This window comes from Silvanigrella paludirubra (assembly GCF_009208775.1).
Lineage (GTDB): Bacteria > Bdellovibrionota_B > Oligoflexia > Silvanigrellales > Silvanigrellaceae > Silvanigrella > Silvanigrella paludirubra.
Genome location: NZ_WFLM01000003.1, coordinates 233,854 through 291,524, shown reverse-complemented (window position 1 = coordinate 291,524; position 57,671 = coordinate 233,854). Strand labels below are relative to the sequence as shown.

The 57,671-nt window shown below is 30.2% G+C and carries 49 protein-coding genes, 2 tRNA genes and 1 pseudogene (2 of these 52 only partly in view); 30 read left to right on the top strand and 22 right to left on the bottom strand.

Features of this window, described 5'->3' with window-relative positions; genetic code table 11:
• Positions 1-525, top strand: partial view of a 3'-5' exonuclease gene (locus tag GCL60_RS08850; RefSeq protein WP_153420293.1) — the end only. It extends 1,404 nt beyond the left edge of the window; the window shows 525 of its 1,929 coding nt (coding positions 1,405-1,929); its start codon lies off the left edge, out of view; the stop codon is at positions 523-525.
• Positions 526-527: 2 nt separating this feature from the next.
• Here the strand turns inward: GCL60_RS08850 and GCL60_RS08845 are convergent, their stop codons facing one another.
• The gene (locus GCL60_RS08845; protein ID WP_153420292.1) at positions 528-992 is read right to left on the bottom strand and encodes a hypothetical protein; all 465 of its coding nucleotides are present in this window, start codon (positions 990-992) and stop codon (positions 528-530) included.
• A gap of 219 nt (positions 993-1,211) precedes the next feature.
• Between GCL60_RS08845 and GCL60_RS08840 the strand changes: the two genes are divergently transcribed.
• Positions 1,212-2,276, top strand: coding sequence for a SurA N-terminal domain-containing protein (locus tag GCL60_RS08840; protein WP_153420291.1), 1,065 nt, complete (start codon positions 1,212-1,214; stop codon positions 2,274-2,276).
• A gap of 32 nt (positions 2,277-2,308) precedes the next feature.
• Here the strand turns inward: GCL60_RS08840 and GCL60_RS08835 are convergent, their stop codons facing one another.
• Positions 2,309-3,415 (bottom strand): tetratricopeptide repeat protein, encoded by a 1,107-nt coding sequence (locus GCL60_RS08835; protein WP_153420290.1) that lies wholly within the window; start codon positions 3,413-3,415, stop codon positions 2,309-2,311.
• A 217-nt stretch (positions 3,416-3,632) separates the two neighbouring features.
• Between GCL60_RS08835 and GCL60_RS08830 the strand changes: the two genes are divergently transcribed.
• Positions 3,633-4,802, top strand: a complete 1,170-nt coding sequence (locus GCL60_RS08830) for a serine hydrolase domain-containing protein (RefSeq protein ID WP_153420289.1) — start codon at positions 3,633-3,635, stop codon at positions 4,800-4,802.
• Positions 4,803-4,818: 16 nt separating this feature from the next.
• Here the strand turns inward: GCL60_RS08830 and GCL60_RS08825 are convergent, their stop codons facing one another.
• The gene (locus tag GCL60_RS08825; protein ID WP_153420288.1) at positions 4,819-7,305 is read right to left on the bottom strand and encodes an excinuclease ABC subunit UvrA; all 2,487 of its coding nucleotides are present in this window, start codon (positions 7,303-7,305) and stop codon (positions 4,819-4,821) included.
• Between the two features lie 123 nt (positions 7,306-7,428).
• Between GCL60_RS08825 and GCL60_RS08820 the strand changes: the two genes are divergently transcribed.
• Genes GCL60_RS08820 through GCL60_RS08805 form a run of 4 tightly spaced genes read left to right on the top strand, consistent with a single transcriptional unit; the run spans position 7,429 to position 10,711 of the window.
• Entirely contained in the window at positions 7,429-8,574 is a 1,146-nt protein-coding gene (locus GCL60_RS08820; RefSeq protein WP_153420287.1) for an aminoglycoside phosphotransferase family protein, read from the top strand.
• 12 nt (positions 8,575-8,586) lie between these two features.
• Positions 8,587-9,591, top strand: a complete 1,005-nt coding sequence (locus GCL60_RS08815) for a nucleotidyltransferase family protein (RefSeq protein ID WP_153420286.1) — start codon at positions 8,587-8,589, stop codon at positions 9,589-9,591.
• A gap of 26 nt (positions 9,592-9,617) precedes the next feature.
• Positions 9,618-10,151, top strand: coding sequence for a hypothetical protein (locus GCL60_RS08810; protein ID WP_153420285.1), 534 nt, complete (start codon positions 9,618-9,620; stop codon positions 10,149-10,151).
• Between the two features lie 41 nt (positions 10,152-10,192).
• A complete protein-coding gene (locus tag GCL60_RS08805) occupies positions 10,193-10,711 on the top strand; it encodes a hypothetical protein (protein ID WP_153420284.1) in 519 nt (172 codons plus the stop codon).
• Between the two features lie 18 nt (positions 10,712-10,729).
• Here GCL60_RS08805 and GCL60_RS08800 read toward each other — a convergent pair whose 3' ends face one another.
• Together GCL60_RS08800 and GCL60_RS08795 are read right to left on the bottom strand one after the other, a co-directional pair.
• Positions 10,730-11,206: a tryptophan-rich sensory protein gene (locus GCL60_RS08800; RefSeq protein WP_153420283.1), complete on the bottom strand. Its 477-nt coding sequence runs from the start codon at positions 11,204-11,206 to the stop codon at positions 10,730-10,732.
• Positions 11,207-11,345: 139 nt separating this feature from the next.
• The gene (locus tag GCL60_RS08795; RefSeq protein ID WP_153420282.1) at positions 11,346-12,215 is read right to left on the bottom strand and encodes a LysM peptidoglycan-binding domain-containing protein; all 870 of its coding nucleotides are present in this window, start codon (positions 12,213-12,215) and stop codon (positions 11,346-11,348) included.
• A gap of 160 nt (positions 12,216-12,375) precedes the next feature.
• On the opposite strand from GCL60_RS08795, the gene rsmH reads away from it, so the two are divergent.
• The 11 genes from rsmH (at position 12,376) to ftsZ (ending at position 27,008) form a co-directional block, all read left to right on the top strand.
• Positions 12,376-13,449, top strand: a complete 1,074-nt coding sequence (gene rsmH / locus GCL60_RS08790; RefSeq protein ID WP_161998144.1) for a 16S rRNA (cytosine(1402)-N(4))-methyltransferase RsmH — start codon at positions 12,376-12,378, stop codon at positions 13,447-13,449.
• 1 nt (position 13,450) lies between these two features.
• Positions 13,451-13,753, top strand: coding sequence for a hypothetical protein (locus GCL60_RS08785; RefSeq protein ID WP_153420280.1), 303 nt, complete (start codon positions 13,451-13,453; stop codon positions 13,751-13,753).
• A 17-nt stretch (positions 13,754-13,770) separates the two neighbouring features.
• Positions 13,771-15,657, top strand: coding sequence for a peptidoglycan D,D-transpeptidase FtsI family protein (locus tag GCL60_RS08780; RefSeq protein WP_153420279.1), 1,887 nt, complete (start codon positions 13,771-13,773; stop codon positions 15,655-15,657).
• Between the two features lie 6 nt (positions 15,658-15,663).
• Complete coding sequence (locus tag GCL60_RS08775) at positions 15,664-17,352, top strand: UDP-N-acetylmuramoyl-L-alanyl-D-glutamate--2,6-diaminopimelate ligase (RefSeq protein ID WP_153420278.1); 1,689 nt, start codon at positions 15,664-15,666, stop codon at positions 17,350-17,352.
• Positions 17,353-17,357: 5 nt separating this feature from the next.
• Positions 17,358-18,473 carry a phospho-N-acetylmuramoyl-pentapeptide-transferase gene (gene mraY, locus GCL60_RS08770; RefSeq protein WP_153420277.1) on the top strand — a complete coding sequence of 372 codons (1,116 nt, stop codon included), beginning with the start codon at positions 17,358-17,360 and terminating at the stop codon, positions 18,471-18,473.
• A 13-nt stretch (positions 18,474-18,486) separates the two neighbouring features.
• Positions 18,487-20,064 carry a UDP-N-acetylmuramoyl-L-alanine--D-glutamate ligase gene (murD, locus tag GCL60_RS08765; RefSeq protein WP_153420276.1) on the top strand — a complete coding sequence of 526 codons (1,578 nt, stop codon included), beginning with the start codon at positions 18,487-18,489 and terminating at the stop codon, positions 20,062-20,064.
• 2 nt (positions 20,065-20,066) lie between these two features.
• Positions 20,067-21,272 carry a putative lipid II flippase FtsW gene (ftsW, locus tag GCL60_RS08760; protein WP_153420275.1) on the top strand — a complete coding sequence of 402 codons (1,206 nt, stop codon included), beginning with the start codon at positions 20,067-20,069 and terminating at the stop codon, positions 21,270-21,272.
• 18 nt (positions 21,273-21,290) lie between these two features.
• The gene (murC, locus tag GCL60_RS08755) at positions 21,291-22,700 is read left to right on the top strand and encodes a UDP-N-acetylmuramate--L-alanine ligase (RefSeq protein ID WP_153420274.1); all 1,410 of its coding nucleotides are present in this window, start codon (positions 21,291-21,293) and stop codon (positions 22,698-22,700) included.
• Positions 22,687-23,805, top strand: a complete 1,119-nt coding sequence (locus GCL60_RS08750) for a hypothetical protein (protein WP_153420273.1) — start codon at positions 22,687-22,689, stop codon at positions 23,803-23,805. Before murC ends, GCL60_RS08750 begins: the two co-directional genes overlap by 14 nt.
• A 107-nt stretch (positions 23,806-23,912) precedes the next feature.
• Entirely contained in the window at positions 23,913-25,217 is a 1,305-nt protein-coding gene (ftsA, locus tag GCL60_RS08745) for a cell division protein FtsA (RefSeq protein ID WP_153420272.1), read from the top strand.
• A gap of 42 nt (positions 25,218-25,259) precedes the next feature.
• On the top strand, positions 25,260-27,008 hold the full coding sequence (ftsZ, locus tag GCL60_RS08740) for a cell division protein FtsZ (RefSeq protein ID WP_153420271.1): 1,749 nt from the start codon (positions 25,260-25,262) through the stop codon (positions 27,006-27,008).
• Here the strand turns inward: ftsZ and GCL60_RS08735 are convergent.
• The 9 genes from GCL60_RS08735 to GCL60_RS08695 all read right to left on the bottom strand — a co-directional run bounded on the left by GCL60_RS08735 (position 26,991) and on the right by GCL60_RS08695 (position 36,560).
• Complete coding sequence (locus tag GCL60_RS08735; protein ID WP_153420270.1) at positions 26,991-27,935, bottom strand: hypothetical protein; 945 nt, start codon at positions 27,933-27,935, stop codon at positions 26,991-26,993. The genes ftsZ and GCL60_RS08735 overlap by 18 nt on opposite strands.
• 8 nt (positions 27,936-27,943) lie before the next feature.
• Entirely contained in the window at positions 27,944-29,401 is a 1,458-nt protein-coding gene (locus tag GCL60_RS08730) for a glycosyltransferase (RefSeq protein ID WP_153420269.1), read from the bottom strand.
• Positions 29,402-29,548: 147 nt separating this feature from the next.
• A complete protein-coding gene (atpC, locus tag GCL60_RS08725) occupies positions 29,549-30,001 on the bottom strand; it encodes an ATP synthase F1 subunit epsilon (RefSeq protein ID WP_153420268.1) in 453 nt (150 codons plus the stop codon).
• A gap of 19 nt (positions 30,002-30,020) precedes the next feature.
• On the bottom strand, positions 30,021-31,436 hold the full coding sequence (atpD, locus tag GCL60_RS08720; RefSeq protein WP_153420267.1) for a F0F1 ATP synthase subunit beta: 1,416 nt from the start codon (positions 31,434-31,436) through the stop codon (positions 30,021-30,023).
• A gap of 23 nt (positions 31,437-31,459) precedes the next feature.
• Positions 31,460-32,398, bottom strand: a complete 939-nt coding sequence (locus tag GCL60_RS08715) for a F0F1 ATP synthase subunit gamma (RefSeq protein WP_153420266.1) — start codon at positions 32,396-32,398, stop codon at positions 31,460-31,462.
• Positions 32,382-33,908 (bottom strand): F0F1 ATP synthase subunit alpha, encoded by a 1,527-nt coding sequence (gene atpA / locus GCL60_RS08710; RefSeq protein WP_153420265.1) that lies wholly within the window; start codon positions 33,906-33,908, stop codon positions 32,382-32,384. The genes GCL60_RS08715 and atpA overlap by 17 nt, the downstream gene beginning before the upstream one ends.
• A gap of 11 nt (positions 33,909-33,919) precedes the next feature.
• A complete protein-coding gene (gene atpH, locus GCL60_RS08705; RefSeq protein ID WP_153420264.1) occupies positions 33,920-34,486 on the bottom strand; it encodes an ATP synthase F1 subunit delta in 567 nt (188 codons plus the stop codon).
• A 45-nt stretch (positions 34,487-34,531) separates the two neighbouring features.
• Positions 34,532-35,539 carry an ATP synthase F0 subunit B gene (locus tag GCL60_RS08700; RefSeq protein ID WP_153420263.1) on the bottom strand — a complete coding sequence of 336 codons (1,008 nt, stop codon included), beginning with the start codon at positions 35,537-35,539 and terminating at the stop codon, positions 34,532-34,534.
• Positions 35,540-35,735: 196 nt separating this feature from the next.
• On the bottom strand, positions 35,736-36,560 hold the full coding sequence (locus GCL60_RS08695) for a hypothetical protein (protein ID WP_153420262.1): 825 nt from the start codon (positions 36,558-36,560) through the stop codon (positions 35,736-35,738).
• Positions 36,561-37,166: 606 nt separating this feature from the next.
• Between GCL60_RS08695 and GCL60_RS08690 the strand changes: the two genes are divergently transcribed.
• Positions 37,167-38,069 (top strand): ParB/RepB/Spo0J family partition protein, encoded by a 903-nt coding sequence (locus tag GCL60_RS08690; protein WP_153420261.1) that lies wholly within the window; start codon positions 37,167-37,169, stop codon positions 38,067-38,069.
• Positions 38,070-38,183: 114 nt separating this feature from the next.
• Here the strand turns inward: GCL60_RS08690 and GCL60_RS08685 are convergent, their stop codons facing one another.
• The gene (locus GCL60_RS08685; RefSeq protein ID WP_153420260.1) at positions 38,184-38,621 is read right to left on the bottom strand and encodes a GNAT family N-acetyltransferase; all 438 of its coding nucleotides are present in this window, start codon (positions 38,619-38,621) and stop codon (positions 38,184-38,186) included.
• A gap of 185 nt (positions 38,622-38,806) precedes the next feature.
• Positions 38,807-40,138 (bottom strand): PhoH family protein, encoded by a 1,332-nt coding sequence (locus GCL60_RS08680; RefSeq protein WP_153420259.1) that lies wholly within the window; start codon positions 40,136-40,138, stop codon positions 38,807-38,809.
• 148 nt (positions 40,139-40,286) lie between these two features.
• Between GCL60_RS08680 and GCL60_RS08675 the strand changes: the two genes are divergently transcribed.
• The 3 genes from GCL60_RS08675 (at position 40,287) to GCL60_RS08665 (ending at position 45,461) form a co-directional block, all read left to right on the top strand.
• A complete protein-coding gene (locus GCL60_RS08675; protein ID WP_153420258.1) occupies positions 40,287-42,554 on the top strand; it encodes a hypothetical protein in 2,268 nt (755 codons plus the stop codon).
• A 22-nt stretch (positions 42,555-42,576) separates the two neighbouring features.
• A complete protein-coding gene (locus GCL60_RS08670) occupies positions 42,577-43,341 on the top strand; it encodes a substrate-binding periplasmic protein (RefSeq protein WP_153420257.1) in 765 nt (254 codons plus the stop codon).
• 152 nt (positions 43,342-43,493) lie between these two features.
• Complete coding sequence (locus GCL60_RS08665; RefSeq protein ID WP_153420256.1) at positions 43,494-45,461, top strand: S41 family peptidase; 1,968 nt, start codon at positions 43,494-43,496, stop codon at positions 45,459-45,461.
• 8 nt (positions 45,462-45,469) lie between these two features.
• Here GCL60_RS08665 and GCL60_RS08660 read toward each other — a convergent pair whose 3' ends face one another.
• The gene (locus tag GCL60_RS08660) at positions 45,470-45,934 is read right to left on the bottom strand and encodes a methylglyoxal synthase (RefSeq protein ID WP_153420255.1); all 465 of its coding nucleotides are present in this window, start codon (positions 45,932-45,934) and stop codon (positions 45,470-45,472) included.
• A gap of 167 nt (positions 45,935-46,101) precedes the next feature.
• Here GCL60_RS08660 and GCL60_RS17545 point away from each other — a divergent pair.
• Positions 46,102-46,494 (top strand): annotated as a pseudogene (locus GCL60_RS17545) (tautomerase family protein).
• A gap of 17 nt (positions 46,495-46,511) precedes the next feature.
• Here the strand turns inward: GCL60_RS17545 and glmS are convergent.
• The 5 genes from glmS to GCL60_RS08630 all read right to left on the bottom strand — a co-directional run bounded on the left by glmS (position 46,512) and on the right by GCL60_RS08630 (position 50,013).
• Positions 46,512-48,362: a glutamine--fructose-6-phosphate transaminase (isomerizing) gene (glmS, locus tag GCL60_RS08650; protein WP_153420253.1), complete on the bottom strand. Its 1,851-nt coding sequence runs from the start codon at positions 48,360-48,362 to the stop codon at positions 46,512-46,514.
• Between the two features lie 28 nt (positions 48,363-48,390).
• Entirely contained in the window at positions 48,391-49,209 is an 819-nt protein-coding gene (locus tag GCL60_RS08645; RefSeq protein ID WP_153420251.1) for a sugar phosphate nucleotidyltransferase, read from the bottom strand.
• Between the two features lie 108 nt (positions 49,210-49,317).
• A complete protein-coding gene (gene tadA, locus GCL60_RS08640; protein ID WP_153420635.1) occupies positions 49,318-49,755 on the bottom strand; it encodes a tRNA adenosine(34) deaminase TadA in 438 nt (145 codons plus the stop codon).
• 73 nt (positions 49,756-49,828) lie between these two features.
• Positions 49,829-49,919 (bottom strand) — tRNA-Ser (locus tag GCL60_RS08635).
• Positions 49,920-49,936: 17 nt separating this feature from the next.
• Positions 49,937-50,013: transfer RNA gene (locus GCL60_RS08630), tRNA-Arg, on the bottom strand.
• 265 nt (positions 50,014-50,278) lie between these two features.
• Here GCL60_RS08630 and GCL60_RS08625 point away from each other — a divergent pair.
• The 7 genes in view from GCL60_RS08625 to GCL60_RS08595 are tightly spaced (at most 48 nt apart) and all read left to right on the top strand, a layout consistent with a single transcriptional unit that may run on beyond the window.
• Positions 50,279-51,346, top strand: a complete 1,068-nt coding sequence (locus GCL60_RS08625; protein WP_153420249.1) for a BMP family lipoprotein — start codon at positions 50,279-50,281, stop codon at positions 51,344-51,346.
• A 30-nt stretch (positions 51,347-51,376) separates the two neighbouring features.
• The gene (locus GCL60_RS08620) at positions 51,377-52,381 is read left to right on the top strand and encodes a BMP family lipoprotein (protein WP_153420247.1); all 1,005 of its coding nucleotides are present in this window, start codon (positions 51,377-51,379) and stop codon (positions 52,379-52,381) included.
• 1 nt (position 52,382) lies between these two features.
• A complete protein-coding gene (locus GCL60_RS08615; RefSeq protein ID WP_153420245.1) occupies positions 52,383-53,429 on the top strand; it encodes a BMP family lipoprotein in 1,047 nt (348 codons plus the stop codon).
• Between the two features lie 48 nt (positions 53,430-53,477).
• Complete coding sequence (locus tag GCL60_RS08610) at positions 53,478-55,106, top strand: ABC transporter ATP-binding protein (protein ID WP_153420243.1); 1,629 nt, start codon at positions 53,478-53,480, stop codon at positions 55,104-55,106.
• Entirely contained in the window at positions 55,106-56,131 is a 1,026-nt protein-coding gene (locus GCL60_RS08605) for an ABC transporter permease (RefSeq protein ID WP_202614015.1), read from the top strand. The genes GCL60_RS08610 and GCL60_RS08605 overlap by 1 nt, the downstream gene beginning before the upstream one ends.
• Positions 56,132-56,133: 2 nt before the next feature.
• Entirely contained in the window at positions 56,134-57,060 is a 927-nt protein-coding gene (locus GCL60_RS08600; RefSeq protein ID WP_153420239.1) for an ABC transporter permease, read from the top strand.
• Between the two features lie 38 nt (positions 57,061-57,098).
• Positions 57,099-57,671, top strand: partial view of a cob(I)yrinic acid a,c-diamide adenosyltransferase gene (locus GCL60_RS08595; RefSeq protein WP_153420237.1) — the 5' portion only. 33 nt of this gene lie beyond the right edge of the window; only the first 573 of its 606 coding nucleotides appear in the window; its start codon is at positions 57,099-57,101; the stop codon falls past the right edge of the window.

Below are 57,671 nucleotides of genomic sequence, written 5' to 3'. Positions count from 1 at the left end.
TTTACAATGCAAGAACGTTTCGCGCATTTAAGAGTTATTATTTCTTTATTAAATGGCAATATTCATGAAGAAATAAATAGAATAGAAAAAACAAATAAAAAAATTAAAGCTATTAAAAACTTTTCACGTTGGCTTAGAAGTTTAAATTTATTAAGAGAAATTAAAAATACTACCGAAACATTAAATACAGCCATAACGAAACAAATTCCTAAATCAGGATTGTGTTTAATATCGAATAATGATTTTAAAGAGTTTGATATTGCTATTATTGTACGAGGACGAGTTGCGAAGAAAACAAGACTTCCCTTTGAACAAGCAGAGCGTTTAAAAAGCGCAAGGTACTTCACAAGACTTTTTGAAAATTATTATGATGAAATTGTATCACCATTATCTCCAATAATTTTTACAGATGATGTTTGTTCCGATATGGAACTATTTTCGTACTGGCTTCATAATAGAAAAGGTGAAGGTGAATGGGTAGACTTCTTTGACTTAGAAGGTTTGTATAATACTTCTATTTTATAAGTCTACTTTTTATTAGTTTTTCTATCTAATTTTTTAAACTCATGTTTATATAATAAATCATTTTGATATCTTAATTCATTTTCTATTTTCATTTCTAATAAATATTTATCCATTGATGTTTTGTGAATATATTGAATAGATTTCATATGTTCTTTTATTTTTTTACCTATAATAAATAAATTTTCTAAATATTCTCTTTCAAATTTTATTCTTTTTAATTCTTTATCTAAAGCTCTTTTTAAAACTTCTTTATGAACAATTAAATTTAAAGATTTTTTATCCATTAATTTTCGCTTCATTATGTCTTTTTTTACAATGTTTTCATTAATATTTTCTGAGAGTCTAGCTTCATCTAATTTATCAAAATGTCTTAAATCATGCCTTCTTCTCACCATTGCATATTGATGTTGTAATTCAGCAAATCTTTCCCACGTATAAGATAAAGGAGAAAAAACGTTTATTCTCATAAACAAAACCTCCAATATATTTTTCGGAGATTTTTAATTAATTAATTAAATTTGAATTTATACCCATGTTTTTATAGAACTAATTACATACTAATAAATGAATATTTTAAAAATTAAGTAAATTTAGGAATCTTTGCATTTCTTAACATAATAGTTTAAATAAAACTCGAAGATATAAGTTATTCCATATAAATTGGAGTATCATTTTTGGAGACATCAATGAAAATAAAAAAAATTGAACTTTTTTCTACTCTAATATGCTCTTTCATCCTTTTAAGTGCATGTAAATCTACCGAAAATAGACCATATAATCCAAATTCTTCTCAAACAATTACCTCTTTGGCTCCTAAAACCCCTTTTGATTCCAATACCATAGATGGCGTTTTGGCCACCGTAACAGATCAGGTTTTATTATTAAGCGACTTACAGCAAGCCATTTTTATTTCTTCAGGTGGTCAAACTAAATTACTTCCCAATGGCCGTCTTGTCGGAGGTACTTTAAATACAGATCAAGCTCGCCAAATTTTAGAATCATTAATTAATCAAAAAGTTTTGCAAATTAAAGCAATAGAACTTGGTTTTGATATTTCTGAAGAAGAACTTTCTCAGCGCATAGACGAATTTTTAAAACAACGAGGATATTCCGAATCTGACTTAGAAAATCAATTAGCGCGGTCTGGAAAGTCGATGGAAGATTATCGAAAAGAATTTAAAAGTGAAGTATTAAAACAATTATTAATTGGGAGAATCATTAGCCCATTAGTAAATGTAAGCGATGATGACGTTAAAAACTTTTACATTCAACAGACTGGCAGTGTTAAACAAATAAGCACAGTAAGATTAAGAAGTTTATTAATTAAAGTTTCTGAAAATGAACAAAATGATGTTCTAAATTCACCGGTTGTTAAAATAGTTGCTAAAAAAATAGAGGAAGGTGAAAATTTTACAAGTTTAGTAAAAAAATATTCCATGGCTTCCGATGTTTCTAAAACAGAAGGACTTCTTCCTCCAAAACCTGTCTCTGAGTTGCCTTCACAACTCAAAGATAAACTTTCTAATCTAACAATTAATCAAATAATTGGGCCATTCACGATTGGAAGCTCTGTGTTTTTCTTTCAATACTTAGGTGCTGATTTTAATGCTGATAGTGAATTTCAAAAAAACTTTAATAGTTGGAAATCAAAACTACAGGATATTAAATTTAACGAGAGACTAGCTGAGTATTTGAAAACAGAAAAAACAAAATTAAAAGCAAATGTAAGACCTATTCTATTTTCCAAATAAAATATAAAGAACATTTATAAAATTTATTTTTATTAACTGGCTTTTCTTTCAACAAAAACGATATCAGACTCAATTTGATTTTCATTATGAATTTTTAAAATATTTATTTCCGATTCTTTTTCAATACCTTCATTATTTAATGATTTTAAATGTGTTATTTGAACTTGAATTGGATTTAACGGAAATTCTAATGACTTAGCTATAAAGTAACATTTTTCTAAATGATTTAGCGAAATATTTTGCAAATTAGAGTCAAATTCTTTTTCAACTATCTTTTTAATTGCTATTCCCATTATAAAATGAAAATCATAATCATTATCTAAAAATAAATTGCTATTAAGAGTTAATAAACTAATTGCATTTAAATAATCATTTAATTCATAATAACAATTTGCCATTGCCAAAATTGCATTTGTATTATTTGGATTATCTTTTAAAAGTTGACCAAGAACACGGATAGCTTCATTCCAATCTTTTGTATCCATTGCAATTAGAGAAGCGACCAAATAAGGCTCTTGAGCAAAAGGAAATCTATCATGAATCATATTATAAGCCTTGCTCATATCGTCTAATAAATTATTTTCAGATAAGGTTCTTAAATAATTTCTCCATGTAAAATAGCTCGCCTTCTTTTCTAAACATACTTTTTTTAATAATGACAAACCTTTCTTTTTTAAATCTGAGTTTTTTAGTCTTGATAAATAAAGCCCACAGCCTTCAAAAGCAAACCTATTTTCAACACCTTTATTTTTATTTAAATAATTAAATATTCTATTACAAGTTTTATCACAAGAAGCATAATTAAAAGAAATTAGAGCTAATGACAAAAAAACGTTATGAAAATGCCTCATTTTTAAAAGATGCTTACCTAGTGATATAAGAGCACCCGTATCAAATGTCTCTTTTAATGCACATATCCATATATGGTAAAAATCTGCTCTATCATAAAATTTACTTAAATGTAAAACAGCCCTAGAAGACAAATTGATAATTTGTTCCCAATCTTCTTGAGCAGCATATATTTCTAAAAGCTTAATGAGGCTTGAACATGACTTTGCTGAAGGGTTTATTTCTCTCCAAAATGAATTGGATTCATTTTCTAACTTCGTAATAGTTAAATTTGAATTTCCCTTTAGCATATTTACTCCTTAGAGTGGAATATTTTAAATTCATAAAATTAGTTCGGTCTTTATTTTTATGAGTTGAATTCATATTTGGAGAAAAATTGATTGATGAAAATTTTTTCAAGGAAAATTATTCCTATTTTAGAATAATGATCATATAAATACTTAGAAATCTAAAAATATCTAAAAAATAGATATTTTATTTTAAACTCCTTATATTTTAGAGGATTAAATGAAATTTATTTTCTTAACTATAATATTTTTAATTCTTGAAGAAAAAGCATATTGTAAAAATGATTTTATCAAAATAAAAGAAAATTTTAATAATGATATATGGAGCATGAAAAAAGAAATTCAAATGAATTATAAAGTTGATACCTTTTCAATATCAGTATTCAATAAGTCTTTTAATGAAGAAATAACAAATTTTTTTTATGGTAAAAATTTTAATAATGAGTTTATTGATCAAGATACACTTTTTCCTGTAGCTAGTATTTCAAAAATATATACTGCGGACATAATAGATAAATTAGTTTATAAAAATTCAATTCATCTAAACGATAAAATAAGCAAATGGGTCAAAATAAGAAGTGATTTAGAAAACAAAACAGTGTTTCAATTGCTTAACAATAATTCATTAATTCCAAATTATTCTAATAATCCATTACTTTGGAGCGAAAGAAGAAAAAATTTTTCTAAAATTTTTAGTTTTAATGAACTAATAGGTTTTATAAAATATATGGAAATTACAAAAAATAATTGGCAATACTCAAATACTAATTATCTTTTATTAGGGGAAATAATTGAAATTGAAATGAAAAATAATTTAAAATCTGTATTTAAAAATTATTTTAATGAAAATAATATGAAAAACTCATTTTTTGAAAAAGAAAAGTCAATAAATAATTTAATGTTTGGAAACGAAAAAAATGAAAAATTTTCTAATATTAATGTTTCTTGGCTGAGTTCTGCAGGTGCTGTTTTTTCAACACCACAAGAAGTTGTTATTTCTTCTGTAAAAATAGTCAATGAATTAATTCAAAATAATAAAAAATGGGTTAATACAAAAACTGGCAAAATAACATTAAATATAGAAGAGACTGCTTATTTAAATGGAGTTTTTAGAATGAATTCTCCCTTTGGGATTATTTATTTTACTCCAGGCTTAATTCCAGGATTTACATCAGGATTTATTTATTCCCCTTGTCTCGAAACAGCTATTGCATATTCTGCAAATAGATCTGAGTTACACAAATTTCATGCATTTATAATTAGAAAAATATTTAAAAATTTATATCATGATAAAACATATAATTTATTAATATCTAAAAAAAGTAAAAATTCTAATTTTTGTGAAAAAGTAGCACCATCAGAAGAAATTAACTTTGCGAATATGGAATAAATTATTTTTAAATCACTTAAAATTCAATCACTTTATCTGCAAAAGGCAAAAACTCTTCACGGTTTTCTATTAAAATAAAAGTAGCTCCACGCTCAGTCATCACTTTCATAAGTTCACCTAATATCGAAATATCTGGGCCATGCAATCCAGTGCTTGGATGTGTCAAAATAAACCAAGCACCATCAAGGTTTGAGCGTTTTAATTCAATGGTTAAATTTAATCGTTGTAATTCTCCACCACTTAGTGAATCCATTCCTTGCCCAAGCTGAATATATCCTAATCCAAATTGACATGCTCGTATAATTCGATTTGCAATTATTTTATGATTTTCAAAAATATCTAATGACTGTTCTAAAGTAAAATTCATTACATCTGCTAAATTATATCCTTTAAATCTAGGTAACAAACTTCTTGAATTTAATTTAGCACCGATACAAACTTCACATTCCACACGAACAGGTTCTGAGTATCTTTGAGGAAGTTCAATATATCCTTTTCCTTCACAATGATCACAACGTCCTAATTTTGAATTCCAAGAAAAATGACTTTCCGTTAAACCCATCACTTGGCTTGTAGGTAATTTTGTAAATAATTCTCTTAATGGCTTAATCACATCAAGAGCAGAGGCAACACTTCTTCTAGAACTTCTTGTTACACTCCCAGGTTTAACGTAACCAACAACATTCACTTCAAAATCATTTGTTACATTAAATTTACAAAATTCTTTAAATGGAATTTCAATTTCATCTTCTGCATCAGGATTTTTTCCTCCTAGTGAATATAATGCAGGTAGCAAGCACAATTCAATAAATGAAGACTTCCCTACCCCCGAAGCCCCCCGAATTATCGTTATAACACCATGATTTATCTGTATTGTTTTGCCAATCAAGTTTCTTACTTGAAAGTCCGAAAACAACATAGAAGACTTTGATAAAACGGAGGTTTTAGTTGAAAAAGACTCAGGACTTTTCTTTTTTGAATTCGCCTTGGGTAGCTTTGGCGCTTTCTCCAACAATAACGATTGAGGCGCAAACTTGGTTTTATTTAATTTCGTTTGCGGATTCTCAAGAAATACATCCAAATCCTCCAGGGCAGTGGCTTTGGCAACAACTTGTCCACCATGCACACCTGCGCCCGGGCCCATTAAAAATAAGATCTCACAAAAAGAAAGAAAAACGGGGTGATGTTCAACCGAAATTACAGTTGCGCCATCTTTTACAATTTCTTGAAGAACGGAAGCTAGTTGCTTGACTTCTTGTTTCGTTAATCCTTGACATGGCTCATCAATAATATACAAAACACCTGTTAATTTATTTGAAATCATTGTTGAAAGTCTAAGTCTTTGGAGATCACCCGGTGACAAGCTAGCTCCAGATCGATTTAAAATTAAATGTCCTAAACCCAAACGATTCATACTTAAAAGAGCGCGAGAGATTTCAGAATAAACTTTTATTTTTGATTTATCATTTTGAACATGCTCTTTAAAATCAGAAATTATAAATTGATAAAGCTCTTTGATATTATATAAATGAGTCTCAATAAATGTTTTTCCTTTAACCCTTACAATAGGAGTTGAGGGATCTAATCTTCCACCATGACATTGTTTGCAAGGAAATAAATCTGCTGGATATCCTTTTTTAAAAGAACCTTCTCCCTCGCATTTAATACACTTACCTAACGAGGAATGACTAAAGTAACGAGGATCTAACTTAGGAGCACTTTCTCCACACTGGGGGCAGTTAGATTTTGTATTAAATTTAAATTCTTTAGAAAGATATTCTATTTTAACTATACCTTTTCCATATTCGAGAGCCTGAAATAATGCTCTTTCAATTCTTTGTTTTTTTTCAATTAAAATAGAAACATAATCAATTATAACATCTATTGTATTTAATTTTTTAGGATCAATTTTTATTTTTATATTTTCATCTTGAAGATCAAAAATATCTCCATTAACTCGAAGTTTAGAAAATCCTAATTCTTTAAATTTTTCAATTTCATCTATAAATGCTCCCTTTCTTTTTTCACATATAGGAGCAATTATCATTATTTTTTTTGCATTAAAATCTTCAAATATTTTTTTAGATAAATCAGAAAAAGAAATTGATTTTAATGGAATATCGCATTTATGACAAAAAATATCACCAAACGCAGCAAAATAAACTCTGAATAAATCGGAAACACCAGAAATTGTTCCAACGGTAGAAAGCTTTCCAGCTACACCTTGTTTTTGGGAAAGACCTAGCGCAGGCGGTAGCCCTGTAATGGATCGAAAGCGTGGTCGTGACATTTTAGACCAACTAGAGCCTCCCATAACATAAATTGGGGTTTGACTGGAATCAACAAAGCGTCTAAAAGCTTCAGAATAAATAGTGTCAAAAACCAAACTGCTTTTGCCTGAACCACTTACACCTGTAAAAGTAACTAGTGAGTTTTTAGGGATATCAACATCAATATTTTTTAAATTATGTTCTTGAGCACCACGTACAGAAATAAACGCCACAACGAAACCTTTCCGAAGGGTTGACGAAATACATGCATATATACCACAATTATCTATAGAGATCACTTGCTAAAGCAAATGGCTTCTTTTGTATACATCTCAGTTCTTGTTTAAGGAAACAAAATGACAGGAATTCTTTCTATTCAATTGGAATCGGAACAACTTATGCTTAGAATACAAGACTTTAAAATATTAAATTCCGAGCAATCCATAACAGAAAAAGAACCAGTTTTGGTATTAATTGCTGGGGATGCAAGTGATAGAAAGTTTTTTAGATTAATAAATGATCCCATTGGTGCCATATGCATGCAATTTCCAAAATGGGAAGGAGGGTATGGAGGCGACCCAATAAGTTGGATTGGAATGCATACAGCACTTTCTCAAATGGAACTTCCTATTCCAAAAATAATTGAAATTGATGAAACAAATGCTTGCATTTGGACTGAAGATCTTGGGGATACATTTTTAAATTCTACTTTAATAGAACCTATATTAGATATAAATAATCCAAAATGTCTAAAGTCAATTAACTATTATAAAGAATCATTGTTACTCCTTATTAAAGCTCAATATCCTAAAAGAAAGATTGACCATCCTGCAATAAATCGTTTTTTTGATTTTGAAAAATTATTTTTTGAACTTAATTTTTTTGTAACTCATTTTTTAAATGGATTTATGAATTTAAATGTCACAGAAGATAATCCTGATTATAAAGGACTATATGACGATTTAAATTTACTTGCAAAAAAACTAGATGCATGTGAACGAGTTTTGTGTCATAGGGACTATCACGTAAGAAATATTATGCTAAAAAATGAAAAAATATATTGGATAGATTTTCAAGATGCTCGTATGGGCCCACATTCATACGATGTTGTTAGTTTAGTCCGTGATAGTTATGTTAATATAACTTGGGAAACTAGAAAAAATCTTTTTTCATATTATTTAGATAATATGAATAATGAAAGAGAATTAAATAATTTAAAGCCAATTTCAAGAACAAGTTTTAATTTAGAATTACTTCTTATGGGACTTCAACGTAATATAAAAGCAATTGGAAGTTTTGGTTATCTTGCAACTAAAAAAGGAAAACCAAACTATTTAAAATATGTAAAACATACGCTTGAAATATTATCTTCTCCAGAAGCTCAAATTCATGAAGAAACAGATTTAAAAATTATGATGCCTCAATTATATAGTTTAATTAATAATTTATATAAAGGTGAATTATCTATTAAATTAGAAGAAAAAATAAAAAATTATTTTTAATTTGGAAATTAAATGTTAGATAAAAACGATCTCGATAGTTTTATACCAATAGTATTATGCGCTGGATTTGGCACAAGACTCAAACCTTTAACAAATTTTATTCCAAAAGTTGTTTGTCCAATAATTAATAAACCAGTTGCTTTTTTAAGTATTGAAATATTTTTAAAAGCTGGATTTAAAAAAGTTCATTGTAATACTCATTATTTAGCAAAAGAAGTGCAACAAGAAATAATTGAAGCTGCTAAGTATTTTGGATACGATCCAAACCAAATTATTTTTTGGCATGAAGAAGATATTTTAGAAACAGGTGGCGGTATTGCTCGTATTTACCATGAAATAACAAAAAATGAAAATGACAATATTGGCAAAGATGCTATTGTTGTCTCTGGAGATATCGCAGCTGATTTTCCCCTAGAAAATATGATAAATAAATGGAAAAATAAAAATTCAGATGATTGGGCATTAATGTGCACTCATGACACGGATAATATAAGAAAAGATGCCACATGGGTTTCCCATAATAATAATTATGTCTTAGGATTTGGTAGCAATTTTAAACCAAATGAAAATGCTATAGCAAAAGTTTTTACTACTCATCAAATCATTTCTAAAGATCTTTTAAATATTGTAGAAGTTGAAAAAAAATCCAGTATAGAAATATATTACAAAAAAATATTTTTACTTGGTAAAAATATTTTAAATTATTCATACCCTAAAGAAAGTTATTGGTTTGATATTGGAACCCCACAAACATACCTTGAATGTATTGAGTTTTTTGAAAAGAAATTAAAGAAAGATCATAGTATTGATATTTACAATGGAAATGTAATTAACTATTGTTTTATAAAACCAGATTCTTTAAAAAAATATATAGAATCCAGAAATGATGAAATAAATAATCATAAAATAAATAGTAAAAAAATACTTATTGGTTTTAGAGATAGAATTAAAGATAATAAAATATTAGCTTTAAAAGAAATAAATAATGATTCTGAAAATTTCTATATAATATTTTAAATGAAATGAATTTTTGTGGAGAATCAATGAGAATCATTTTTATTTCAGGAGATGGACATGGAGCGGGTAAAACCTATTTTGCAAACAAGATAGCTAGTGATAAAAGCCAAATATTTTCGATTGCTAACATGATCAGAAAAGAACTTGCAGCTGAATACCCTAATTATGATTGGTACAATAAAGACCCGAGATATAAAATTTATACAAATGTTAAAGAAACAAATTTATCTATACATCAAATGCTTATAAATAAAGGTAACGAAAAGAAGAAAAAAAATAATATATATTGGGCTAAACAATTAGTTGAAATTATTTTGTATAATAAAGAATTTTTAGACCTTAAAATTGCTATTATTGACGATCTTAGATATTTAGATGAGTTTGAATTTATTAAAAGATACTTACAAAATGATCAAATTACTCATATTCATATTATTAATCCACATGCAAAACCTGAACCTAATTATGAAAATGAAAAATTAAAAGAAATATCTGATTTCCAAATAATATCTAAAAGAATTCTCAATGTGAGAAATCTTAAATTAGAAAAAAAAGAGTGATATTTCATTAAAGCAAGACTTTTTAAATTTATGGAGAAACTATGAGAATCATTTTTATTTCTGGCGATGGACATGGTGCTGGTAAAACTTATTTAGCTAAAAAAATTGCAAGTAATAAACAGCAAATATTTTCAATAGCAAATACAATACGAAAAGAGCTTGCAATTGAATATCCAAATTATGACTGGTATAATAAATCACCTTCCTTTAAAGACAATACTATTCTTAAAGAAAATGGAAAAACAATTCATCAAATGCTTGATGACAAAGGTAATGAAAAAAAATCTGTTAACAATTTATATTGGGCTCAACAAATTGTAGACTTATTAAAATATAATAGAGACAGTTTAAAACTTGATATCGCTGTTATTGATGATGTAAGATTTGTAGATGAATATCAATATATAAGAAAACAATTTGAACATGAGCATATTACTCATTTTCATATTATAAACCCCTCCGCAAAAGCAGAGCCAATGTATGAAAATGATGAATTAAAAGCTTTGGCTGATTATCATTTAATTTCAAAACCTGTAATAAATTCTATGAAACAAAAATAAATTTGAAAAAAGATTGTTTTAAAATTTTAAATTTGTTGCATAAGTTGCAAATGCAACCCAAATTGCTGTTAAAAATATTAAAAAAGACGAGATTTTAGATATATTATATATTTTACCACTTATGAAAGAAGAATAAGAGATAACAACTAAATTTGCAATAAGCGATATAGATTCATTATTAAATTTTTGTGTATAAAATGGATATAAAATACAAATAATAAATAAAATTGGAATTAAAAATAATTTATTTTTATGAGTATTCTTTTTTATTAAGATCCATTGAGAAAAAGACATGCATAAAATTAAAAACAGCCAAACTGTTCCTATGATATAGGGAGCGGGTAAGAACGGACTTCTAACAATTCCTAAATTAGTGTTTGAGTTTCTAAAATTAAATATAAATATAATACTATTAACAAAAATAACTATTAAAGCAGTTGAAATAAAAAGCTTTATTAGACCTTTTTTATTTCCTTGAATTTTAAATAATTTCATAATAAATATTTACTCTTTCTTTAAGTAATTAAAATTAAAAATATCCATTTCAATGGATATTTTTAATTTTAATATATATTTTATAAATTTTAAAGATATAGAATCTAATAAAATAGAGCATTATGTAATTCAATTTTTATCAATCATCTTTCGGATTTTTAGGAATATCATCTGGATTTACAAAATTACTTTCAGAAGATTTTCTTATTGCATTTTTTTCTTCTTCTGTTAATTCATTTTTTGATGCATCTTGTTTTACATCAATTGCTTTTTGTTCCGTATTATTTTGATCATTTATAGCATTTAAATCTTGTTTAATAGGTTCTTCGTTAGAAATTTTTGTATCCTCATTTAAATTTATATTTTTAACAGGCTGAGATTCTGATTCTTTGTTTATAATATTATATCCACCAGCGTCAGCAGTTAGTGCTTTAGGTCTAAAATAAACTGCCGTTCCTTCTTTAATTCTATCAGGATTAGCTATTTGAGGGTTTTCCTTCCATAATACACGCCAGTCTTTAGACCTACCAAAAACAGCCTTTGAAATATGAGAAAGTGTATCACCTTTTTTAACTATAATTTTTGCTCTTGGAGCATTTTCATATTTTTCTGCAAACATTTTTGTTTTATCATCTAATTGATAGTAAATAACATCTCCTGCATAAATTTTATTTGCATCTACTATTTTATTTATTTCAGCAATTTTCTTCCAGCTTTTAAGATCACCATATATTTTTTTGGATATTTTACCTAAGTTATCACCAGCTTGAACATAATAAGGCAATAAAATATTTTGATTACTTGGAGGAACAAGACCTTCTACAAAGTCAGCTGATTCCTTATTTACAAGTTCTTCAACTTTTTGATTTTGAGCTTGATTCAACTGGTCTTCATCGTTTTTAGAGCTCGTCATACATCCAAATAAGGATAATGAGAAGAATGAGCATAATAGAACAAATTTAAATTTTTTATAAATAGACGCCATATTTTGCATAATATTTTTCTTCATGGCAAATTTCATCCTCAAACAGTAAATTTCTTTTACAAGTCCATTATCGGACTTGATAAAGTGAAGTTGAATGCTTTAGGCACATATGATTGTGCCACGTTTTTGACTTATGTTAAAAAACAAACACAAATACTTCGTTTTAAAGCCAAAGAGGACATCAATGAATAATGAATTTAATCATATAACAGTATTAAAGAAAGAAACGATACAAAATATTTTTCCTTCTGAAAAACTTTTGAATTTATTAAAAACAAATAAAACATATAAATTAAATATTGTAGATGCTACTTTGGGTGGTGGTGGTCATGCTGAATATTTAATTCATTTATTCGTTAATGATCCTATATTTAATAATTTTGAACTGAATTTTATTGGCTTTGATCAAGATATAAATGCACTAAACTTTACTGAAAAAAAATTTAAAGATGTTCAATTGAAGTATAAAAATATTCATTTACATTTCGAAAATGAAAATTTTAAAAATTTGGCACAAATTTGGCAAACAAAATTTCCTGGTGAAAAAATTCACGGCTTGTATGCCGATTTTGGTGTTAGTTCTCCACAACTAGATATTGGCAAAAGAGGTTTTTCTTTAATTCATGATGGCCCTATTGATATGCGCATGAATCCCAATGATAATTTAACCGCTAAAAACATTTTAGAAGAATATTCCGAATTAGAATTAACTCGTATCTTTTTTGAATATGGCGAAGAACCTAAATCAAGAAAACTTGCTAAAGCAATTGTGCAGGATAGAAAAATTGAGAAAATACCTCTTCATAGTACAATTCAGCTTGCTGAATATATAAAAAGAGTACTTGCCTATCCAAATAGCAGAGTACACCCAGCCACGAGAGCATTCCAAGCATTAAGGATTGAAGTAAACAAAGAATTAGAATCTATAAATTATCTTCTTCAAGAAATCCCTGAGCTTATTCATACTCATGGAAAAGTAGGCTTTATCTCATTTCATTCCCTGGAAGACAGACTAATCAAACATGCTATGAGAAATTGGCAAAAAGGAAAGAAAGCACACGAAAAACAAAATGAAAAAAAAGAATTTAATATCCCCTTGCATCTTCAACTTCATTTAGAAGAAAATCATAATAAAGGTTTTGGCAAAGAAATACCGCGTGGAGGCATAACCGCCTCCGATGAGGAATGCCAAATGAACAATCGCTCTCGATCCGCAAGACTTCGTTGTTTTGAGTTCTCAAGAGAAACAGGGGGCTAACATGCTAAAATTTTTAAAAGGATTTGATGCAATCATTGCAATTATTTTTTTAACGATTATTGTTGGTATAATAGTTATTACAATGAGATCTAAAACTTATTCTGTTGGTTATGAAATTGCTGCTTTAAAGTCTAAGGAAAAAATACTTAGACAAAGACAAGTAGAGCTGCAATCTGAATTAGCTGCAACAGAAAGAAATGTTAGAGACAATTTGCTTGCCCAAAAAGATCCTTCAGGCAAGCTTAATAAGTATGTTTTACCAGATCCAAAACGTGTATTAAGAGCAGAAAAAGGGTTACATTAAATAAAAAGGTAACAAAAGTGGGAAATAAAATAAATTTACAAGTTAATTTATTAGTTAAATTTAAAAATTATTTTGACCCAAAACAAAACAAAAAATTACCTAATTATAAGTTTCGAGCCCAAACAATGGGAATCATTTATTGCATTTTTTTAAGTATTATTCTTGTAAGATATGCATGGATAACTTTTTTTCCTACTCCACTAAGAACAAAATTAATAGCAACTGGAACAAGACAATTTGAAACTAATTTAACTTTAGCACAACCAAGAGCTACAATTACAGATAGAAATGGAAGAGTTTTAGCTGTTAGCATATCTAGACCAAGTATTTATCTTTTAACACACAAAATGCCTGAAGAAATTAGCACTTTAAAAAAAGTTTCCGAACAAATTCATTTTCCATTAGATACATTAATTTCTTATAAAGATGATAAAAGAAATTTTATTTGGCTCAAAAGACAAATGAATCAAAGCGAGTTTATTAAAATTGGAAATCTAAAAAAATGGCAAGAATTTATTGGCGTTGTTGATGAACCTAAAAGAGTTTATCCAGAAAAAGATCTAGCGGCACAATTAATTGGATTTGTTGGTTCTGAAGGTAACGGACTTGAAGGCATTGAAAAAATATATAATTCAAGACTAAATATCAAACCAATTAAATCAGAAGTAATGAAAGATGCAAGAGGCAGACTTGTTATGGTTACACCAAATGATGCCTCTAAACCAGATCAAAAAGCCCCAAATTTAACTCTATCAATAGATTTATCCATTCAAGAATTCACTCAAAATGCTCTTAAAGATGGAGTTCTTAAAGCAAAAGCAAAAGGCGGTAGCGCTATCGTTATGGATGTTAAAACGGGTGAAATATTATCAATGGCAAGTTATCCATCATATGACTTAAATAACCCACCTGAAAATGACCCCGCATCTAGACGCTTACGCCCTGTAATGGATGCAATTGAACTTGGCTCAGTTGTTAAACCAATGTGGATTTCTAAAGCACTTGATCTTCAAGTCATTACGCCTGAAACAAAAGTTTATGCAGAAAATGGCCAAATGTCATTACCAGGTGGTATCATTCATGACACTCATGAACATGGATGGATTACTCCTGAAGAAATATTAAAAGTAAGTAGCAATATAGGTGCTTATAAAGTTGTACAAAAAATAGGTCGTGAAAACTTTTATGACTCATTAATGAAAATTGGTTTTGGAAGACAACCTGGCACAGGACTTCCTGGCGAATGGTCTGGTAGAATAAAAGCATTAAATACTTGGAGAGAAATGAATTTTGCAAATATGGCTTTTGGCCAAGGTTTTGCAATTTCTCCTTTGCAGTTAGTGCATGGATTATCCATTATTGTTGGTGGCGGCATTGATCATGGAGTTAATTTAATTGCAGTTGACGAAAAAAGACAAAAAAATTTTGTAGGCCCTCCTTTAAAATATATTTCCCAAAAGACAAGCTTACTCATTTCTAAAATGATGGAATCCGTTGTTGAAGAAGAAGGAGGAACAGGATCTCCTGCTCGAATTCCAGGTGTTCTTGTTTCTGGAAAAACAGGAACAGCTCAAATTTGGTCATCAAAAGAACACTCTTATTCTGGCAGAACTGCTGTTTTTGAGGGAGTCATTCCTTCTGACGATCCAAAATTAGCTATTGTAGTTGTTATTGATGAAGCTGGAATTAGACCTGCTTATGGGGGGCCTCTTGCTGGCCCTGTTTTTGCGGAAATTGGGAAAAAAACAGTTCAATATTTAAATTCTCAAGGAATTTTTGATGTCAAACCATATGAAAATGCATATTTAAAAAGAAATAAGCCTAATATAATTAATAATAATAAACCACAAAGCGCAGCTATGACAAACAATCATAACGAAACAGATACAAAAAAGGAACAATGATTTAAAATGTCTTTTAATTATAAAATAGAAATACCTAGATGTACTTTAGAAAATGCAATTTATGTTTTAAAAAATGAGGATTTATTAGTAAATGATATTGCCATTAATAATAAGTTAGAATCACCTCTAGATATAATTATAAACTCTAATGAACTTAAAAAATTTAAAGTTAATGAAGATTTATTAAAAGAAGAATCATTTATATATATAGCTAGAGTTGGAAAAAAATTTGATGGCCATAGCTTAATAGAAAAAATATTGAGTTCTAAGAACTATTTTATTGGAAATGAAGAAAATGTATTAGATTTAGCAAAAAAAAACAATTATTCTGAAGATTTGTTGTTAAAAATCATAAATAATCCTTATTTTATTAAAGTAAAAAATACAGAAAAATCAATTAATTTATTATTTGAAAAATGTTATCAAATAAATAATGAACATTTTAATACAATAGCTGTAACAGGAACAAACGGAAAAACTTCTGTGGTTCAATTATGTTCTCAAATTTTTGAACTTTTAACAGCAAAAAGTTGCTTACGCATAGGCACATTAGGATTACAAATTGGCGAGTATAGCATGGAATCTTCACATGTTACAACTCCTGACTATCCAGCTTTATTGAGTATAATAAATTTATGCAAAAAAAATAATATTGATAAAATAGTTATGGAAGCAACTTCACATGGATTGCTTGAAAAAAGATTAGGCAACTGGAAAGTAAATACCGCTATTTTTACAAATTTAACTCAAGATCATTTAGACTATCACGGAACAATGGAAAACTATAGGAATGCTAAATTAAAATTATTTGATGAATATTTAAACGAAAGCGGTTGTGCTATTATTTGTACTAATAATTTTGATTGGGAGTTTTTTGCTAAACATGCAGCTAGAAATAAAAGAACATTAATTGGTGTTGGAAACGAAAATATTTCAAAATCTTTTTTTTCTACATTTAAGAATTTGTATAAATCGTTATTATATTTATCTATTACAGATCAAAAATCATCTTTAAAAGGAATTTCTGGAACTTTAATTCTTAAAGATTGTCATAAAATTATAGAATCGGAATATTTTAGCGCTCCTATTATAGGAAATTTTCAATTTGACAATATCATGTGTTCAATAGCTGCTATGATTAACGATGGCTTTAAAATTAGTGAAATTTCAAAAAAACTTGCAAATATAAAAAACATCCCAGGAAGACTAGAAATTATAAAACATAAAACTGAAATTGATAATAAATTTCCGACAGTTCTTGTTGATTATGCTCATTCACCAGATGCTTTGGAAAAAGCGATATTAGTTTGTAAAAACATACTTTCATTAGAAGGAAGAGGAAAACTAATAACAGTATTTGGCTGTGGTGGTGACAGAGATAAAACAAAAAGACCTATCATGGGTAAAATTGCTTCAACCTTATCAGATAAAGTTATTGTTACTTCTGATAATCCAAGAAAAGAAGATCCTGGCAAAATTATTGACGATATTTTTACTGGTATCAATTCCAATTATAATTGCTTTAGAGAGAGCGACCGCAAAAAAGCAATTGAGTTTGCAATCCAATCTGCTGAACAATTTGATCTCATTCTTGTTGCAGGAAAAGGTCATGAGGATTATCAAATTATTGGTGAAACAAAATACCCATTTTCTGATTCACAAATTGCTTTATCCATATTAAGTAAGGAGAATTAAAAAGAATGCTTTATTTACTTATCATGAAACTCATAATGATCAACCCTAAGCTTTCTGGTTTAAAAGCATTCTCTTACTTATCTAGCCGCGCAATATTAGCTTTAATAACTAGTATCATTGTTTCAATGATATTATATCCTAAAGCAATTCGATTATTAAGATCTTTAAAAGCAGGACAACCCATACGAGAACTTGGATTAGAAGAACAAATGCTAAAAAAAGGGACTCCAACAATGGGTGGAGTTGTAATAATATTTGCAACTTTATTCAGTGTCATTTTATGGATGGATGTTACAAATAGACATTTTTTTACCTTATTAATTATAACTGTTGGCTATGGATTTATTGGATTTTTGGATGATTATTTAAAAATATCTAAAAAAAATACAGATGGTTTATCAAGCAAAAAGAAAATGTTAGGTCTTTTATTTTTTGGAACTTTAGCTGTTATTTGGCATTTGTGGTCATCATTTCATGTTCTAAATCCAAATGCATATACATTAAATCCTACTTCGGTAAATATTCCTTTCTTTAAAAATCTTATTATAAATTTGGGTATTTTTTACGCCCCTTTTGCAATATTAGTAATAGTAGGTTCAAGTAATGCTGTTAACTTAACAGATGGATTAGACGGCCTAGCGATTGGTCCGGTAATTACATGTGCATTAACTCTAACAATTTTAAGTTATGTAACTGGAAACGTAATTGTATCCAAATATCTTTTATATCATTCCATCCCAGGATCTGGAGAAATAAGTGTATTTCTTTCCGCACTCATTGGAGCATCAATAGGATTCCTTTGGTACAATACATTTCCAGCACAAATTTTTATGGGTGATTCTGGTGCTCTTGCTTTAGGTGGAATTCTTGGAACAGTTGCTATTATTACTGGTCATGAAATTTTACTTGTTTTAATGGGTGGTATTTTTGTTGCTGAAGCATTAAGTGTGATTATTCAAGTTGCTTCATTTAAAACAAGAGGCAAAAGAGTTTTTAGAATGGCGCCTGTTCATCACCATTATCAAAAAAAAGGATGGCCAGAACAAAAGATAACAGTAAGAATTTGGATTATAAGTTTTATACTTGCTCTTTTAAGTATATTAACTCTTAAATTAAGATAATAGGTAATATAATATGAATTTAGGCCAAAATATTAAAGAAATTCATTTTTTTATTGCAGGAGCAGCAAAAAGTGGAATTTCAGCTGCCAAAATATTAAAAAAAAATGGCGCACATGTTTTTATTACCGAAGAAAATAAAATATCTGATAATTTAAAAATTGAGTTAGATAATTTAAAAATACCATACGAAGAAAATGGCCATTCTTTTGAAAAATTAAAATCTCAATGCGATATTTTAATTTTATCTCCCGGTATTCCTTTAAATAAAGATATTTCAATATTTTGTAAAAAGAATTCTATTCCGATCGTCAGCGAAATTGAATTTGCATCTTGGTTTATGAATTCTAAATCAATTTCAGTTGGAATTACTGGTACAAATGGAAAAAGCACAACAGTAAATTATTTATCGCAATTATTCTCCAATACAAAATACCATTCTAAAGCATGTGGCAATATTGGTATCTCAGTTTCACAAACTTTATTAGAACATCCAAATACAAATTTATTTTCTATTGAATTTAGTAGCTATCAACTAGAAACAACTTATTCTATAAGACCAATGTGTACATCATTATTAAATTTACAAAATGATCATTTAGGTCGCTACGAAAACATGGATGAATATTTAAAAGCAAAATGGAGACTTGTATTACTTACAGATGATCTTGGGATAACTATTATTGATAAAAACATAATGAATCATGTTATAAAATTAGGATTAAGTTTACCAAAATCGAGAATTATTTTAATAGATGAAATAAAAAATACTATTGAAAATAAAGTCAATGAGAAAAAATATACCGACTTCATATATGAAAAAATTGAGAATGGAAAAACATTACCAAATGCAATTTATCAAGAACTGAAAGATTTAAATTTTGATGAAGTTATGTTGCGTAGTCAGTTTGAATATGCCTATGCAAAATATAACGATAATGGCTCAATTAATATCAATTTAAATCTAAAAAACTCAACTAAAAATTGGATAATTGAAAATCCCTGCTTACCAGGAAAACACAACATGATGAATATATTATGCGCCAGCATAATAGCAAACTATTTAGGTGTTCCTGATATTCATATTCTTAAACAATGGGAAGAAAATTCATCATTATATAAGCATTTACCGCATAGACTCGAAAAAATATCTTTAAAATGGAATTTATATTTAGATAATAATTTAAAAACTAAAAACATCCTAATTATAAATGACTCAAAAGCTACTAACGTAGAAAGCACTTTAGTTGCTTTACATTCTTTTCAAAACCCTATTCGATTATTAATTGGCGGTGAACCAAAAGGAGATGATTATTCACCAATAGGTGAACTAATCAATAATAATTTAATAAAAATTTATCCATTTGGAAAAGCCTCAAGTATAATTCAAGAACACTTAAAAAATTATAATAATAAAATTGCCGAATCATCTCCAAATATGTTAGCTGCAGCCAACTTAGCACTAAATGACGCAACAGATAATGAAATTATTTTATTGTCTCCAGCTTGTAGTAGTTTTGATGAATTCAAAAATTTTGAACACCGTGGCGATGTATTTCGCGAATGGGCTTTATCTCATTTAAAGGATAACTAAAAGTGAAATTATCAGAAAAAGAAATAATTGATAAAAACAAATTAAATGATGAAAATCTAGAAACTATTCTTGATACTCCTAAGCCAAGTACTTGGATTACATATGGCGGGAATGTTTTATGGGTTCCCGTAATTGCTTTAACAGGTTTTGGAATTTTATTTGTTTATAGTTCTTCTTCTGTATATTCTTCACAGCACTTTGGCACAGAATTTTATTATGCAAAAAGACAGACAATATACTTAATTCCGGCTATTATTGCTGCAATAATTGGAGCAAAAATCTCTTTTGATAATTTTTATAAATATATTAAATATTTATTTTTTGCTTTTGTTATTTTAACTTTTGCAACACATGTTCCTCATATTGGTAAGACGGTTTCAGGCGCTTCAAGGTGGATATCAATTGGCCCGCTTCCTGCAATTCAGCCATCTGAATTTCTTAAAATCTTTACTATTATGTTTATGACTTGGATTTTAACTTCAAAGTCAGGTGAAATTATAAAAAATGAACCCAAAAGATTATCAAATATTATAGAATTTTTAACTTTATTTTTAGCCCCTATTGCTATCATTTCACAAAAAGATTTTGGATCTACTGTTGTTGTTATTTCAGGAGCTGTCGCAATTTTATTTATGAACGGTTTACCTAAAAGATATTTTGCAGGTATTTTTGGAGTTATTATATCAGGATTAACAACAGCAATTTTAATTGAACCTTACCGAATATCACGAATTATGACTTTTTTAGACCCTTTTAAAGACCCGCTTGGTTCTGGCTTCCAAGTAATTCAAAGCTTTGTTGCTGTTGCTAATGGTGGTTTGTTTGGGAGAGGAATAGGTGAAAGTCAACAAAAATTATTTTTCTTACCCGAAGCTCACACCGATTTTATTTTAGCAGTGATTACTGAAGAAATGGGTTTTATAGGAATACTTGTCTTAACTATATTATACTCAGTTTTATATTATGCTATTCTTCGTTTAGTTATTTATGGAAGTTCGCATAGAGATAGACTCTTAGCTACTGGCGCATTTGCCATGTTGGTAACAACTACAATAATTAACATGGGCGTTGTTGCTGGTGCTCTTCCAAATAAAGGTTTACCACTTCCATTTATTTCCAATGGAGGAACTGCTTTAGTTGCTAACTTTTTTATTATTGGCCTTTTATCTCAGATTTCTAGAAGAATATACACTCAAAATAATAATTAAATTTAAGGTATAGAAAATATGTTTAATGCAATTAAAAGAATTCATTTTGTAGGAATTGGTGGAAGCGGAATGTCAGGCATAGCTGAAGTCCTACTAAATTCAGGTTATCATATTTCAGGAAGTGATATAAAAAAATCTCAAATTACAGATAAACTAGAAAAACTAGGTGCAAAAATATTTATTGGACACAATTCTGAAAATATAAAAAACACCCAAGTTCTCGTTGTTAGTAGTGCAATAAATAAACATAATCCAGAAATAATTGAAGCTCAAAACAGTAGAATTCCAATCATTCATAGAAGCGAAATGCTAAGTGAATTGATGCGAATGAAATATGGAGTCATTGTTGCTGGTACTCATGGAAAAACAACAACAACAAGTATCTTAGCTTCTGCATTAAATGATGTAGGACTTGATCCTACGGTCGTTATAGGTGGAAAAATAAATTCATTTGAAAGTAATGCAAAACTTGGAAAGGGCGATCTTTTTGTAGCTGAAGCTGATGAAAGTGATGGTAGTTTTGTAAGGTTAACACCAACAATTGCAATTATAACAAACATAGATAGAGATCATCTTGATCACTATGATAACCTCGAAGATATTGTTAAAGCTTTCGAGACTTTTTTAGATAAAGTTCCTTTTTATGGTGCTGTTTGTGCTTGCATTGACGATCCTATTGTACAACTTATTTTGCCAAAAATAAGAAGAAAACTTGTTACATATGGATTAAGACAAGATGCTGATATCACTATTTCAGATAAAGTAACAGATGGAATGACAACCACCTATACTCCACGAATTTATGGAAAAACATATTCAAAAGTTAAATTAAAAATGCCTGGTTCTTACAATCTTTCAAATTCTCTTGCTACATTTGCTGTTGCTTCACTTCTTGAACTTGATATTGAAAAAATATGTGCATCTATCTCAAAATTTGAGGGTGTTCAACATCGTTATACCATTTTAGGTGAAGTAAATAAAATATTAATTGTTGATGACTACGCACATAACCCGAAAAAAATTGAAACTGTATTAAAAGGAACAAAAGAAAGTTTCCCCGAAAGAGAAATCATTGCTATTTTTCAGCCTCATCGTTATTCTAGAATGAAACACCAAATGGATGAGTTTGCAAAATGTTTTCAAGACGCCGATAATGTTGTTATTACGCCAATTTATTCTGCTGGTGAACAAGAGATTTCGGGAATAAATACTTCAACTATTGCTCATCAAATAAAATTAAATAGCTTCAATAATGCATCTAATTCTACTCATATATCAGAAAATCTAAATGATGCTGTTATTAAGGCCCATAATATAATAAAATCAATAGATCTAAATAAAGGCGCAGTTGTTTTAACCTTAGGCGCCGGGGACGTAAGACAAGCAGGAAATATGCTATTGGAGAAATTAAAACTTGAATGTAAGTAAGAAGCAAAGAAAAGTAAATTTGCTAGCCTCCCAAAAGCTAGACTTAAGGAGCCGCAAAGGGACAAAAAAAACAAAAAAAACGGCATCTACAAAATGGTATATAATTGTTTTACTTCATTTATATATTTCTATGAAAAAAATAATTCAGGTAGTATATCATTTTTTTAAAAGCAAACCCAAATTTACTTATATTCTTTCTCTTCTCACTATTTCTATCATTTGTATTAAATCAGGCGTTTATTTTGTAGATATTTATAGTGAAAAAATATTGCCTACACAAGTTCAAATTGAGACTGATAATAAAGCGATCACAAATGAACTTTATATTGAAATAAGTAAAGAAATTGAAAAATCTAGACAAAATAAAGAAAAGCGTTCCGATTTTATTGCTAAAATAAATTCCATATTATCCTCTACAGACTTAATTGATCAGTATTGGATTCGTTTAGGTTTAGATGGAAAATTACAAATTAATGCAATAATGCAAATTCCAATTTTGCTCATTGAAGCAAAAAATGGAGAACGTTATGTAATTAGCAATAATATGAAAATTATAGCAAAAAATCCTCTTCCAAATGAGTATACCTCATTGCTTAAATTGGATGCTCCCGAATTAAAAATCAATTGGAAATCAAAAAATACAAACATTAAAATTAAAAAAAATAAAAAATTAGATAATAATAATTTAAATGAGACCAATACACCTGTAAATTTTATATGGCTTTTGACCCAAACAAAGTTCATTAATTCTGAAATGCTGAAGCTTGGAAAGGGATACTCTCTATCAAAAATATCTTGGGACTCAAATACAGGTTTTACACTTAAAATAAATCGAAACAATTCTTTATTAAATAATAAAATTCCAGATAAAAACACAGAAAAACCCAAAACAGATTCACAAAATAATTCAACTTTAGAAAAGCAAGATAGTGATTATTTAATTGCCCTAGTTGGTGAAAATAATATTAAAGATAAATTAGAAAGACTGAAAATAATTCTAAAAGAATTAGGTAATAAAAATATTTTACCAAATAAGGTTGATCTTGACTTTACAGATAAGGCAAGCTTTAAGATTCAAGGCGCTACTTCAAAATTATCTCAATAGGGATTTTTAAATCTTGCTAATGACTTTTATTTTTTGATTGTGTAAGTTTAAAGAGAGCGCGTTCACAAAATGCTTTTTAAACATTTTGCATGCAAAGTTAAATTGACATGAAAACATCTCTAAATAAAAATATTTGTATTTCCCTTTCGCTAGGCTCAACTCATACAAGCCTAATTGCGGCAAGCTATGAAAATAAACCTCCATTAGCTCAGCAAGATGATCATTTTCAAAATGACAAAGATTCATCCCGAATTCAAATTTTAGGGGCTGCAAGAATAAATAATAATGGCTCTATTAAAAAAGGAGTTGTTTCAAGTATTGACGCTGTAACCGCTTCCATTCTTGAAACAATTGATGAAGTTGAACGCCAATCTGGTGTTGAAATTGATTCCATACGCGCATGTATTGCAGGAACGGCAGCTCAATTCGATAATCACGTTGAAACCTGCTCAATCAAAGGTGAAGAAATTAGAGCATCAGATCTCGAACGAGTTTCAACCGCGGTTCGAAATCAAAAACCTCCAATGGGTTATGATTTTATTCATATGATACCTAGTTCTTATTCCGTAGATGGAAAACACGGTATTCAAAACCCAATTGGTATGCAAGGAACGTCTTTATCAATAATGCACCACCGCGTTTTTTATCCTCAAGCTGACCTTCATAATATTGTAAGAGCATGCAACAATGCAGGCATAAGAGTTCAAAGTTTTGCATTTGAACCATTGGCTGCCGCAGAGGGTGTTTTAACAAAAGATGAAAAAGAATTTGGGTGTATTTCATTATCAATTGGTGCTCATTTAACACATGCTGCAGTGTATTTAGGAAATATTCCAGTATATTCTAAAGAATATCCAATTGGATCACACCACATTACAAAAGATCTTTCTATTGGTTTAAGAACAACACAAGCCGAAGCGGAAAGAGTTAAAAAAGAATTAGGAAAAGCAATTGAATTTTCTACAAAAGATGCAAATGAAAAAATTGAAATTTGTAGTATTGATGGAAATACTTCTCGCTACGTAACTAGAAAAGAAATTAATCAAATAATTGAACCACGAGTAAGAGAAATTTTAAACACAATTTATACTGATTTAAGAAGATCAAAACTAATTACCAAAACTTCAAAAGGAATTGTTTTATCCGGAGGCGGTGCACTTCTAAGTGGTATGGCTTTAGCTACTGAAGAAATTTTTTCTTTGCATGCGCGTGTTGGAATGCCAATAAATATTACTGGTGCAACTGAAGGACTTAAATCACCAATTTGGGCTTCTAGTGTTGGTACATTATCAACTCTTTTTGCAACAATTCATGGTGAAAACTCAGCATTCCAAACAGAAGAATCTAAAAGAATTGGATCTTTCGCAACAAAAATATGGCATAAACTGAAAGAACCATTTGCTTCTAGATAATTATTAATACTAAAATGATAAGAAACACGGAGGATTTTAAAAATGAGTGAAAGAGCGGATAAAAATAATAAATACTCTTCAAACGCAATCATTAAAGTGATTGGTGTGGGTGGAGGCGGAGGAAACGCTCTGAATACAATGATTGAATCTGGACTCAGTGGTGTTGAATTTATTGCAGCAAATACTGATGTTCAAGCGCTTCAATCAAATCTTGCTCCCATTAAAATCCAACTTGGACGTGAATTGACGAAAGGTCTTGGAGCTGGTGCAAATCCAGAAATGGGCAGAAATGCAGCTCTTGAAGACAAAGCAATTTTACAAGAAGTTTTAAGTGGCGCCGATATGGTTTTCGTAACTGGTGGTATGGGCGGTGGTACTGGAACCGGTGCAGCTCCTATTATTGCACAAGTTGCACGAGAATTAGGTGCGTTAACAGTAGGTGTTGTAACAAAGCCTTTTACATTTGAAGGTAAAAGAAGAAAACAACAATCTGAACATGGTATTCAATCCTTAAGACAGTCTGTAGATACCCTAATTACTATTCCAAACCAAAGACTTTTAAGCATTGCTCCACCAGAAATGTCCATGCTTGAAGGATTTAAACTCGCAGATGAAGTTTTATTAAATGCAGTTAAAGGCATTTCAGATATTATTAACATTCCTGGACGCGTAAATGTGGACTTTGCAGATGTAAAAACAATTATGTCTGAAATGGGTATGGCACTTATGGGTATAGGTACTGCTACTGGCCCTAATAGAGCCGCTGAAGCCGCTCGTTCTGCTATTAATTCTCCATTACTTGAAGATATAGATATTGAAGGCGCAACTGGAATTCTAATTAATATTACGGGAACAAGTTCCATGACACTTCATGAAATTAGTGAAGCTTCTACTCTAATTCAAGAAGCAGCGCATGAAGAAGCTAATATTATATTTGGTGCCGTAATTGATGAAACTATGGGTGAAACCATTCGAGTGACAGTAATTGCTACAGGATTTGATCAAGCGCGCGTTTCTTTTCCAGAAACAGCTCACGGATTTTCAAATATTCAGCAACAAGGTCAATTCATTCCACCTAACGTAACAAATCAACCACAACAACAAATACCACAGCAGGCATTTGCAGGAATGAATTCACAACGTTCACAAACAGGTTTTGCGCAAAATATTCCTGCCGTAAATCCTTATGACGTTAGAAATCCAAATCAAATGTCTAATCAACAAATTCATCAGCAAAATCAGTTTGCTCAACCAAATAATCAACCAAATCATTTTGCTAGACCACAACAATTTGGAAGAGATGTTCAACAAAATTACAATCAAGGAATTCCAAATCAACAAAGCCCTAGATCAAATAATCCAAACCAAGATTTAAATAACTCTCACAATAATTTAAATTCTGGAAATTTATTTAGATCAAACCCTCAAGTTGATCATAGAAACACATTAAACAACCAACATCATAATCCAATTAAATCTCATGAAAACCAAGCTCCCTCTGCTTGGCCTAATCAGCCACAAAACTCCAAAAATGAGCCAACTTCCGATTTAGAAGAACTAACAAAATGGACTTTTGATATGGCAAATCAGCAACAAAATTCAAATAAAGCAAATGATCCAAAAGTAATGGGTGCTTCTTCTGCTATTAAAAACGAAGATCACAATCAAGAAGATGCTGCTGAAACAGCTTTAAAACTTGCTAAAGAATTATCTGATATTGAAATTGATGATTCTGATTTTGAAACGCCAGCATTTATGCGCAGAAAAGATGATTCACACAGGAATGCTTGAAAATAATATTGAAGAAGATTTTTCATTTTCTTCTTCAATTCTATTTAAAACCTCGTGATCCATTATAGCTAAATAAACTAACCAAAGTAAAAATTTAGTATCTTCTTTTGAGCTAAGATTATAAAATCTTTCTATTGATGATAATATTAAAAAACCATTATATTTTTTCTTTTTGCTGTTTTCATATCTGTAGTGACTATTTAATACATCACCTTTCAATATATTTTTAAATAATAACTCTCCCTCTTTTTTACTTTTTACAGATTGAAATAATTCTGAAAAATCAATGATTTTTTTCTTAATTTCATTTAATAAAAGAGTTTTACTTATAAAAACAGATGGAAAATCATTTAGTATTGAAGGAATAATTCTAAAAATATTAAATTTCTTTACAATAAAAAAATCTTGTCCACACATTGAATTTAAAAAATCAATATTTGGTGGATAAGAAAGCATTGTCAAAGAAGCTGAACTATTTAAAGAAATTTCATATAAAGACTGTACATTTTTAAAATAATCAAAAGTTTTATCAACAATATTAATTAATTTTTTCTGATTTATATCTAGAATTGGGTCATGATAAATTTTAGGGCAGCATATTAAAAAATGAAAAGGTTCATCAAATATTTTTTTTAATACTTCTAAATTAGAACTAAAATTTTTCTTAGATAAAAGAGTCCAAAAATCCATAACTATTATTATATTTTTTTTATGATTTCGAGATAACCACTTATAAAAAAAATTTAAATCATCAAAATCTGAGCGTATTATTTCTTCTGGAAAAATATCTAATAATGAAATTGTTTTTTCTTGAGGAGATATTTGAATGTAAAACTCTTTTATTCCATGATCTTTTTTAAGTAAATTAGCGCATTCTGCGGCTAAATTTAAATCTTTAAAGCCCCAAAATAAAACCCCAATCTTCATGGTATCCCCTATTTTTTTACTTCACTGAATGCAGCATTAAGAGCTTTTTTATTGAATTTATTTATTATACCTGCATCACTTAAAAGCCAATCTAATAGAGAAATTGCTGACTCATTCCATTCAAAACTTTTACCTTGAGCTTTCTCTACAATAAATTCTCGTGTGGATTTTGCTTTATTCAAGTTTATATAAAATTCAGAATCCTTATTATCTATAAGCATTTTTTCAATTTGTTTTGCCCAAATAGCTAAATAACCATTATCTAACCCACACCAAAAATTACTTGGAAGCATGCCAGGGGAAAAATGCTGATCTACAGCGGTAGATGTTCTATAAATAACCGGAGTTCCACTTAGAGCAGCTTCTAATGGAGGAAGACCAAATCCTTCTGCAACAGAAGGATGAACAAGAAGCGACGACAATCTGTATAATTCAGCTAATTCGAAATCAGACAAAATAGGAAAAATAATTGTTTTTAAATTTTCAAAAAATTTAATTTTTCCTATTTCTTTAGGAACACATTTTTTTAAATATCCTGATATTTCCTTTTGATCAGCTCCTATTCGAATAAACCAAACATTTAATGATGAATCTGTTGCGACTTTCATTACTGCTTGAGAAGCTATATCCCAGCACTTATATTTTTGATTTCTTCCTACACCTAATACCCAATTGCCTTGTATTATTTTTTCAATAAATAACGTGAATTTTTCAGAATCTTTTTCAAATGTAACTTCATCCAAAAATTTTTTACGTAAGGAAAAAAGAAGATTATTATCAGTTATTCTCGATTTACTTCCAAAATGCAGATCGACTGCATCACCAATAACATATAGTGGAGCTGTTCTTTTTTTAACTAAACCTTGCAGTATTTTAGCTGAATGAGTTGAAACCGTTGTAACAAAAGGCAAGCGAGATAAAGCTCTTTTTACTAAAAAGCGAAACTGTCTTTTAAATATAAAGCCAACACCTTTAACGGGCATAAATGGAATACTGTCATGAACAACCTGAATTACTCTTGATGACATATTATTTCTAGAAACAAACAATGGTCTATCAAAATTAGCGGGAGCAAACCAAATAACTTGGTTGTTTGTGAGCTTTTGAATTCTTTTTAATGCAAAAGTTGGCCATAGCCATATTGGTTTATCATAAGACTTTTGTAGAGCGCCGGGGCCACCACTCCAAAACGAAACAATATTTGGATATTTATGTACCAATTCAAGAACCCATTGAGCTGGCTCTGACTTAGAAACAATTAGGATTTTTAATCTTTTTTTATTTTTTGTAAAAACTATTTTTCTATTATCTAACTCTGCAGCTAGAGCTCTAGTCAAACCTATAACAAATCTTGAAATACCTGAAACAACACCTGACTGTGCAGACCTTGAATCGATAGCAAGCCAAACAATATCTGAATTATCCTTAAAGTTAGCTTCTTCTAACAAAGTCAGCTGAGAAGTCATCTTTTGCACACCATCTTTAAGATCAAAGAATAAAAAAGGAAGAGCTAAAAAACCCTTCCATTAATCCTAGCACAATAAACAGATTAAAATTTACTATGAACGACTGCAACAATCAAAAAAATTACTTAAATTATAAAATTCTTAATTTTATAATGATTTTTTGTCTTGAGAGTTTTTGCCCATATGCAATTCCGCTGCTTCTAATCTTGCTATAGCTCTTAATTTTGAGGCTTCAGCTCTTTTAATATCTATATGCTCAGATGCTTTTGCAATCAAACGATTTTCAGCTCTTTCAAGAGAAGATTTTGCTCTTTCAACATCAATTTGTGATGCATCTTCACCGACATCAACCAATAAAGTTACAGAAGCGCCAGTAATTTCAGCAACACCTCCAGCAACTTTAAAAAAACCTGAGACGTTATTTTGAGTATAAACAACAACCCCTGTTCCTACTGCAGAAACCATTGGAGCGTGACCAGGTAATACCCCGATTATCCCGTTTTCAATAGGTAAATACAATTCGGTAACGCCAGACAGATCAAGAAGACGCTTGTAAGGAGTTAAAATTACAACTCTCATATTGCCTTTTGCTTCGACCATAATATTTTAATACCCCAAATTAGACGGAAACTCCCATCTTTCTTGCTTTTTCAACTGCCTCGTCTATACCGCCAACCATATAAAATGCTGATTCCGGTAAGTGATCCCATTTACCTTCACAAACCTCTTTAAAGCTACGAACGGTATCTGAAACTTTAACGTAACAACCTGGATTACCAGTAAATACTTCTGCAACGTGAAATGGCTGAGAAAGAAAACGTTCTATACGGCGTGCACGAGCAACTACAAGTTTATCTTCTTCAGAAAGCTCATCCATACCAAGAATTGCAATAATATCTTGTAACTCTTTGTAGCGTTGTAAAATTTGCTGAACTTTACGCGCTGTATTGTAATGCTCATCTCCAACAATTTGAGGATCTAGAATTCTACTTGTTGAGTTAAGAGGATGAACAGCTGGATAAATTCCTTTTTCAGTTAAGGAACGATCTAGGTTTGTTGTTGCATCAAGGTGAGCAAATGCTGTAGCAGGCGCTGGGTCAGTATAGTCATCTGCAGGAACGTAAATAGCTTGAACAGAAGTAATAGAACCTGTGTTCGTAGAAGTAATACGCTCTTGTAGATCACCCATTTCTGTAGCTAAGTTTGGTTGATAACCCACAGCAGATGGAATACGGCCAAGTAAGGCGGAAATTTCTGCACCAGCTTGTGTAAAGCGGAAAATATTATCTACGAAAAATAAAACGTCTTGATTTTGTTCATCACGGAAATATTCTGCAACAGAAAGACCTGAAAGAGCAACACGAGCACGTGCTCCTGGCGGCTCATTCATTTGCCCATACACTAGAGCCACTTTATCAAGAACTCCTGAGTCTTTCATTTCATGATAAAGGTCGTTACCTTCACGAGTACGTTCACCAACACCAGCAAATACGGAGTAACCACCGTGTTGTTTAGCAATATTATTAATTAATTCCATAATTAATACTGTTTTACCAACCCCAGCTCCACCAAAAAGACCAATTTTTCCACCTTTTTGATAAGGAGCAAGCAAGTCAACAACTTTAATACCTGTTTCAAGCATTTCAAGTTTTGTACTCTGACGAGTAAAATCAGGAGCCTTACGGTGAATTGGATAGTGTTTTTCTGATCCAACTTTACCGCGGCCATCAATTGGCTCACCAATTACGTTCATAATTCTACCAAGAACAGCATTCCCAACTGGTACTGAAATTTGTTCTCCAGTATTACGAACTTCAATTCCACGACATAGACCTTCTGTGGAGTCCATAGCAATTGCTCTAACTGTGTTTTCACCAAGATGTTGAGCAACTTCTAAAACAAGATTTTCTTTTTCGCTATTAATAGAAGTATTTGTTGTACGTAAAGCATAATAAATTTCAGGCAGGTTTCCATGCGTAAATTGCACGTCAACAACAGGCCCCATGACTTGAATGATTTTTCCTAATCCTGACATAAAAAACTCCAAATTTTTTTAAATTATAGTGCTTCAGCACCGCTTATAATTTCAATAAGTTCCTTAGTAATTGCCGCCTGACGAGCCCTTTGATAAGTAATTTGGAGTTTACGCTCCATTTCCTTAGCATTTCTTGTAGCATTATCCATTGCAGTCATACGTGCACCATGTTCACTTGCAACAGCTTCAAGAAGTGTTTGAAAAATTCTTGATGCCATATATCTTGGAATCACAAATGAAATGAGCTCATCAACTTCTGGCTCAAAAATAGGCTCTGCTTCAATTGAAGTAGTACCAATATGAAGTGGCAAAACAACATCAGACGTTGGAGTTTGTGACATAGCAGACTGGAATTTATTATAGACAACAACAAATTTTCCAATTTTACCATCTGAATAAAGCTTACCAAAAGCATCTGATAAACGTGTCGCGTTTGCATTTGTTGGTTTGTCAAAATGAGCTGTAATTGAAATAAGCCCATTTTCTGAAACTAAAACAGAAGGATCATTGCAATAATCGTTTTCAGAAACAAATAATGCTTCCTCTTTTGTTTTCGTTAATAACTTACGTCTTCTACTTAAAGTTTGTAATGCTTTTTTTCCAATACAAATCGTTACAACTTTATAGCCCTCTGATTCGAGTTCTGAAATTGTTTTGATTGCATGTTTTGTTACGTTAGCATTATAGCCACCACATAAACCTCTTTCAGAAGAGATCACAAGAACGGCAGCTACTTTAGAAGAAGACTCATTCATAAGCGGATGATTACATCCGCCGCTAACTACACCAGCAATTTTTGAAGTAAGTTGTGCTAAGGAATGGGCGTATGGTCTAGAATTAACCACATTGTGCTGCGCACGGCCAAACTTCGCAGCAGAAACCAACTTCATTGCTTTCGTAATTTGTTGAGTGCCTTTTACACTTTTTATTTTACTGCGAAGATCCTTAAGACTTGCTGGCATTTGGTTCAAACCTCTTTGCGAAATCGTCAAGGGCTTTTTTAATTTCCGCTTGCAACTCGTTGCTCATTTTCTTACCTGTAGCAATTTCATCTAAAATTTTCTTATGAGTAGCTTCAAAATAATTGAGCATTTGACGCTCAAAAGCACCTACGAAACGCACTTCAATGTTATCTAAATAGCCATTAATAGCTGAAAAAATAGTAAGAACTTGTTTTTCCATAGGCAATGGAGAGTATTGAGCTTGCTTAAGCAATTCAGTTAATCTTTGACCACGGTTAATTTGCTTACGCGTTGCGGCGTCAAGATCGGAACCAAATTGAGCAAATGCAGCCAACTCACGATATTGAGCTAATTCAAGACGAAGATTACCTGCAACTTGTTTCATTGCGCCAGTTTGAGCAGCTCCACCCACACGAGATACGGATAGACCAGCATTTACAGCAGGACGCATACCAGCATTAAATAAGTCAGCTTCTAAGAAGATTTGACCGTCTGTAATAGAAATTACGTTTGTAGGAATATATGCTGAGATATCATTAGCTTGAGTCTCAATAATAGGAAAAGCTGTTAAACTTCCTGCACCTAATTCATCATTTAATTTACATGCACGCTCTAATAAACGGCTGTGTAGATAAAATACGTCACCAGGATATGCTTCACGACCTGGAGGTCTACGAAGTAATAAAGAAAGCTCACGATAAGCTTGAGCGTGTTTTGTTAAATCATCATAAAATACAACCGCGTGTTCACCACGATCACGGAAGTATTCACCAATTGTACAGCCCGTATAAGGAGCCATAAATTGTAGAGTTGCAGCCTCGGAGGCACCAGCAACAACAATTGTTGTATACTCAAGAGCTCCTGCGCGGCGAAGTTTTTCAACAACCTGTGCAATTGTTGAATATTTTTGTCCAATTGCAACATAGATACATTTAACACCATTACCTTTTTGGTTAATGATTGTATCGATAGCAATTGCTGTTTTTCCTGTTTGGCGGTCACCAATAATAAGCTCACGTTGTCCGCGCCCAATTGGAATCATAGAGTCAATTGACTTAATTCCAGTTTGCATTGGTTCATGAACACTTTTACGTGCCATAATACCGGGTGCTTTTACTTCAACAGGAGAAATTTCATTTGAGTTTAATTCACCTAGGCCATCAATAGGCTCACCTAAAGCATTTACAACTCTGCCTAATAACTGTGGACCTACTGGAATACTATTTACGTTTCCAGTCCGGCGAACTTGCATACCTTCACGAACAGTTTCTGCCCCAGAAAATACAGCAACACCAACGTTATCTTCTTCAAGGTTAAGTACAATACCTTTAACCCCGTTTTCAAACGTGATAAGTTCACTGATCATTGCTTTTTCAAGGCCGTAAATTCGAGCCATGCCATCTGCAATAGACACAACTGTGCCTGTTTCAGATACTTCTGCCTTTTGTCCAAAAGCCTGAATTTTTTGTTTTAATAATTGGCTTATTTCATCAACCCGGATATGCTCCATGAATTCAACTCCTAACTCAAAGACTCTTTAAGATTCAAAAGACGAGAACGCAGACTCGCATCCACGTTTGTATTTCCAACTTTTATAATAAAACCAGAACGTAGGGATTCATCTACCTTCGATTCGAGGATTATTTTTTTATTTAAAACATTATGAAGAACGGAAGAAAATTCGGATTCTCCATTTTCATTTAACTTACTTGCAGAAATAATTGTAGCTCTTGCTACTCCTGCATATTCATCTGCTCTAATTAAAAAGTTTTTTAAAACCATTTGTAATTCAGAGAAGCGGTGATTTTCTAACATTAATTTTAAAAAATCAGATAACTCTGAAGGAATTTTTTTATTGACAAATATTTTATTAAGAACTGTATCAAGAAGTTGTTTTTTTTCTTCAATTGATAAAGTCGGATTAATAAAAAATGAAGTCATTTTTTTATTAAAAATAGTCATCAAAGTTCTAGAAGCTTCAACATAGCTTTCAAACAAACTAGGATCACCTTTTTGAGATGCTTCAATTGCACATTCAAACAGTGCAGTCCCATAACGTCTTGCGAGAGGACCAGAAAATTTATTCATAAACAGTAATACTCCACATAAAAGCAGAATTGAAAAAATTTATATTCAATTGAGCGTTTTTATTCCGTCAATCGTCTCTGACTTGAGTTTTGAATCAAGTGTATGCAACTGTTCAGGAGTAAGAGATTTTTCAACTTCATGAAGAGCCAAATTAAATAATTCTTGACGAATTTCTTCTTTGCTACGAGTTATAAGTTCTTTTGCAGCACGCTCTGCATCTTTTAAAATAGATTCAGAAACTTTGGCAGCATCTGACATAATTTTATCTCGCTCAATTTTTGCATCAAAAAGACTCTGCTCTTTTAATTCTGCAATTTCTTTTTCTAATGAGGCAATTTGAGCTTCATATTCTTTAACTTTACGTTCTGCCAAAATACTTGCTTCTTTTGCTTCAGATAGACGAGCTCTTAACTCATTTCTATTTTTATCAAGCATTGCAGCAATTGGCTTGCGCGCAAAAAGAACAAGAGCACCAATATAAATTACAAACTGGAAATAGGGCCAAAAAACACTATACCAAAAAGATGTTTCACCGGTTCCTGATGCGGCTAATGCAGGAGAAGATTCAATAAAACCTTTATATCCAATAATAGCAAGGAGTAATGCAACGCCAATTTTTTTATAAATTGTTGAAACAAGATCTTTAACTTGGCTAGGAAGATTAGATTTAGCTTGATTTATTTCAGATGAAAGATGATCACGAACTTCATTTAAGTAGGCATCAGCCTTTTTTTGATTTTCAGAAATTAATTTGTTTGCTGCTTTTTGAGCAGCAGAAATTTCTTGCGCTCTTAAGCTTTTAGCTTCTTCAGCACCTTTTTTTAATTGAGCTAAATATTCCATTTCAAGTTTTTTAGCTCTATCATTTTCTAGTCTTGACGCTTCTGTAGCACCTATTGTTCTGCGTTTACGTTCAATATGAAGTTTTATTGCAGGTCCAATGATAAGTTTTTGAGCAATAATAACACCAACCAAAAAAATTCCAATCTGAATACCAAACCTTATGGCACCTTCAGTGTCATGAAACGGATATATATCTAGTGAGCCTGCCATTTACTCCACCTCAGCGCAAATTCAGCGCGAAGCACTGAATAATCTAAAGAAAATAAAATATCTAAAACAAAAACGGTGTTGTTTAGGTTCGGCGACCCAAGCAGCACCCGCTCGTTCCTGTATCTGGCCTTGTTATTACTGTGAACTTTGAGATTCTGCAAGCCCTCGCTCACATAATTTGCAATTAATTTTAGTATTAAATTGTTTTTTGTCTATATCCTTCAAAAAAATTAGATACCCCAAGTTGATCCGCTAGTTTAAGATGTTCTTGAAGGGTTGTTCTAGAAATTTGCAAAACCTGACTTGCCCTAGTCATTGAGAAGCCTTGAAGTTTTACAGCATAGTAACTCAAACTTGACTTTAAAAATGTATGAGCGTCCTCGCCTTGAAGCATAACGTAAGAAAAAAATGTTTCTGCACATTTTTCTATAGGAACACTAATTTTGCTATAAATTTCATCATTATTTAATTGAATGCTATCTAGATACTGAAGTGACCTATTTTTATCTCCATGAAAGCCTCCATAATATGCAGTTTGAACTACGGCATCAATTAATATAGCTAAACCTAATGTCTTAGCTATTTGTTTCAATTTTGAAAGTAGATCGGAATCAAAAGCATCTAAAAAAATGGATAATCCAAAATAATCCAATATATTTTCAATCGCTGAGGATGTAGAACTCAATAAGGAATCAGGAGATGGTACTTTATATTTAACAAATCCATATCCACTACTTAAACATTCAGTATGTATTAAAATAGTTGGTTTTAAAGAAGTAATATTAGAATTTGATACTTTATCACTATTTAGAATTTTTGGATCTCTAACTAAATTTATATCAATTAAATTTGAATTGATCTCATTTTCTAGAAGATCAATTAGTAGCTCCTGAATTTCAATAAAGTCTGTTTTAACATGAACATCAAAACCTTGCCTCGTTATAGAAATTATGTGTCCTATTTCTTCATATAACTTTTTTCTAATTAAAATAGATATTAACTTTGAACGAGGTGAATGCATTAGAATCTCCTAAATGAAAATACATATTCCTATTTTGATATAGTGAATCCCAATGCTCCCATTCTATGTTTTTAATTCAGATTCATTCATAATTAAATTTTTAATAAATATTTTAGAGTTATGAATTTCTAATTCTTGAAAAAGAAATCCTTTTTGAAAAACCTAATATGATTAACATATTTACATCTCTGTATTAGATCTAAGACATTGGTCGTATGAAAAAAAAAGCTCTCTAAAGAGTATGCATATTTTTTAAAACAAAATTGTTTCACGTGAAACAATCATTCATTTATTTAATAATACTAGTTAATTTTAAAATATTTTGCTTTTTAATTGAATTAATTAATAAACCCTTTAAACCGAATTTTCATAATGCTATTTCTAAAATGAAATATGCCAAGGTTTCAAACAGTGGGTTTAATTTTCCTACAAACAAAATTTACATCAAGCTTCTTAAATATGAGAAAATATATTTATCAAAAATGTTTCACGTGAAACAATTGGTTTTAAACTTTTGAAAACACTAGGTATATTAAGTTTTTTCTAAATCGCTTGATATAATTTAAAGACTAGAATTAGTATTCATATTTGTTCTTAGGAGAAAAAATGAGCTCTATTTCAACGATTAATGAACCACAGAACTTTGAAAAACAAAAATCTTTTACACTAAATCAAAAGTTTTCTGATCAATCCAAAAATTATTATCAAAACCAAATTATTGAATATATTTCCATTGATAATCTGGAGCCACTTGAAAATCAGCCAAGACATAATTTTGATCAAGATAGTTTAGAAGATTTAGCTCAGAGCATACGCACCTATGGAATTCTACAACCTATAATTGTATCTACAGATAACAAAGAACATATTACAATTATCGCCGGTGAAAGAAGATGGAGAGCAGCAAAAATAGCTGGATTAGATAAGGTTCCTTGCATTGTTCGAGAACTACATGATCATTCTAGGCTTGAACTAGCTTTAATTGAAAATATTCAAAGAGAATCTTTATCTGCTGTTGAAGAAGCTCAATCGTATAAGCAGCTTATTGAAGAACACAATTACTCTCAAGAAACATTAGCATCACGCATTGGAAAAAACAGGGCAACAATAGCAAATACGATCCGACTTTTATCACTTCCAGAGAAAATTTTAGCTGATTTAAATAAACGAGTCATTTCAGCAGGACATGCTAGAGCACTATGCTCATTTGACAATGAAAAAATGCAATTAAAAGTGCATTCCATCATTGTAAAGAAAAAATTATCGGTAAGACAAACGGAAGATCTCATTAAATCTTTTAAATCGGAAAAGAATCAAAAAACTCTTATCGATTCCATATCTCCCGATCTCCGTTACATTTGTGATCAATATAAAGGGCACTTAGGGACAAAAGTTAAGATAACAGGGGATACAAACAAAGGGAAAATTGAAATTAGTTATTATACTTTAGATGACTTAGAAAGAATTTCGGAATTAATTCTCGGTAATATTATAACTCCACCAAAATGAAAACGAATTACCAAAATTAACATTTTATTTGATTAAACCCATTTTTTAATAACAAAAGTGATCCTGCGATAAGAAAAGCTATCCATAAATAGTAAATATATACAAAAATCAGAATCACTTTTTATATTCATAGCAATGATAATTTCCTAACTCTTGAAACCCTAAATTTTTATAAATACTTACCGCTTCTTTAGAAGACGCAGTTAAAGATATATTTTTTGCATAATTTAATAAAAAATGCATCATAATAGAGGCATAACCTTGCTTTCTAAATTCATCATGAGTAAGAACATCAAAAATTCCGCACATTTCATTATGAAAAAACAAAGATGCAATGCATACCGATCTATTTCCAGCTTTAATATAAAATAGGTGATAAGGTTTTAGATCAGAAAACCCCAAATGATTTGCTAAATTCAAATAATAATCCCGAATAATAGGGTCATAATTTTCAAGAACTTCTATAAAGTTAATGACATCATATCTGTCTGTTACTTTATTTACATCTCCCAAAAACCCATCACAATTGCTATAATTTAAATCAAATACCATTCCTACTTCATTAGCTTCCTTGATAAATCCAAATGCCCTTAAAATATCATCCAAATCTAATGGAAAAGAATTTGGATGAAGCTAATATACATTTTATATATAACTAGGAATGTAAAAAAACTTAGTCCGAATCGTCTTTTCAGAGCTTTCTATTAAATTTTTCATAAACTAAAAACCAAATGTATTTAAAGTAACGTTGCCGCTATAGTAGCAAGAGCGGAGCGTTCTCCTTTAACTAAAGAAACATGTCCAGCAATAGCTTCTTGTTTCATTCTTTCCACAACATATGTAAGTCCATTTGATGCGGCATCAACATAGGGATTATCTATTTGATAAGGATCACCTGTTAAAATAATTTTTGTATTTTCACCTGCACGAGTTAATATTGTTTTAATTTCATGTGGTGTTAAATTTTGTGCTTCATCAACAATGAAAAATTGATTAGGAATAGAACGTCCTCTTATATAGGTTAGAGGTTCGACCTCCAAAATACCTTGATTGATCAGTTCATGATAACTTTGAGACAAACGCTTTTGTCTTCCTTGAGAAACTCCACCAAGTAACAATTCTAAGTTATCAAAAATAGGCTGCATCCAAGGATTCAGTTTTTCTTCTAAAGTACCAGGTAAATAACCAACATCTCTCCCTAATGGAAAAATTGGCCTACTCACAAGAAGTTTTTGATATTTAGATTCATCTGTAGTTTTTTCTAATCCTGCTGCAATGGCTAATAAAGTTTTACCAGTACCTGCTGTTCCAACCAATGTAACAAGCTTTACATCATCATCAAGCAATAAATCTAAAGCAAAACTTTGTTCAAGATTTCTTGGATAAATACCCCAAACAAAATCTTTGCCCCCTAAGTTTAAATTCTTTAAATTTCCAGTTACATGATCATATTTTCCGTAAACAAACTGAAGAGGATCTTTTGAATCTCTTAAAATAACATATTGATTAGGCATCAAGTCATATTCTTCTAAAGAAACAGAACCTGATGATAAATATTTTTTAAGAATTTCAGATTCTACTTCAAATTCAACTATGCCTGTATAAAGTTCTTCGATATTTACTTTATCTGCTTCAAAATCAGATACACTTACTCCTAAAGCATCTGCTTTAATACGCAAGTTTGAATCTTTTGTAATTAAGATAACAGGCATATTGCCAACCTGTTTCTTTAGTATAAGAGCTACGCTAAGTATTAAATTATCTGGTTTCCTTTCAAAGTGTGCAGGTAATAAGGCCATATCAGATTCTAAAACAACATAAACTTTCCCACTGTCTCTTTTGTCATTAAAAAGGGGGATTCCGTTACTTAAAGATCCTCTTTCACGTAAATCATCCAAAATTCTTGAAAAATGACGTGCGTTTCTTCCTGTTTCACTAAGGCCCTTCTTAAATGTGTCTAATTCTTCAATTACGGAAATTGGAATATACACATCATTATCTTCAAAAGAGAAAATGGCACTTGGATTGGATAACAACACATTTGTGTCTATTACAAATTTCTTTTTCAACCCTATACCCCTTTCGACAAATAATTCGATCCAAAGAGGGATCGCGCTCTTACAAGAAATCAATTCTTACTCTATCATTCCATGAGAATGGTTTGAGGTTAACAGATACAGGCATTTTTTTTTAGTACGAAAGTAGGAGAAAAAAGAAATGGCACAATTGCAATCCAAGGATCTGCTTAATAGTGTTTCAGAAAGTGTGAAACGTGAATTCAAAGAGCAAAAATATATTTTGTCATACGATGAATTTTTAGATATTTTTAGTAAAGACCCAAGAAAACTCATAAGAAACTCTGCAGAATATATGCTAGATATGTTCAAATATTTTGGAGTTAGTGAAGTTAAACATAGCTATAATATTACAAAGAGACATTTTAAACTTTTTGAAAGAATTCGTGGAAAAAATAAACCTGCAATTACGGGTCAAGAAGAAGCTCATGAAAGTATATATAGGGTGCTAGAACAATTTGTTAGACAAGGTAAAGTAGACAAACTTATTTTATTACATGGTCCAAATGGTTCAAGTAAATCTTCAACTGCTGAGTCTTTAGCTAGTGCTCTTGAAGAATATTCAAAAACAGAACATGGAGTTGTTTATAAATTTAATTGGATTTTTCCTTCAGATAAAATTGGCTATGAAGGATTAGGAGACAATTTTAATAAACATATTGGTTTTGGTGATGAAGCTCCAACTCGAAATGGAAGCAAATCATTTGCTCATTTAGAAGATGATGAAATAATGTGTAAAATAGTTAGTGAAATGAAAGAAAATCCTATTTTTATTTTACCCAAAAAAGAGCGTGTTGAGTTTTACAAAAAAATAACTTCTAATGTTATGTATAATGATGATATCCCAATGTATCTAGAAGAAGGTGCTTTAGGTGCTAAAAGTAAGAAAATTTTTGATTCACTTTTAGTTGCTTATAAAGGCGATCTTGAAAAAGTTCTTCGTCATGTTCAAGTAGAAAGATTTTTCTATAGCAGTAGATATCGTGTAGGAATTGCTTCGGTAGAACCTCAAATGGCAATAGACGCACAAGATAGACAAATAACTATGGAAAGAAATATTCAAAACATTCCCCCTGCCCTTCAAAATATTCGTATTTTTGAACCACAGGGAGAACTGATAGATGCCAACAGAGGATTTATAGAATTTGCTGATTTATTAAAACGTCCTCTTGAAGCATTTAAATATTTATTAACAACTATTGAAAAAATGAATATTAATTTACCAAGTGGAATTGCTGATCTTGATTTAATTATGATGGCAAGTACGAATGAAAAACATCTTGATGCTTTTAAAAACTCTCCTGATTGGCCATCATTTAAAGGAAGATTCGAATTAGTTAGAGTTCCATATTTATTATCAGCAAAACTAGAACAAAAAATATATGAAGAAGACATTAAAATAATTGAAAAAACAAAAAAAATTGGCCCACATTCGCTTATCTTATTGGCTAAATGGGCAGTATTAACACGCTTGCGTCAACCAGATCCTGATTATTATGATCCTAGTTTAAGAAATTTAATTGCAAGACTTGACCCATATGACAAACAAGCTCTTTATGATGGAAATGAACCATCAAATACCTTTACTGAAATTGAAAAAGGTTTATTAAAAAAGAATGTAGAAGAAATTTTAAAAGAAAGCCAAAGTTCTGTAGCTTATGAAGGAAGGTTTGGAGCAAGTCCAAGAGAAATGAAAATGTTACTTTATTTTGCTGCACAAAATGAAAGACATGATTCATTATCTGCAATCGCTTTATTTGATGAAATTGAAAAACTAACTCGTGATAGAACAATTTATGACTATCTTCAATTTGAACCTCGTGGTGGATACCATGATTATAGAGAATTTATTAAGTATATAAAGACTCAATATTCATCACAGTTTCATAAAGAATTTTTATCTGCCTTAAATTTATATGATGAAGAACAATATATAAAAGCATTACAAAGGTACATGAGAAATGTTTCTGCATTTATTAAAAAAGAGAAAATACAAAACGATATAACTGGCAGAAATGAAGAAGCAAATGAAAGCACAATGGATGAAATGGAAACCTTAATGGGTGCAACTGGCAATAAAAGAGATATCAGAGAAAGACTTGTTGCTAAACTTGCTTCTTGGAGAGTTGAAAGACCTAATGATGAACTTAATTTTGCTAAAGTATTTGAAGCAGAGTTATCAATAATTGCTAGAAGAATTTATGAAAGCAAAGAAGAAGAAATTAAAAAAATTAAAACTTCTATGATGATGCTTGGTAGTGAGGATTATAATAATTTACCAAAAGAAGTTTACCAATTATGTGAAAATACTTTTGAAAATTTGGAAAAAATTTATCATTATACAAGAAAAAATGCTTGGGAAAGTTTAATATTTATTAATTCTTTAAAAAATAACTTTAAACACTCATAATTTTTTATTAAAAGAGTTTATAATGAATTTAAAATATTTATTTTTAAGAGAATATTCAATAATTTTTATTATCAATTTTATATTTTTTCAAAATATTTGTTATGCAAAAGAGACAATAACAATATTAACTGAAGAAAAACCTCCTAATAATTTTGAAGATTCAAATAAAAAAATCACGGGAATCTCTACTGAAATTGTTGAGGAAATTTTTAATAATGCAAAAATTAAATATAAAATAGAAATTATGCCCTGGGCTAGGGCTTATGATACAGCTCTTAAAAGTAAAAATATTGGCCTTTATTCATTAGCAAGAACACCTGATAGAGAAAAATCATTTTATTGGATTGGTCCACTAATAAAAAATGATTGGGTCTTTTTTTCAAAAAAAGATTCAAAAATTAATATAAAAGATTTAGAAGGTGCGAAAAAATATCAAATTGGAGTTTATAACCAAAGTGCATTAGCGAATTATTTATTGCAAAATGGATTTAAGGCAAATGAAAATCTGGATATATCTAATGAAGAAAAATATAACCCCACAAAACTTGAAAAAGGTCGAATTGATTTATGGGCTACAGGTCTATTAGTAGGTTTATATAATGCTAAATTATTAAATACTAAATTCTATCCAATATTTACAATAAAAGAAACGCAACTATATTTAGCTTTTAGTAAAGATACGAATGAAAATTTAATAAAACAGTTGAAAGATTCTTTTAATAAAGTAAAAAATAATGAAAAAATTATAAATATACAAAAAAAATACGGTTATTATAAAAATAAGTAAATTCTATTAAACTAATTATAACATAGCAAAATTTAATTTTAAATAAATAAATTGACTTTAAAAATAATAAATTATACATTTTTTCATTCACTAAAATTATTTTTATAATGTTAGAAATATAAAATAACAATTAATTAATAAATGGAGATTTCATGAATTTAAAAAAATCTATTCCAATACTAAAATATTCAACAACAATTTTATGCTCTTTTATATTATTTTCTTCATGCGGAAAAGGAAATATTAGTTCAGAAAATAATATTTTGAATTCTGAAAATAAATCCTCTTATTCTAAAAATAAAAATAATAATAAACTAAAATGGGAATTACCAGAATTAACACAAGAAGAAAAAGAAAATCTCATTTCTTCTGTAAAAACAGTTTTTAATGATTTTTATGTAAATAGGCTTCAAAAAATAACTGATTATCATTACGATGCTCTAAGAGAAGCAAATAAATTAAATATAAATATGAGCTCTAATGAATTGCTTAGAAATACAATGTCTATATTTATGAATATACGAGATCTTCATACTGGTTTTAAATATCCCTTACCAGCAAGATGTGTTATTGGAGGATTTCCATTAAAAGTAGATTTATCTTATGATATAAATGGAAAAAACGAAAAATTAATCATTTCAAAAAAATTAGCAGCTATTCCTAATTTTGATGACCCAAATGATAATTTAAATTATAATGATCTTCAATTAAATGATGAAATTTTGTCTATATCAAATATTGGAATTGAAGGTCTTACCACTGATGAAATGCCAGTAAAAATTGCTATAAATGAATTAGGTAAATATACTCGCGGTGCTAATGAAGATGCTTATAAAACCCGATCAGTTCAAAATTTCTTTTCAAGAAATGGTGCTTATTTAAAAACACCTGAAGGAAAATTTACTATAAAAGTTAAAAAATCTTCGGATGGTTCGATTAAAGAATATTCTTTTCCATGGCAAAGCTATAAATCTGCTGCAGATATTTGTAACACAAATAAATCAACTAAAGAAAAATTTAATAATTTTAATAATATAATGAATAATTCTTTATTTTATAAATTAAATAAAACAAACCAAGAAGAATCCATTGAAAACTTTTATCAATCATCAAACACAGCCTCTAGTGCAAATATTACAACAAGAATCGCTGAAAGAGGAGATAAAAAATTTGGAATTATAAGATTAAACATGTTTCTTCCAAGTGGGGATTATGATTTAAATGACTATTTAGTTGCAAGAGAAAAAATAATTAATGAAGTAAATATAATTCGAAGTTTTGTCCTAGAAAATAAAGATAAAATTTCTGGAATCATATTTGATGTAAGAGCAAATGGAGGGGGATATGGTAGTTTTCCTCAACTCATTGCTAATTTATTTACTAATCAATTTGTAAAAAATATGGATGTAAGGCCTCTTGTTTCTCAAACAAACAGTGACACCTTTTATAATTTAGAAATGTCTCGTTATTTTTCTAGAAAAGGAACTAAAGATGAATTATCTGCACCATTTTTAGATACTGTTAATGAAATGGAAAAATTAATAAATGATAAATTTACAAAAAATTTAGTTAATAATAGAGAAGTTTTACTTGAAGCAGCTGATAGATTTGATGGAGATGAAAATGACGCCCTCCCTCCAAATTACACAAAAGAGAATACAGATATATTAAAACCTATATTTACAGATAAACCTATAGCCGTATTAACAAATAGCAATTGTTATTCTGCTTGTGATGTTTTTACATCACTTTTTAAAGATTATAAAATTGCAAGAATATTTGGAGAAACTAAACACACTGGAGGAGGAGGAGCAAACGTAATAGAATGGAAAGATTTTTTAATTCCTGTTGTTATTGATGAAAGAGGTACAAAATCATCTATTATACCAAATGGAAAACCTCTTCCAAAAGGCAGTGAAATTCGATTTGCTTGGAATAAAATTAAAAGAGTAAATAACAGTAAAACAGAACAATATATTGAAGGAAATGGTGTTATATCAGATTATATTTACAAACCTACAAGTTATGATGTTTTAAATAATGATGAAAATATATTTAATAAAATAATGGATGATATGAGTAATTATAAAAATCCTAAAAAATTCTATTTAAATAGGTAAATTTTATTTTACTCTGTTTTTCTTCCTTTATAAACACTAAAATCAGTTATTTGTTTTTTATATTCGCATGAAAAATATGGTGAACTAATTAAGAAATCAGCTGAGGATCGATTACATGCTAAAGGAACATTCCAGACAACAGCAACTCTTAATAAAGCTCTAACATCGGGGTCATGAGGCTGAGCAGCTAAAGGATCCCAGAAAAAAAGAACGAGATCTAATTTTCCTTCAGCAATATGAGCACCTGCCTGCATATCTCCACCTAATGGTCCACTTTCAAAACAAGTAACTTTAAAACCAGTTTCTCTTTCTAATAGTTTACCTGTTGTACCTGTAGCATAAAGCTCATGATCGGCTAGTTTATCACTGTGTAATACAGCCCAATCTAATAATTCTTTTTTTTTGTTGTCATGAGCAATTAAAACAATTTTTTTTCTTTCTGGTAATATTACTTCTTTATATTTAATTGCCATTTTATAATCCCATAAATTTATTTAAAATTAAAAGCCATTTTTCAAATTATATTAAAAAATGTAAAAAAATACTACTACTCATATTACAATATTCTATTTACATTATAATGAATAAAAAATATATTACTATCAAACAAATATTATTAAAATCTATTGCAGGAGAATCAATGCCAATACTCAATGTAAAAGTAAGTGGAAAAAAAACTAAAAAATTAAACAAAGATATTAATCATTTTTTAATTGATATTACTACAAAAATTTTAAAGAAAAAATCAGATATTACAGCAATTATTATAGAATATATTGACCATGATAATTGGTTTGTAGGTGGTAGTTTACTAAGCAATCAAAACAAAAATTCATTTTATTTTGACATAAAAATAACTGATGAAACAAATACAAAAGACGAAAAAATGTAATATATTAAAGAAGCTTTTGCAGGATTTGAAAAAATATTAGGCAATTTACATGAGGAAAGTTATATTTATATTCAAGATGTTCGTGCTGCATGCTATGGATACGGCGGGAAAACACAAGAATTTAGATATCATAATAAATAATTAGATATACTTTGTTATTATTCTACAGTAACACTTTTTGCTAAATTTCTTGGTTGATCTACATCAGTTCCTTTTCTTACTGCGACCCAATAAGCTAACAAATGCATAGGCACTGCTGTTAAAAAAGGTAAAATAATTTCAGAACATTCAGGTATTGCAATAAAGTCGTCTGAAATATTTTGAAGTTCTTTATCCCCTTCCGTTCCAACGGAAAGAATTTTTCCACCACGAGCTCTAATTTCTTCTATATTACTTATTGTTTTTTCATAATATGAATCTTTTGGAGCTAAACAAACTACACTCATATCTTCATCAATTAATGCGATTGGACCATGTTTTAACTCTCCAGCTGCATAGCCTTCTGCATGTATATAAGAAAGTTCTTTTAATTTTAAAGCCCCTTCTAATGCAACTGGCCATTGATGTCCTCGCCCAATAAATAATAAACTATTAAGATTATAATATTTAATTGAAATTTCTTTTATTCCATTTGATAACATTAATACTTTTTCAAGAAAACTTGGTACCTTAATTAATTCATCTATATATTCAGAAATTTTATGGGTATTTAATTTCTTTTGTTCTTGAGCAATAGCTAATCCTAAAAGAATTAATGACGCTAATTGAGCTGAAAATGCTTTTGTACTAGCAACTCCAACTTCGGGTCCTGCATAAATAAGACTTTGATCATCACAAACATGGGCTATACTGCTTCCAGGTGCATTAATAATAGCTAGAGTCTTTGCTTTATTTTCTTTTGCAAATTTTATTGCCTGAAGAGTGTCAATTGTTTCTCCACTCTGAGATACTGCAATACTCAATGTATGTGAGTTTACTGTTGGTGATCTATAACGAGATTCACTTGCTAATTCTGTTTCTACAGGAATTCCTGTAAATTTTTCAATAAAGTAACGTGCTAAACATCCTGCATAATAACTTGTTCCACAAGCTATAATTTGAATTCGATTTATTTCTTTTAAATTAATATGGTTTATACCGTAAGCTTTTAAATTTATTTTACCTGTATCAAGATCATATCTACCATTAATAGTTTGTGCTACAGCTTGTGGTTGTTCATGAATTTCTTTTAGCATATAATGATCAAAACCATTTTTATCTAGCATGCTTGTTGACCATGAAATAGAAATAGGATCTCGTTTTACAGGTTTTCCTTCAAAATCTACTATGGAGATATCTTTTGAAGTAAGATAAGCGATTTCTTTATCTTCCATAATAATAATTTGGCGAGTATGATCTACTAATGCTGTAATTCCAGAAGCCATATAATTTTCATTTTCTCCAATACCTAAAACAACTGGAGAACCATATTTTACGACAAATAAAGTATCTGGAACATCGGTACATAAAATACCAAATGCAAAGGCACCTCTAATTTGAGATACTAAAGAAAAAATTGATTTTTTCATTCTTTCAAGAGGGTTTTGTATATTTAGATTTTGTTTAAATTCATAATTTAATAAATGAGCAGCTACTTCAGTATCAGTCTCGCTATGAAATTTATAACCTTTATTCAACAAAAATTCTTTTAACGGTTTATAATTTTCAATAATTCCATTATGCAATAAAATCATATTTTCAGAGCGGTGAGGATGAGCATTTAATTCTGTTGGTTTTCCATGTGTAGCCCAACGTGTATGACCAATTCCAATTTTAGTTGATTTAGGTAACAATTCTAATTTTTTTTGTAAATTAACCAGTTTGCCTTCTGCTCTTTGAATAAAAACTCCATCAGAATTCATCATTGCAATACCTGCAGAGTCGTATCCTCTATATTCTAGTCTTTTGAGGCCATTATAAAAAAATTCAGGTGTTGCTCTTTCACCAATATAGCCTATAACTCCACACATATAATACCTCGTTCCATAATTTTATTTTTTATTTATTTGAAAATTTTTCTTTAAATTTTATTTCCATTTCTGCTAACTGTTCCTGAGAATTTATTCCAAGAAACTCTAATTCATCTTTTCCAATTAAATAGCCAACTTTTTTGCCTGAATTTTTAGATAAAATTGGTAAATCAGTTAAATAATATTCTTTTGCTGCATTTTCATTTTTCAACAAAGGAAACATTTTTTGCATTTCTAAATAATTTGCACACAAAAAACCTGAATTGCATAAATCAATTTTTTTCTGATCTTCACTACAATCTTTTTCCTCACAAATAGCAAGAAATTCACCATTTTTATCCGTGATAATTCTTCCGTATCCAAAAGGATTTTTTGCTTTAAATACAAGAATAGAAAAAGCATTCTTATTTTCAGAATGGTACTTTAAAAATTCTATAAATGTAGATCCCTTAACAGCAGGAGTATCACCATAAGCAATAAGTATATTTAATGAATTTAAATTTTGACTCACTTCTTTGTCAAAGTATTTTGTAACGGAATCAACTCCACAGCGAGCCGCATGCCCAGTACCAAGTGGCACATCTTGATAAGCAAAATGAATTTGAGTTTCTTCAGAAAATTTATAATTAGAAATGATTTCTTCAACCATGGTTTGGGTTGGTGAAATAACTATAACAATTTTTGATACACCAGCTTGAATAAGAGATTCTATCGCCCAAATCACAAGCGGCTTACCTAATAAAATATGGGCTACTTTAGGAATCTTAGAGTTCATTCTTTTGCCCACTCCAGCCGCTAAAACAATTCCAATTGTATATTTTTCTTTAGATAAATTTTGATGCGACACAAATGAATTCTCCAAAATAAATATAAATAAATTTAGATCTCAAATGACAGATCATAAAAATGCAAAATACAGAGACTCTGAGTTTTATACAATAGCCTAAAAGAGGATTTATTTTTTTCTGCGGTTTTTAAAAAAAGATTTTAAAATATTAGAGGATTCTTCTGCGCATATACCTGAAACAATTTCACATTTATGATTTAATCGATCATCATTTAGTATATTTGTTAAACTTCCTACAGCACCTGCTTTTGGATCTTGGGTAGCAAAAACGACTCTTGGAATTCTTGCCAAAATGATAGCGCCAGCACACATAAAACAAGGCTCTAATGTCACGTACAAAGTACAATCTTGAAGTCTCCAACGTGAAAGTTTTTTGCATGCTTGCTCAATAGCAAGAAGCTCTGCATGGGCTGTGGCCATTTTTCCTGTTTCACGTAAATTGTAAGATTCTGAGATAATTTGATCTTGAGAATCAACAATAATAGCACCCACTGGAACTTCACCTTTAGCAGCTGCCAAATTTGCCAATTCAATGCATTTATTCATGTACAAGATATCAAGATTTTTGTTTTTAGGTTGGATTGCTTCAGTAGACAATAACACACCTGTTTTAAAAAGGTGGCGGAGCGAGAGGGATTCGAACCCTCGGAAGAGTCTCCCCTTCGCGCCCTTAGCAAGGGCGTGGTTTAAGCCAACTCACCCATCGCTCCCAAGGGAAAAATATAAATGGCGCGCGGTAAGCGATTCGAACGCCTGACCGCCAGATTCGTAGTCTGGTGCTCTATCCAGCTGAGCTAACCGCGCTATGCATTCTAACCTTCGAGAATAAATCCTCGATTGCCAGAGTGTTCTGTGGTGTACAAAATCAACTCACATTAGTCAACATGCAATCTCACTTTTTTCTTGTACTCAGGTTATTAGAATAAAAACTCCTATTACTTTATTGCATTATAGATTCAAAAAAAGTCCTAGAAACATTTGATTCTTTTGTGTTATGCCTTTTCAGATTCTTGCCTATATGGCTAAGTAATTCATTTTACCAAGAAACTTTTCTCCGAAAGGAATCCACGTGCCCTCTACCCGCATGATCAAAAAAGCAAGAATGATAATTATAACACTTTTAAGCACTTATTCTCTTACTTCCTTAGCAAACTCCATAAAGCAAGCTCCTCCTAAAATATGTATGGTTCTTGATAAAGGTGGAAAAGATGACCACTCTTTCAATGAATCTGCTGTCAATGGCTTTAATAAATCTTTAAAAGAACTTGCAATCAGTAAAGATAGTAAATTTGTTGAGCCAAGAAATGATGCTCAAATTCCTACCTTTTTTAGAAATTTTGCGACTTCTATGAATTGCGATTTAATTATTGCTATTGGATTTAATCCTTCCGACTCAGTCCCTGAACTTGCTTTAAAATACCCAAATAAAAAATTCTTAGTTGTTGACACCAATCTAGAAGAAAAAAATAAAGCGAAAAATATCCGTTCCATTACTTTCCAAGAACATGATGGATCTTTCCTAGTTGGCGCTATTGCAGCCATGAAATCAACTTCTGGAAAAGTTGGATTTATAGGCGGCATGGATATTCCACTCATTCACAGGTTTGAAACAGGCTATACTGCCGGCGCAAAATACATCAATCCAAAAATAAAAATATCGACATCTTACGTTGGAATTACCCCTGATGCTTGGAATAATCCAACAAAAGCAAAAGAACTTGCTTTAGCTCAGTATAACGAAGGAACTGATGTTATATTTCAGGTTGCTGCTAATTCTGGACAAGGCGTATTTGATTCTGCTGAACAAATGAATAAAAAAACAAACCATAAAAAACAACATTACGCTATTGGTGTGGATTCCAACCAAAATTGGATTAAACCTGACATTATCATCACAAGCATGGTTAAAAGAGTTGATAACGCAGTGTTTTTTACAATTAAAGATTTTGTTGAAAACAAATTTACATCGGGGCATACAGCATTCGGTCTTAAAGACGGTGGTGTAGATTGGGCTTATGATCAATACAACAAAAAATTCTATTCTAGTTCGCAAATTAAAGAAATAAACAGTATTAAAGAAAAGATAATAAACGGCAAAATTACGGTCCCAGATTATTATGAACAGGAAAAAAAATAAACTTTCCTTCTAATTAAGGATATTGCTTTTATGAAAAATTTTCTTTCTTCATTCTATTTTTTATCTTTATTACCTTTATCTGCCTTTTCAAATACAGAACCAAAAATTTGTATGGTTCTTGATAAGGCCGGTAAAGATGATCATTCTTTTAATCAAGAAGCTTATAACGGATTTCAAAAAGCACTTAAAAGTTTACCAATTTCTAAAGAGAGTAAAATAATAGAAGCAAAGGATGAAAATCATTTAAATCAAACAGTAAGATCTTTTGTTAAAGGAAAATGCTCTATTATTTTTGCTGTTGGCATAAATAATGCCGATACTATCAAACTTATTTCGCCTCAATTTCCAGAACAGAAGTTTGTAGTTATAGACTCAAATGTAAGTAAAAAAAATGTACGCTCCATTGTTTTTAAAGATGAACAAGGAGCTTTTTTAATGGGTGCAATTGCGGCCATTAAATCTAAAACAGGATCTATTGGTATTATTGGTGGAATGAATATTCCATTAATTCAAAAATTTGAGACCGCATATACTGCCGGTGCAAAATATGTTAACCCCAAAATCAATGTTTTAATTGGATACGTTGGTATATCCGTTGAAGCTTGGAATAACCCCACAAAAGCTCAAGAAATTGCTCTAAGCCAATTTGATCAGGGAGCTGATATTATTTTTCACGCAGCAGGAGGTTCAGGGCTTGGTGTTTTTAATGCAGCTGAAAAAGCAAATAAAAAAGATACAAAAAAATATGCCATTGGATGTGATTCAAATCAAAATTGGATTAAACCTGGCATGATATTAACAAGCATGACAAAAGATATAGAAAAATCGGTTCTGGATACAATTCAAAATATAATTGATAATAAATTTACAACGGGTCTTTACACATATGAAATATCTAATGGTGGAATTAACTGGGCATTAGATAAATATAATAAAGATTTATTTACTGAAACTGAAATTATAAAAATCAATCATATTAAAAATGAAATTGCATTAAATAAAATTCAAACATTAAGTAAAGAGGCGAAAAACTGAGATGAAGTCCATAAGAATATTTAAAAAAAGTTTTTTTCTTTTACCAACATTTGGTATTTTAAATATTTTATCTTTAAATTCCAATGCTTCTACAAAAACAGAATTACCTAAAATTTGTCTTGTATTAGATAAAGGCGGCAAAGATGATAAATCATTTAATCAATCTGCTTACGATGGCTTTATTAGAGCCCAAAAAGAATTAAAAATATCTAAAGAAAGTAAGTATGTCACTGTTACTAATGATGCTCAATCTCAAAATTTCATCCGCTCTTTTTCTAATGGTGAATGTGGACTTGTCATAGCTGTTGGATTTAATAATGCAGACTCTGTTGGGAAAGTTGCAAAAAAATATCCAAATCAAAAATACGCTTTAGTTGACTCAACAATTGATGAGCCAAATATTAGATCTATTTCTTTTCAAGAACACGAAGGAAGTTTTCTTGTCGGCGCTATTGCTGCCATGAAATCTAAAAGTGGTAATGTTGGGTTTATAGGTGGAATGGAAATTCCATTAATTAAACGCTTTGGATTAGGTTTTGAAGCTGGTGCTAAATATATAAATCCTAAAATTAAAGTAACTGAAACTTTTGTTGGCATAACTTCTGCCGCATGGAATAATCCGACAAAAGCAAAAGAAATTGCGCTTTCAATGTACACACAAGGTATAGATGTTATTTTTGTTGCTGCAGGTGCTTCATCTCAAGGCGCATTTGATGCAGTTGAAGAAGCCAATAGAAAATTTTCTAATAAATTTATTATTGGAGTTGACTCAAATCAAAATTATATTGCTCCAGGACATGTATTAACAAGCATGGAAAAGAAAGTAAATTTAAAAGTATTTACTGCTATTCAAGATTTTGTGGATAATAAATTCACAACCGGAGTTATTAAATATGGATTTGCAGATGGCGGTATTGATTGGTCATATGATAATTTTAATAAAAAATTATTTAAAGACTCAGAAATAAAAGAAATAAATCGAATTAAAAAAGAAATAAATGATAATAAAATTATTGTTCCAGATTTTTATAAAACCAGTAAAAATTGAATCATAAATTTCTCTTTTTATTTTTAACCCAATCAAGATAAGTAGAAAATGAAAACAATAAATCAATTAAAGGAACAATCACCCGCCATAGAATTTCGAAATGTAACAAAATCATTTGGAAATGTTATTGCTAATAATCAAATTACTTTTTCCGTGGAAAAAGGTACAATTCAAGCTCTTGTTGGTGAAAATGGTGCCGGCAAATCAACTGCTATGAAAATTTTATTTGGATTATATAAAGAAGATAGCGGTGAAATTTTAGTAAATGGCAAACCTCAGCATTGGGTTTCTCCAAAAGACGCCATTAAAAATGGAATTGGAATGGTTCATCAGCACTTTATGTTGGCAGAAACAGCTACAGGTCTTGATAATATCATCTTAGGTGATGAAGAACATACTTTAAAACTCCCTTTTATACCAATTCCTTTTAATATTATTGATAGAAAAAAAGCTAAAAAAGAAATTGAAGATCTTGCTAAAAAATATGGATTAAATGTTCCTTTAAATGTAAAAATTTCAAAACTACCAGTTGGTATGCAACAACGAATTGAAATATTAAAGCTACTTTATAGAAATGCTGATATTTTAATTCTTGATGAACCAACAGCAGTATTAACTCCATTAGAAGTTGATGAACTATTTGAAAATTTAAAAAAATTAAAAAATGAAGGTAAAACTATAATCATAGTTACCCATAAATTAAGAGAAGTATTAAATTTAACAGATAATATTGTTGTATTTCGAACTGGAAAAGTTGTTGGTGAAATTAAAACCTCAGAAGCCACTGAAGAAAAAATTGCTTCTATGATGGTCGGAAGAAATGTAAATTTAAGACCTGATATTCCTTGTGGAAAAAACATTAAAAATACTGTTCTTGAATTATCAAATGTTACTTTAAAGGATTATTTAACCAAAGATTCTAAAAGAAATTTACTAAATAATATTTCTATTAATATTAAAGGCGGAGAAATTGTTGGAATAGCTGGAGTTGAAGGAAATGGACAATCTGAACTTCTCGATTTAATTTTCCATCCTCAAATATATTTTGGCAAGAAACCATCAGCAAATAATTTTGCTTCAGGCAAAATACATTTACTAGGAAGAGATGTTACCTATAAAAAAAGCTCACAAATGCAAGACTTAATTGTAGGCTTTATTCCAGAAGATCGTCACAAAAATGGTTTGCTTTTAAATATGTCTGCCGAAGAAAATTATATTTTGGGAAGACATTGGGAGAAAAAATTCCGATTTGGAATATTACAAAAAATTAAAGAAATCCAAAAAACTGTAAAAAGTGAAATGGAAAAATATGATGTTAGACCAAAAAACTCTAAATTAAATGCTTCTGGATTCTCTGGCGGAAATCAACAAAAAATAATTATTGCAAGAGAATTTGGAAAAGAGCCTGAATTCATTGTTGCCGCAAACCCTACTCGTGGAGTTGATATTGGTGCAATTGAATATATTCATCAACAAATTGTTTTAGAAAGAGACAAGGGTGTTGGAGTTTTACTTGTTTCATCTGAGTTAGACGAAATTATAACTTTATCAGATAGAATTTTAGTTATGTACGGCGGAAGTATTGTTGCTGAATTTAAGAGAAATGAAGCTGATGAACATTTATTAGGATTGGCTATGTGTGGTGGATTATCTAAAGAAAATGGGAGAAATTCATAATGAAAATTCTCCGTCCCATAATAGCAACAATTATTGCTTTAATTTTAGGTTTATTAGTTACCTGTATAGCTGGCGAAAATCCTATAAATGTTTTTGTTATATTTGCTAAATCAGGTTTTGGAACTCCATATGATTTTGGAATGACTTTAACATACAGCATGCCATTAATTTTAACTGGTTTATCTGTAGCAATGGCTTTTAAAGCCAAAATGTTTAATATTGGTGCTGAAGGTCAACTTACAATGGGTGCTTTAGCTGCCGCATCTGTTGGTGCTTTGTTTCCAAATGTTCCAACAATTTTTGCTGCTATTTTTGCAGGACTTTGTGCTGCTTTTGCTGGTGGACTTTGGGGTGGAATTGCGGGTTACCTTAAAGCAAAACGAGGAGCTCACGAAGTAATTATAACAATTATGCTCAATTTTATTGCAGCAGGAATTGCTAGTTATGTTACAGTTTATTTATTAAAAGATCCAAATACTCAAAATCCACAAACAGTTCCTATTTCTAAAAATTATGTCATTGAAGCTTATCACTTTTTCCAAGGAGCTCCTGTAACTTCTGCCATATTTTTATCTGTTATTGTTGCCATTTTATCATGGGTATTTTTATATAGAACTCCTTTGGGATATGAAATTAGAAGTGTGGGTGAAAATGAATCTGCATCTTCAACTGCAGGAATAAGCATTTCTAGAACACAAATTTTAACTATGTTTATAGCTGGTGCTCTTGCAGGTCTTGTTGGTGTTGGAGAAATATTAGGACGTTCAGAGTGCTTTAAACTTGATTTTTCTCCAGGATACGGTTTTACAGGTATTGCAGTTGCATTTTTAGCAAGAGGAAATCCATTAGCAATTATTTTCTCTGGACTTCTTTTTGGAGCTCTTCAAAAAGGTGCTAGTGATTTAGAAATTTTTACACACAATGTAACTTCTGATCTTGCACTTGTTCTTCAAGCATTAATTATTCTCGCGGTTTCAGCTGATGGACTCTGGGAAAAAATATTATCAAAAAAAAAGGCTAAATAGTTATGGAATGGATCAACCTCTTATCTTCAATTAGCGGCGCTACCATTCGTATGTCTGCTCCACTTATATTTGCTGCTCTTGGTGGTTTATTTAGTGAGCGAAGTGGAATTATTAATATTGCCTTAGAAGGTAAAATGCTTGCAGGTGCATTTACCGCTGCAGCTGTAACTACATTAACGCATTCTCCTTTATTAGGATTTCTTGCCGGTGGAATTGCTGGAATGGTAATGGCTGCAATTTATGGTTTATTTGTTATTAATTTCAAATCAAATCAGATTGTAACTGGAACAGCTATTACAATTTTAGCTGCAGGTTGTGTGCCATTTGCTTCACAAATTTTATTTCAAAACACAGGTTCAACGCCAGAAATTGCAATGAATCACCGATTTATCCATGAACCAATTATTGCTGTTTGGATAATAATGGCTCTAGTTTGGCTTTGGTTTAAATACTCTCCATATGGACTTTGGCATAAATTTGCTGGAGAGCACCCCGATGCACTTCAAACTTCTGGAATTGATGTAATCAATACAAGATGGAGCGGTGTGTTACTTTCTGGATTTTTAGCAGGTTTAGGTGGTGCAACTTTATCAATTTGTCTATCAAGTAGTTATACAAGAAACATGACCGCAGGACGTGGTTATATGGCGTTAGCTGCATTAATTGTTGGCGGATGGCGACCAATAGCCGTTGCTCTTGCTTGTCTTGCTTTTGGCTTTTTTGATGCTCTTGGAATTACCTTACAAGGAATACAAATTCCAAAACCTAACTTTGATATTCCTATTTTATCTCAAATATGGAATTTTGTTGTTTCACCACAATTTATTCAAATTATTCCTTATTTACTCACAATAATTATTGTTGCTGGTTTTGTTGGAAAAAGTAGACCACCGAAAGCCTTAGGTCAGCCTTATTTAAGAAACAGATAATTTTTATAAATCGTTTTATTAAAACAAGGATATATTTTATGAGAATTGTTAAAGTATATACGAAAACAGGAGATAAAGGGACTACAGGGTTAGCAGACGGTAGCAGAATATCTAAAGATGATTTAAGGATAGAATCCTATGGAACTGTTGATGAACTAAATAGTATTATTGGAATTTGTAGACAAAATATACTTAATATTCCCAGTAAAGAACAAAAACTTCTTGATACCTGGCTCTTTGCAATTCAAAATGACTTATTTAATTTAGGTGCAGATTTAGCAACACCTTTATCTTCTCGCTGGGAAAAGATGATTGTAATTAATGAATTTGATATTAAACAGTTAGAAAAAATAATCGATCTATGTCAGAATTTATTAGAACCTCTTCATGAATTTGTTTTACCCGGTGGAACTTTATTAAATTCATATTTGCATTTAGCAAGAACCATTTGCAGAAGATCGGAACGATTAATTGTTTCGTTATCAAAAGAAAAAGAAATCAATCCTCAAATTATTCCTTATATAAACAGACTTTCAGACCTTTTATTTGTTCTTTCTCGCTGGGTCCAAAAACTTGTAAACATAAAAGAAGTTACTTGGGATAAAAACATG

What these genes read in the sequence shown, in the direction of transcription:
- GCL60_RS08845 (WP_153420292.1), bottom strand. Translation starts at nt 992, where the DNA reads ATGAGAATAAACGTTTTTTCTCCTTTATCTTATACGTGGGAAAGATTT.
- GCL60_RS08840 (WP_153420291.1), top strand. Translation starts at nt 1,212, where the DNA reads ATGAAAATAAAAAAAATTGAACTTTTTTCTACTCTAATATGCTCTTTC.
- GCL60_RS08835 (WP_153420290.1), bottom strand. Translation starts at nt 3,415, where the DNA reads ATGCTAAAGGGAAATTCAAATTTAACTATTACGAAGTTAGAAAATGAA.
- GCL60_RS08830 (WP_153420289.1), top strand. Translation starts at nt 3,633, where the DNA reads ATGAAATTTATTTTCTTAACTATAATATTTTTAATTCTTGAAGAAAAA.
- GCL60_RS08820 (WP_153420287.1), top strand. Translation starts at nt 7,429, where the DNA reads ATGACAGGAATTCTTTCTATTCAATTGGAATCGGAACAACTTATGCTT.
- GCL60_RS08815 (WP_153420286.1), top strand. Translation starts at nt 8,587, where the DNA reads ATGTTAGATAAAAACGATCTCGATAGTTTTATACCAATAGTATTATGC.
- GCL60_RS08810 (WP_153420285.1), top strand. Translation starts at nt 9,618, where the DNA reads ATGAGAATCATTTTTATTTCAGGAGATGGACATGGAGCGGGTAAAACC.
- GCL60_RS08805 (WP_153420284.1), top strand. Translation starts at nt 10,193, where the DNA reads ATGAGAATCATTTTTATTTCTGGCGATGGACATGGTGCTGGTAAAACT.
- GCL60_RS08800 (WP_153420283.1), bottom strand. Translation starts at nt 11,206, where the DNA reads ATGAAATTATTTAAAATTCAAGGAAATAAAAAAGGTCTAATAAAGCTT.
- GCL60_RS08795 (WP_153420282.1), bottom strand. Translation starts at nt 12,215, where the DNA reads ATGAAGAAAAATATTATGCAAAATATGGCGTCTATTTATAAAAAATTT.
- rsmH (WP_161998144.1), top strand. Translation starts at nt 12,376, where the DNA reads ATGAATAATGAATTTAATCATATAACAGTATTAAAGAAAGAAACGATA.
- GCL60_RS08785 (WP_153420280.1), top strand. Translation starts at nt 13,451, where the DNA reads ATGCTAAAATTTTTAAAAGGATTTGATGCAATCATTGCAATTATTTTT.
- GCL60_RS08775 (WP_153420278.1), top strand. Translation starts at nt 15,664, where the DNA reads ATGTCTTTTAATTATAAAATAGAAATACCTAGATGTACTTTAGAAAAT.
- mraY (WP_153420277.1), top strand. Translation starts at nt 17,358, where the DNA reads ATGCTTTATTTACTTATCATGAAACTCATAATGATCAACCCTAAGCTT.
- murD (WP_153420276.1), top strand. Translation starts at nt 18,487, where the DNA reads ATGAATTTAGGCCAAAATATTAAAGAAATTCATTTTTTTATTGCAGGA.
- murC (WP_153420274.1), top strand. Translation starts at nt 21,291, where the DNA reads ATGTTTAATGCAATTAAAAGAATTCATTTTGTAGGAATTGGTGGAAGC.
- ftsA (WP_153420272.1), top strand. Translation starts at nt 23,913, where the DNA reads ATGAAAACATCTCTAAATAAAAATATTTGTATTTCCCTTTCGCTAGGC.
- ftsZ (WP_153420271.1), top strand. Translation starts at nt 25,260, where the DNA reads ATGAGTGAAAGAGCGGATAAAAATAATAAATACTCTTCAAACGCAATC.
- GCL60_RS08735 (WP_153420270.1), bottom strand. Translation starts at nt 27,935, where the DNA reads ATGAAGATTGGGGTTTTATTTTGGGGCTTTAAAGATTTAAATTTAGCC.
- GCL60_RS08730 (WP_153420269.1), bottom strand. Translation starts at nt 29,401, where the DNA reads ATGACTTCTCAGCTGACTTTGTTAGAAGAAGCTAACTTTAAGGATAAT.
- atpC (WP_153420268.1), bottom strand. Translation starts at nt 30,001, where the DNA reads ATGGTCGAAGCAAAAGGCAATATGAGAGTTGTAATTTTAACTCCTTAC.
- atpD (WP_153420267.1), bottom strand. Translation starts at nt 31,436, where the DNA reads ATGTCAGGATTAGGAAAAATCATTCAAGTCATGGGGCCTGTTGTTGAC.
- GCL60_RS08715 (WP_153420266.1), bottom strand. Translation starts at nt 32,398, where the DNA reads ATGCCAGCAAGTCTTAAGGATCTTCGCAGTAAAATAAAAAGTGTAAAA.
- atpA (WP_153420265.1), bottom strand. Translation starts at nt 33,908, where the DNA reads ATGGAGCATATCCGGGTTGATGAAATAAGCCAATTATTAAAACAAAAA.
- atpH (WP_153420264.1), bottom strand. Translation starts at nt 34,486, where the DNA reads ATGAATAAATTTTCTGGTCCTCTCGCAAGACGTTATGGGACTGCACTG.
- GCL60_RS08700 (WP_153420263.1), bottom strand. Translation starts at nt 35,539, where the DNA reads ATGGCAGGCTCACTAGATATATATCCGTTTCATGACACTGAAGGTGCC.
- GCL60_RS08695 (WP_153420262.1), bottom strand. Translation starts at nt 36,560, where the DNA reads ATGCATTCACCTCGTTCAAAGTTAATATCTATTTTAATTAGAAAAAAG.
- GCL60_RS08690 (WP_153420261.1), top strand. Translation starts at nt 37,167, where the DNA reads ATGAGCTCTATTTCAACGATTAATGAACCACAGAACTTTGAAAAACAA.
- GCL60_RS08685 (WP_153420260.1), bottom strand. Translation starts at nt 38,621, where the DNA reads ATGGTATTTGATTTAAATTATAGCAATTGTGATGGGTTTTTGGGAGAT.
- GCL60_RS08675 (WP_153420258.1), top strand. Translation starts at nt 40,287, where the DNA reads ATGGCACAATTGCAATCCAAGGATCTGCTTAATAGTGTTTCAGAAAGT.
- GCL60_RS08670 (WP_153420257.1), top strand. Translation starts at nt 42,577, where the DNA reads ATGAATTTAAAATATTTATTTTTAAGAGAATATTCAATAATTTTTATT.
- GCL60_RS08665 (WP_153420256.1), top strand. Translation starts at nt 43,494, where the DNA reads ATGAATTTAAAAAAATCTATTCCAATACTAAAATATTCAACAACAATT.
- GCL60_RS08660 (WP_153420255.1), bottom strand. Translation starts at nt 45,934, where the DNA reads ATGGCAATTAAATATAAAGAAGTAATATTACCAGAAAGAAAAAAAATT.
- glmS (WP_153420253.1), bottom strand. Translation starts at nt 48,362, where the DNA reads ATGTGTGGAGTTATAGGCTATATTGGTGAAAGAGCAACACCTGAATTT.
- tadA (WP_153420635.1), bottom strand. Translation starts at nt 49,755, where the DNA reads ATGAATAAATGCATTGAATTGGCAAATTTGGCAGCTGCTAAAGGTGAA.
- GCL60_RS08620 (WP_153420247.1), top strand. Translation starts at nt 51,377, where the DNA reads ATGAAAAATTTTCTTTCTTCATTCTATTTTTTATCTTTATTACCTTTA.
- GCL60_RS08615 (WP_153420245.1), top strand. Translation starts at nt 52,383, where the DNA reads ATGAAGTCCATAAGAATATTTAAAAAAAGTTTTTTTCTTTTACCAACA.
- GCL60_RS08610 (WP_153420243.1), top strand. Translation starts at nt 53,478, where the DNA reads ATGAAAACAATAAATCAATTAAAGGAACAATCACCCGCCATAGAATTT.
- GCL60_RS08605 (WP_202614015.1), top strand. Translation starts at nt 55,106, where the DNA reads ATGAAAATTCTCCGTCCCATAATAGCAACAATTATTGCTTTAATTTTA.
- GCL60_RS08600 (WP_153420239.1), top strand. Translation starts at nt 56,134, where the DNA reads ATGGAATGGATCAACCTCTTATCTTCAATTAGCGGCGCTACCATTCGT.